The organism is Novosphingobium jiangmenense (assembly GCF_015694345.1).
Classification (GTDB): domain Bacteria; phylum Pseudomonadota; class Alphaproteobacteria; order Sphingomonadales; family Sphingomonadaceae; genus Novosphingobium; species Novosphingobium jiangmenense.
This window is the reverse complement of record NZ_JADQDC010000002.1, coordinates 172,075-228,417: the sequence shown is the minus strand read 5'-3', so window position 1 is coordinate 228,417 and position 56,343 is coordinate 172,075. Positions and strand designations below refer to the sequence as shown.

The 56,343-nt window shown below is 63.9% G+C and carries 53 protein-coding genes and 2 tRNA genes (2 of these 55 cut by a window edge); 18 read left to right on the top strand and 37 right to left on the bottom strand.

What is annotated here, in order from left to right; translation table 11 throughout:
- Window positions 1–1,132: the 5' portion of a glutamate--tRNA ligase gene (gltX, locus tag I2488_RS03630; protein WP_196274452.1), read on the bottom strand. It extends 332 nt beyond the left edge of the window; only the first 1,132 of its 1,464 coding nucleotides appear in the window; it begins with the start codon at window positions 1,130–1,132; its stop codon lies beyond the left edge, outside the window.
- Window positions 1,133–1,161: 29 nt separating this feature from the next.
- On the opposite strand from gltX, the gene I2488_RS03625 reads away from it, so the two are divergent.
- A complete protein-coding gene (locus I2488_RS03625) occupies window positions 1,162–3,468 on the top strand; it encodes a ComEC/Rec2 family competence protein (RefSeq protein ID WP_196274451.1) in 2,307 nt (768 codons plus the stop codon).
- On the opposite strand, the gene I2488_RS03620 is transcribed toward I2488_RS03625, so the two are convergent.
- The 5 genes from I2488_RS03620 to moaC form a co-directional block, all read right to left on the bottom strand.
- A complete protein-coding gene (locus tag I2488_RS03620) occupies window positions 3,368–4,180 on the bottom strand; it encodes a DUF2189 domain-containing protein (protein WP_246465464.1) in 813 nt (270 codons plus the stop codon). The two genes, I2488_RS03625 and I2488_RS03620, sit on opposite strands and share 101 nt — an antisense overlap.
- Before the next feature lie 107 nt (window positions 4,181–4,287).
- Window positions 4,288–4,956 (bottom strand): energy transducer TonB, encoded by a 669-nt coding sequence (locus I2488_RS03615; protein ID WP_246465463.1) that lies wholly within the window; start codon window positions 4,954–4,956, stop codon window positions 4,288–4,290.
- 245 nt (window positions 4,957–5,201) lie between these two features.
- Window positions 5,202–5,900, bottom strand: coding sequence for a transcriptional repressor LexA (gene lexA / locus I2488_RS03610; RefSeq protein WP_196274450.1), 699 nt, complete (start codon window positions 5,898–5,900; stop codon window positions 5,202–5,204).
- Between the two features lie 118 nt (window positions 5,901–6,018).
- On the bottom strand, window positions 6,019–7,224 hold the full coding sequence (locus I2488_RS03605; RefSeq protein WP_196274449.1) for a molybdopterin molybdotransferase MoeA: 1,206 nt from the start codon (window positions 7,222–7,224) through the stop codon (window positions 6,019–6,021).
- A complete protein-coding gene (moaC, locus tag I2488_RS03600) occupies window positions 7,221–7,694 on the bottom strand; it encodes a cyclic pyranopterin monophosphate synthase MoaC (protein ID WP_196274448.1) in 474 nt (157 codons plus the stop codon). Before moaC ends, I2488_RS03605 begins: the two co-directional genes overlap by 4 nt.
- 223 nt (window positions 7,695–7,917) lie before the next feature.
- Here moaC and I2488_RS03595 point away from each other — a divergent pair, with 223 nt between their 5' ends.
- Entirely contained in the window at window positions 7,918–8,679 is a 762-nt protein-coding gene (locus I2488_RS03595) for an NYN domain-containing protein (protein WP_196274447.1), read from the top strand.
- Between the two features lie 72 nt (window positions 8,680–8,751).
- Complete coding sequence (locus tag I2488_RS03590) at window positions 8,752–9,933, top strand: serine hydrolase domain-containing protein (protein WP_196274446.1); 1,182 nt, start codon at window positions 8,752–8,754, stop codon at window positions 9,931–9,933.
- 10 nt (window positions 9,934–9,943) lie between these two features.
- Here I2488_RS03590 and I2488_RS03585 read toward each other — a convergent pair whose 3' ends face one another.
- Entirely contained in the window at window positions 9,944–10,297 is a 354-nt protein-coding gene (locus tag I2488_RS03585) for a DUF952 domain-containing protein (RefSeq protein WP_196274445.1), read from the bottom strand.
- Window positions 10,294–13,038 (bottom strand): DNA gyrase subunit A, encoded by a 2,745-nt coding sequence (gene gyrA, locus I2488_RS03580; protein ID WP_196274444.1) that lies wholly within the window; start codon window positions 13,036–13,038, stop codon window positions 10,294–10,296. The genes I2488_RS03585 and gyrA overlap by 4 nt, the downstream gene beginning before the upstream one ends.
- A gap of 316 nt (window positions 13,039–13,354) precedes the next feature.
- On the opposite strand from gyrA, the gene I2488_RS03575 reads away from it, so the two are divergent.
- Complete coding sequence (locus I2488_RS03575; protein WP_196274443.1) at window positions 13,355–14,665, top strand: tetratricopeptide repeat protein; 1,311 nt, start codon at window positions 13,355–13,357, stop codon at window positions 14,663–14,665.
- Window positions 14,666–14,738: 73 nt separating this feature from the next.
- Here the strand turns inward: I2488_RS03575 and I2488_RS03570 are convergent, their stop codons facing one another.
- Window positions 14,739–15,389 (bottom strand): carbonic anhydrase, encoded by a 651-nt coding sequence (locus tag I2488_RS03570; RefSeq protein WP_196274442.1) that lies wholly within the window; start codon window positions 15,387–15,389, stop codon window positions 14,739–14,741.
- A gap of 66 nt (window positions 15,390–15,455) precedes the next feature.
- On the opposite strand from I2488_RS03570, the gene lipA reads away from it, so the two are divergent.
- The gene (gene lipA, locus I2488_RS03565) at window positions 15,456–16,400 is read left to right on the top strand and encodes a lipoyl synthase (protein WP_196274441.1); all 945 of its coding nucleotides are present in this window, start codon (window positions 15,456–15,458) and stop codon (window positions 16,398–16,400) included.
- 1 nt (window position 16,401) lies between these two features.
- The gene (locus tag I2488_RS03560; protein ID WP_196274440.1) at window positions 16,402–16,863 is read left to right on the top strand and encodes a type II toxin-antitoxin system RatA family toxin; all 462 of its coding nucleotides are present in this window, start codon (window positions 16,402–16,404) and stop codon (window positions 16,861–16,863) included.
- Here I2488_RS03560 and I2488_RS03555 read toward each other — a convergent pair.
- The 3 genes from I2488_RS03555 to I2488_RS03545 are packed head-to-tail and all read right to left on the bottom strand — an operon-like array spanning window position 16,824 to window position 19,069.
- Window positions 16,824–17,327 (bottom strand): CinA family protein, encoded by a 504-nt coding sequence (locus tag I2488_RS03555; protein ID WP_196274439.1) that lies wholly within the window; start codon window positions 17,325–17,327, stop codon window positions 16,824–16,826. The genes I2488_RS03560 and I2488_RS03555 overlap by 40 nt on opposite strands.
- A 9-nt stretch (window positions 17,328–17,336) precedes the next feature.
- Complete coding sequence (locus tag I2488_RS03550) at window positions 17,337–17,888, bottom strand: hypothetical protein (RefSeq protein ID WP_196274438.1); 552 nt, start codon at window positions 17,886–17,888, stop codon at window positions 17,337–17,339.
- 20 nt (window positions 17,889–17,908) lie between these two features.
- Window positions 17,909–19,069 (bottom strand): bifunctional 2-C-methyl-D-erythritol 4-phosphate cytidylyltransferase/2-C-methyl-D-erythritol 2,4-cyclodiphosphate synthase, encoded by a 1,161-nt coding sequence (locus I2488_RS03545; protein WP_196274437.1) that lies wholly within the window; start codon window positions 19,067–19,069, stop codon window positions 17,909–17,911.
- Window positions 19,070–19,185: 116 nt separating this feature from the next.
- On the opposite strand from I2488_RS03545, the gene dusB reads away from it, so the two are divergent.
- The 7 genes from dusB (at window position 19,186) to hflX (ending at window position 28,603) form a co-directional block, all read left to right on the top strand.
- Window positions 19,186–20,229, top strand: coding sequence for a tRNA dihydrouridine synthase DusB (gene dusB / locus I2488_RS03540; RefSeq protein ID WP_196274436.1), 1,044 nt, complete (start codon window positions 19,186–19,188; stop codon window positions 20,227–20,229).
- A complete protein-coding gene (locus I2488_RS03535; RefSeq protein WP_196274435.1) occupies window positions 20,226–21,341 on the top strand; it encodes a two-component system sensor histidine kinase NtrB in 1,116 nt (371 codons plus the stop codon). The genes dusB and I2488_RS03535 overlap by 4 nt, the downstream gene beginning before the upstream one ends.
- Window positions 21,341–22,777 (top strand): sigma-54-dependent transcriptional regulator, encoded by a 1,437-nt coding sequence (locus tag I2488_RS03530; protein ID WP_196274434.1) that lies wholly within the window; start codon window positions 21,341–21,343, stop codon window positions 22,775–22,777. The genes I2488_RS03535 and I2488_RS03530 overlap by 1 nt, the downstream gene beginning before the upstream one ends.
- A gap of 119 nt (window positions 22,778–22,896) precedes the next feature.
- Window positions 22,897–25,092, top strand: a complete 2,196-nt coding sequence (locus I2488_RS03525) for a sensor histidine kinase (protein ID WP_246465462.1) — start codon at window positions 22,897–22,899, stop codon at window positions 25,090–25,092.
- Window positions 25,093–25,104: 12 nt separating this feature from the next.
- Window positions 25,105–26,490 (top strand): nitrogen assimilation response regulator NtrX, encoded by a 1,386-nt coding sequence (gene ntrX, locus I2488_RS03520; protein WP_196274432.1) that lies wholly within the window; start codon window positions 25,105–25,107, stop codon window positions 26,488–26,490.
- Between the two features lie 191 nt (window positions 26,491–26,681).
- The gene (gene hfq / locus I2488_RS03515) at window positions 26,682–27,257 is read left to right on the top strand and encodes an RNA chaperone Hfq (protein WP_196274431.1); all 576 of its coding nucleotides are present in this window, start codon (window positions 26,682–26,684) and stop codon (window positions 27,255–27,257) included.
- Window positions 27,254–28,603: a GTPase HflX gene (hflX, locus tag I2488_RS03510; protein WP_196274709.1), complete on the top strand. Its 1,350-nt coding sequence runs from the start codon at window positions 27,254–27,256 to the stop codon at window positions 28,601–28,603. The genes hfq and hflX overlap by 4 nt, the downstream gene beginning before the upstream one ends.
- Here hflX and mazG read toward each other — a convergent pair.
- The 10 genes from mazG to I2488_RS03460 form a co-directional block, all read right to left on the bottom strand.
- Window positions 28,580–29,365 carry a nucleoside triphosphate pyrophosphohydrolase gene (mazG, locus tag I2488_RS03505; protein WP_196274430.1) on the bottom strand — a complete coding sequence of 262 codons (786 nt, stop codon included), beginning with the start codon at window positions 29,363–29,365 and terminating at the stop codon, window positions 28,580–28,582. The two genes, hflX and mazG, sit on opposite strands and share 24 nt — an antisense overlap.
- A 64-nt stretch (window positions 29,366–29,429) precedes the next feature.
- Complete coding sequence (locus tag I2488_RS03500; protein WP_196274429.1) at window positions 29,430–29,600, bottom strand: hypothetical protein; 171 nt, start codon at window positions 29,598–29,600, stop codon at window positions 29,430–29,432.
- Window positions 29,601–29,611: 11 nt separating this feature from the next.
- Window positions 29,612–30,379, bottom strand: coding sequence for an MBL fold metallo-hydrolase (locus tag I2488_RS03495; protein WP_196274428.1), 768 nt, complete (start codon window positions 30,377–30,379; stop codon window positions 29,612–29,614).
- Entirely contained in the window at window positions 30,376–31,152 is a 777-nt protein-coding gene (locus I2488_RS03490) for a TatD family hydrolase (RefSeq protein WP_196274427.1), read from the bottom strand. Before I2488_RS03490 ends, I2488_RS03495 begins: the two co-directional genes overlap by 4 nt.
- Window positions 31,152–32,717, bottom strand: a complete 1,566-nt coding sequence (gene metG / locus I2488_RS03485; protein ID WP_196274426.1) for a methionine--tRNA ligase — start codon at window positions 32,715–32,717, stop codon at window positions 31,152–31,154. Before metG ends, I2488_RS03490 begins: the two co-directional genes overlap by 1 nt.
- 51 nt (window positions 32,718–32,768) lie before the next feature.
- Entirely contained in the window at window positions 32,769–33,737 is a 969-nt protein-coding gene (locus I2488_RS03480; RefSeq protein WP_196274425.1) for a DNA polymerase III subunit delta', read from the bottom strand.
- Window positions 33,734–34,363 carry a dTMP kinase gene (tmk, locus tag I2488_RS03475; protein WP_196274424.1) on the bottom strand — a complete coding sequence of 210 codons (630 nt, stop codon included), beginning with the start codon at window positions 34,361–34,363 and terminating at the stop codon, window positions 33,734–33,736. Before tmk ends, I2488_RS03480 begins: the two co-directional genes overlap by 4 nt.
- Complete coding sequence (locus I2488_RS03470; RefSeq protein ID WP_343070975.1) at window positions 34,360–35,520, bottom strand: D-alanyl-D-alanine carboxypeptidase family protein; 1,161 nt, start codon at window positions 35,518–35,520, stop codon at window positions 34,360–34,362. Before I2488_RS03470 ends, tmk begins: the two co-directional genes overlap by 4 nt.
- A 59-nt stretch (window positions 35,521–35,579) precedes the next feature.
- Window positions 35,580–36,359: an SPOR domain-containing protein gene (locus I2488_RS03465; protein ID WP_246465461.1), complete on the bottom strand. Its 780-nt coding sequence runs from the start codon at window positions 36,357–36,359 to the stop codon at window positions 35,580–35,582.
- A 109-nt stretch (window positions 36,360–36,468) separates the two neighbouring features.
- Complete coding sequence (locus I2488_RS03460; RefSeq protein WP_246465460.1) at window positions 36,469–37,515, bottom strand: lytic murein transglycosylase; 1,047 nt, start codon at window positions 37,513–37,515, stop codon at window positions 36,469–36,471.
- Between the two features lie 108 nt (window positions 37,516–37,623).
- On the opposite strand from I2488_RS03460, the gene I2488_RS03455 reads away from it, so the two are divergent.
- Both I2488_RS03455 and I2488_RS03450 read left to right on the top strand, forming a co-directional pair.
- Window positions 37,624–37,713: transfer RNA gene (locus tag I2488_RS03455), tRNA-Ser, on the top strand.
- A 100-nt stretch (window positions 37,714–37,813) separates the two neighbouring features.
- Complete coding sequence (locus tag I2488_RS03450) at window positions 37,814–38,620, top strand: type VI secretion system-associated protein TagO (RefSeq protein ID WP_196274421.1); 807 nt, start codon at window positions 37,814–37,816, stop codon at window positions 38,618–38,620.
- A 95-nt stretch (window positions 38,621–38,715) separates the two neighbouring features.
- Here I2488_RS03450 and lpdA read toward each other — a convergent pair whose 3' ends face one another.
- Genes lpdA through I2488_RS03435 form a run of 3 tightly spaced genes read right to left on the bottom strand, consistent with a single transcriptional unit; the run spans window position 38,716 to window position 41,842 of the window.
- On the bottom strand, window positions 38,716–40,128 hold the full coding sequence (gene lpdA, locus I2488_RS03445) for a dihydrolipoyl dehydrogenase (RefSeq protein WP_196274420.1): 1,413 nt from the start codon (window positions 40,126–40,128) through the stop codon (window positions 38,716–38,718).
- A gap of 13 nt (window positions 40,129–40,141) precedes the next feature.
- The gene (locus I2488_RS03440; protein WP_196274419.1) at window positions 40,142–40,528 is read right to left on the bottom strand and encodes an acyl-CoA thioesterase; all 387 of its coding nucleotides are present in this window, start codon (window positions 40,526–40,528) and stop codon (window positions 40,142–40,144) included.
- Between the two features lie 36 nt (window positions 40,529–40,564).
- A complete protein-coding gene (locus tag I2488_RS03435) occupies window positions 40,565–41,842 on the bottom strand; it encodes a pyruvate dehydrogenase complex dihydrolipoamide acetyltransferase (RefSeq protein WP_196274418.1) in 1,278 nt (425 codons plus the stop codon).
- A gap of 171 nt (window positions 41,843–42,013) precedes the next feature.
- Here I2488_RS03435 and I2488_RS03430 point away from each other — a divergent pair, with 171 nt between their 5' ends.
- Window positions 42,014–42,472: a universal stress protein gene (locus I2488_RS03430; RefSeq protein ID WP_196274417.1), complete on the top strand. Its 459-nt coding sequence runs from the start codon at window positions 42,014–42,016 to the stop codon at window positions 42,470–42,472.
- Here the strand turns inward: I2488_RS03430 and I2488_RS03425 are convergent, their stop codons facing one another.
- From I2488_RS03425 to radA, 9 genes are all read right to left on the bottom strand, one after another.
- Window positions 42,473–44,758, bottom strand: a complete 2,286-nt coding sequence (locus I2488_RS03425) for a ribonuclease R family protein (protein ID WP_196274416.1) — start codon at window positions 44,756–44,758, stop codon at window positions 42,473–42,475.
- A gap of 39 nt (window positions 44,759–44,797) precedes the next feature.
- A complete protein-coding gene (locus tag I2488_RS03420) occupies window positions 44,798–46,117 on the bottom strand; it encodes a M20/M25/M40 family metallo-hydrolase (RefSeq protein ID WP_196274415.1) in 1,320 nt (439 codons plus the stop codon).
- 272 nt (window positions 46,118–46,389) lie between these two features.
- A complete protein-coding gene (gene proS / locus I2488_RS03415; RefSeq protein ID WP_196274414.1) occupies window positions 46,390–47,937 on the bottom strand; it encodes a proline--tRNA ligase in 1,548 nt (515 codons plus the stop codon).
- Window positions 47,938–48,007: 70 nt separating this feature from the next.
- Window positions 48,008–48,559 carry a polyhydroxyalkanoate synthesis repressor PhaR gene (phaR, locus tag I2488_RS03410; protein ID WP_196274413.1) on the bottom strand — a complete coding sequence of 184 codons (552 nt, stop codon included), beginning with the start codon at window positions 48,557–48,559 and terminating at the stop codon, window positions 48,008–48,010.
- Between the two features lie 91 nt (window positions 48,560–48,650).
- Window positions 48,651–49,715, bottom strand: coding sequence for an alanine racemase (alr, locus tag I2488_RS03405; protein WP_425492357.1), 1,065 nt, complete (start codon window positions 49,713–49,715; stop codon window positions 48,651–48,653).
- Window positions 49,699–51,327 carry an MFS transporter gene (locus I2488_RS03400; protein WP_196274412.1) on the bottom strand — a complete coding sequence of 543 codons (1,629 nt, stop codon included), beginning with the start codon at window positions 51,325–51,327 and terminating at the stop codon, window positions 49,699–49,701. The genes alr and I2488_RS03400 overlap by 17 nt, the downstream gene beginning before the upstream one ends.
- A 77-nt stretch (window positions 51,328–51,404) precedes the next feature.
- The gene (locus tag I2488_RS03395; RefSeq protein ID WP_196274411.1) at window positions 51,405–51,833 is read right to left on the bottom strand and encodes an iron-sulfur cluster assembly scaffold protein; all 429 of its coding nucleotides are present in this window, start codon (window positions 51,831–51,833) and stop codon (window positions 51,405–51,407) included.
- A gap of 1 nt (window position 51,834) precedes the next feature.
- Window positions 51,835–52,389 (bottom strand): CvpA family protein, encoded by a 555-nt coding sequence (locus I2488_RS03390; protein WP_196274410.1) that lies wholly within the window; start codon window positions 52,387–52,389, stop codon window positions 51,835–51,837.
- A gap of 13 nt (window positions 52,390–52,402) precedes the next feature.
- Complete coding sequence (gene radA, locus I2488_RS03385; RefSeq protein ID WP_196274409.1) at window positions 52,403–53,770, bottom strand: DNA repair protein RadA; 1,368 nt, start codon at window positions 53,768–53,770, stop codon at window positions 52,403–52,405.
- Window positions 53,771–53,889: 119 nt separating this feature from the next.
- Here radA and I2488_RS03380 point away from each other — a divergent pair, with 119 nt between their 5' ends.
- The gene (locus I2488_RS03380) at window positions 53,890–54,408 is read left to right on the top strand and encodes a hypothetical protein (RefSeq protein ID WP_196274408.1); all 519 of its coding nucleotides are present in this window, start codon (window positions 53,890–53,892) and stop codon (window positions 54,406–54,408) included.
- A 4-nt stretch (window positions 54,409–54,412) separates the two neighbouring features.
- Here the strand turns inward: I2488_RS03380 and I2488_RS03375 are convergent.
- The 3 genes from I2488_RS03375 to efp all read right to left on the bottom strand — a co-directional run bounded on the left by I2488_RS03375 (window position 54,413) and on the right by efp (window position 55,928).
- Window positions 54,413–54,496 (bottom strand) — tRNA-Leu (locus I2488_RS03375).
- A gap of 40 nt (window positions 54,497–54,536) precedes the next feature.
- On the bottom strand, window positions 54,537–55,361 hold the full coding sequence (locus tag I2488_RS03370) for an inositol monophosphatase family protein (RefSeq protein WP_196274407.1): 825 nt from the start codon (window positions 55,359–55,361) through the stop codon (window positions 54,537–54,539).
- Window positions 55,362–55,364: 3 nt separating this feature from the next.
- Complete coding sequence (gene efp / locus I2488_RS03365) at window positions 55,365–55,928, bottom strand: elongation factor P (RefSeq protein ID WP_196274406.1); 564 nt, start codon at window positions 55,926–55,928, stop codon at window positions 55,365–55,367.
- Window positions 55,929–56,036: 108 nt separating this feature from the next.
- On the opposite strand from efp, the gene I2488_RS03360 reads away from it, so the two are divergent.
- Window positions 56,037–56,343: the 5' portion of a hypothetical protein gene (locus tag I2488_RS03360; RefSeq protein WP_196274405.1), read on the top strand. The gene runs 71 nt beyond the window's last position; 307 of the gene's 378 nt are visible here — the first part of the coding sequence; its start codon is at window positions 56,037–56,039; the stop codon falls past the right edge of the window.

Genomic DNA, 56,343 nt, shown 5'->3' with positions numbered 1-56,343 from the left:
CCGCGGCCCGGACCTTGAGGACAGGCATTGCCCGTGTCAGCAGGTCCGTGCCGGTTGCGGCATCGAAGCCGGGTTCGAGCGCAGCCAGTCGCGGAGCGACCAGACCTGCAAGCCGCGCATCGTCAGCTTCACGGATATAGTGACCGTTGAGGTTGAGCAGCTTCTTGAGGTCAAAGCGCGAGGCGCCCTTGTTGACGTTGGCAATGTCGAACCATTCGACAGCCTGATCGCGGCTGATGATTTCCTCATCGCCATGTCCCCAGCCCAGGCGCAGCAGGTAATTGAACACTGCTTCGGGCAGCAGGCCCATCTCGTCGCGATAAGCATCGACGCCGAGGGCCCCGTGACGCTTGGACAGTTTGGCGCCGTCTGCGCCGTGGATCAGCGGGATATGGGCATAGACCGGATCGGGCCAGCCGCCTTCGATCGCGTCCATCGCACGGACGATGACCAACTGACGGAAGGCGTTGTTGATGTGGTCGTCGCCCCGGATCACATGGGTCACGCCCATGTCATGATCGTCGACCACGACCGCCAGCATGTAGGTCGGCGTGCCGTCCGAACGCAGGATGATGAAGTCATCCAGTTCGCTGTTCTGGACGGTGATTGAGCCCTGCACACGGTCCGGAATTGTCGTCTCGCCCTCGCGCGGGGACTTCATGCGGACGACATAGGACTGGTCGGCAGGCCACTGATCCGGCGTCGCATCGCGCCACTCGCTGTCGATGCGGAAGGGACGGCGCTCCGCCTGCGCCTTCTCCCGCCGCGCGGCCAGCTCTTCCTGCGTCAGGTAGCAGCGATAGGCATGGCCTGCATCGAGCATCTGGTGCGCAACCTGCGCGTGGCGGTCCGAGCGGGCGAACTGGAACACGGGCTCCTCGTCGCCGCCAAGGCCCAGCCAGTTGAGGCCGTCGAAGATCGCCTCGATAGCGGCATCCGTAGAGCGGGCGCGGTCGGTGTCCTCGATGCGCAGCAGATACTTGCCGCCGTTGTGGCGCGCATAGAGCCAGTTGAACAGCGCGGTGCGCGCGCCGCCAATGTGCAGGAAGCCGGTCGGCGAGGGGGCGAAACGGGTGACGACCTCGGCTTCGGTCGACGATCCAGCAGAAACGGTGTCAGTGGCGCTTGCCATCGGCCGCGCTTTCCTTTGCTTTGAATGTCATGGCGTCTCCGGCTGCAGATCGGCCAGCGGCAGACTATCCCGCCGCCGAACCGGTCCCGGAACCGGGCGAACGCGCGCGGCATTGGGCCATCCGCGCGCGATTGTCCAGCATGCTTGAAGCGATGCTGGATGGTTGCGAGCGCTTCCTTGACGACCATCCGTTCGAGCGCGGCCTGTGGCTTGTCGTCGCCTTCGCAGGCGGGATTGTTTCATGGGTGGCGTTGCCAACCCGAGAAGACTGGATTGCGGCTCTGCTGGTGGCAGGTGCGACAGTCGTTCTCGCGGTGCTCGCTGTCGACGTGGATCGTCGCCCTCATCTGCGTTTGGCCATTGCCGGCCTAGCCGTGATGGCCGGGGCTGGGATGGCGACGATCTGGACGCGATCGGCCATGATCGGGCAGCCCGGAATTGTGGGACCTCGGGTTGCAACCCTGCAAGGCGAGGTGATTGAACGCCGCGACGAACCGGCGAAGGGTCGCGCGCGCCTCGTGATCGTCACTGCTCTTCCGGAGATGTCAGGGCCGGTCCGCGTTCGCGTCAACCTTCCGTTCGCCAAGGACGTGCCCGGCATCGACGAAGGCGCGCAGGTGTCCTTGCGGGCGCGGCTAATGCCTCCGGCCTCGCCGATGCTGCCGGGTGCGTACGACTTCGCGCGGGCCGCCTGGTTCGATGGTCTTGCTGCCACCGGGACCGCTGTGGGTGACGTTAAGGTGATAAGCCCATCCCGTCGGAACACGACTTTGCGGAGCTTGCAAAAGTCCCTTGCGGATCATGTTCGCGACCGGCTTGGCGGATCGTCCGGCACGATCGCTGCGGCCTTCGCGAGTGGCGACCGGGGCGCAATTGCCATTGAAGACGAGGACGCGATGCGCGATGCCGGCCTCACGCACCTGCTGTCGATCAGCGGCCTGCATGTGAGCGCCCTTGTCGGTGCGGTCTACTGGATCGTGGCGCGGCTGCTCTCGCTGTTTCCCTGGGTCGCGCTGCGCATCCGGGTGCCAATCGCCGCTGCTTTTGCCGGCGCCCTTGCTGGGCTGGCCTATACCCTGCTGACCGGAGCCGAGGTGCCGACGATCCGTTCGTGCATCGGTGCCCTGCTCGTTCTGGCGGCGCTCGCTCTGGGGCGGGACCCCCTGTCCCTGCGGATGGTCGCGGTAGGCGGGTTGGTCGTGATGCTGTTCTGGCCCGAAGCTGTTCTCGGACCCAGTTTCCAGATGAGCTTTGCCGCCGTCATCGCCATCATCGCCTTCCACTCGGCCGCGCCGGTAAGAGCCTTCCTCAGCGGCGAGCATCACGGACCGCTGGTCCGGGCATTTCGAAGCCTGATCCTGTTGCTGGCGACCGGGATGGTGATCGAACTTGCTCTCATGCCGATCGGCTTGTTCCATTTCCACCGTGCGGGCGTCTACGGCTCACTTGCCAACGTCATCGCCATTCCTCTGACGACATTCGTGACGATGCCGCTGATCGGCATGGCGCTCTTGCTCGATCTCCTGGACCTTGGTGGCGCTGCCTGGTGGCTGGTTGGCAAGTCGCTCGATCTCTTGCTTGCGCTTGCCCATTTCGTCGCCGCGCAACCCGGAGCGGTGACAATGCTTCCGCCATTCCGGGCGACGAGTTTCCTGGTATTCGTGTGCGGCATGCTCTGGTTGGCCCTGTGGACCGGGCGCGTGCGGCTCTACGGCCTTGTTCCGGCGGCGCTGGCGATCACGACCATGGTGACGACGCCAACACCGGATGTGCTGGTGACTGGAGATGGCCATCACGTCGGCATCACCGGTGAGGGGCCGGATCTTGTTGTCCTGCGAATGGGGCGGGGGGATTACATGCGAGAAAATCTGCTGGAGCTATCCGGCATGGAAGGCTCGCTGCTTCCGCTCGACGAATGGCGGCGCGCCCGATGTACCGAGGACTTCTGCACGGTTCGTCTGGCGCGGGATGGTCGGCGCATCATGCTGCTGATCGCGCGGAGCAGAAACTACATCGACGACATGGACCTTGCAGCCGCGTGCGAGCGCTCCGACATCGTGATCGCAGACCGGCGCCTGCCATGGTCATGCCGCCCGCGCATGCTCAAGGCCGATCGCACCCTTCTGGCGCAGACCGGCGGGCTCTCAATAGACCTCGCCAGTGGCTCGATCCGTACGGTTGCGGAAACGCAGGGCCGTCATGGCTGGTACCGCTGGCCATCCACGGACGACACCGTCAGGCGGGCATCACCACGCGGCGATAAAGATGCCAGGTCGCGTGCGCCAGCACCGGCAAGGCCACCACAAGGCCGAGGAAGATCGGTGCCATCGCGATGAACAGCAGCACGGCAATCATGACGGCCCAAACCAGCATCGTCGCCGTGTTTGCGCGGATCGTGGACAGACTGGTGATGATCGCTGTGAGGAAATCCACCTCGCGATCGACCAGCATCGGCAGGCTGATGACCGTGATCGCGTAGAATGCCAAAGCCATCAGCGCGCCCACTCCGCTCCCGACGAGAAGCATGGCGATTCCAGCAGTTGATGCAAAAAGTGTGAGCGATTCCATGCCGATGCCGGACTCGGCCATGAACACGGCGAAGATGCCGTGTGCGATCATCAGCCAGAAGCCGAAGGCCACGAAAACGATGACGCCCATCGACAGGATCTGCTCGTCGCCACGTCCCCTGAGTGCACCGAGGACTGCGCCCCACCGCATCGGCACGCCGGCTTCACGGCGTCGGCTTACTTCATAGAGTCCCACCGCGACGAATGGGGCCAGCAGGGGGAAACCCGCGGCTGCCGGCACCAACCAGGCGACCTGGCCCCCGCGGAAGAGGACTGTCCAGATCAGCAGGCCCGCTGCCACATAGACCACGCCGAAGAACAACCCGAATAGCGGAAAGGCGATGAAATCCCGCCAGCCCGCATGCAATGCCGCGAAAAGATCGGCTCTTGTCAGGTCATCTGCTACGATGACCGACAACGTCTTTGAGCTTGTCTGCAAAGCTTCCTGAGCCGTGTTCTCCATGTTCTGCTCCAGGTCCATCCTGCAGACAGGGTGCGACAAACCGGACTTGCGAACAAGTGCTCGTCACACCCTGTTTTGCGCAGGGGTGGCAGGGGGGCGGGGCTTTCACCCCGCCCCGACCGTAATCAGGGCAGAACCCAGCGGACCGATCCGTTGTAGCTGCCCGTCGTCGGCATGCCGTCGCTGCCCAGTGCCGGCACGAAGCGCGCCCGGGCAGTGACTTTTGCGCAGGTGGCGGCGTCAAGGTCTGGAGAGCCGCTCGAGCCTGTGATTTCGCATCCGGCGACCCGACCGTCGGTGCCGATGGCGAGCCTGAAGCGAGTCAGTCCCTCGCGTTCCTCCCGGATTGCCGCGCTGGGGTAGTCACGATCCGAAACCCACGAGCCGGGCGCACCCTTCGGCGAAGCTGCGCGGACCGCGAAGTTCGGCACGGGAATCGAGCGCGCCTCGATCGTGGTGAGGGGGCCGATCTCTGCAGGCTTGATCGGCGCCACCTCGATGTCTCTCACCGTGGACGTGGGATCTGCTGGCGTGATCACGATGTCGGGACGCGGTGCGACAAGAGGCCTGATGTCAGCCTTGGTGGACGGCTTCGGTTCGGGCGGCGGTGCGATCGGCGTGATCTTCACCTCCTCGTCCTTCCACTGCTGCGCCTGCAGCCTGTCCTTGATCTCGGTGACCATGCTGTTCGCAAAGCCGGAGGCAATCGCCCAGATCGCCGCGCCGTGCAACAACCCGACCAGGACGAACGTCTGCGCCTGCCTGCGTTTCGTATTCTCGATTGCATAAGCCATTGGCAACACCTCTTCCGTTGCCGACGCCCCATCAGCTGGCGGGCCGTCCCGGAAGGGGGCGCCCCGGTGTGGGGCATTCGGTAACGGTGGAAACTATATCATGGCGAGGTATTGCGCCAGATAAATCTCAACCAAAAAGATTGATATTTGACATAACCCGAGGTGGAATAAGCAAAAGACCGCCGACGGATTCCCGACGGCGGTCTTTTCATGAGACCCGCACAAGTTCAGGCGGCTATCGCCTGTCAGTGGTACCGACGCAGCAATCCAGCCAGCTTGCCCTGAACGGCAACTTCGTCCGGGCGGTAGAACTGAGGATCGTAGGCCGCATTCGCGGGATCGAGACGGACCATGCCCTTCTCACGGTGAAGGTACTTGAGCGTGGCTTCTTCCCCACGGACCAGAGCGACGACGATCTCTCCATCGCGCGCGGTGTCGGTCTTGCGGACGAGGGCATAGTCACCGTCAAAAATGCCAGCTTCGACCATCGAGTCTCCGGATACTTCGAGCGCATAGTGCTCACCGGCCCCGAGCAGTGCCGCCGGAACGGGCAGAGTGGCGGTCGTCTCCAGCGCCTCGATCGGCATGCCCGCCGCGATCTTGCCGTGCAGGGGCAGTTCGATCACGTCGTTCGCCGGTGCTGGAGCCGCCTTCGCGGCGGGACGCAGCGGCGCAACCACCGAATTGCTGTTGGCTGCTTCGCGCGCTTGCGCAGGCTTGCTCACGGCGCTGTCAGGCTGCTTCAGCACTTCGAGCGCGCGGGCACGGTTCGGCAGGCGGCGGATGAACCCTCGTTCCTCAAGCGCCGAGATCAGGCGATGCACGCCCGACTTGGACTTGAGATCGAGCGCTTCCTTCATCTCCTCGAAAGAGGGGGAAATTCCCGAATCCTCGAGACGGGTCTGGATGAAGGTGAGCAGTTCGTGCTGCTTGCGCGTCAACATCGGCGGCCACTCCGCAATGCGCGGCTTCAAAGCAAAGCCGCTGGTCTTTCATGAACCGGTGCAGATGTTCCGCTCCGGCGAACGAATGCGGAACGGATAAGCAACCTATTGCGACTCGTCAAGCAATTCCGCCATTTTCGAGCAGGTAGACCGGAACATCCGTTCCTGCTGGCTTGGCATCCGCACCTGCTTCGCGGACCACAAGCGCATTCGCCCGCGAGAGCGGCGACAACGCGCCCGAGTCCTGCAGCGGATCGAGGGCAACGTGCGCGCCATCCCAGACCGCGCGCAGGAATTCCATTCGCCCACCGCCGCGCGCCATCGGCGTTGCGAGTCTGGCTGGAAATGTCCGTGGCAGCGCATCACGCGCACCGAGCATTGCCCGGAGCAACGGAAGCAGAAACAGATAGGCCGTGACAAAGGCCGAGGCGGGGTTGCCGGGCAGGCCGAGAATGACCTGCCGCCCGCGCGTCGCCACCAGCAGCGGTTTGCCCGGCTTGATGCTGACGCGCCAGAAATCGATCGAGGCGCCGAGGGCTTCGAGCGCGGGGCGTACGAGGTCGTGGTCGCCGACCGATGCCCCGCCGCTTGTGACGATAACGTCTGCTGCGCTGGCGGCGTCCAGCGCGCCCGCGAGGTGGTCCAGCTTGTCCTCCACCGGGCCTGCATGACGGATGTCGACGGGCAGGCAGGAAGCCAGCGCGCAGAGCATCGGACCATTGCTGGCGGGAAGTTGGTGGAGATCGGGCAAGTGTCCGGGTGCCACGAGTTCGTCGCCGCTGTCGATCACGGTGAGGGAGACGCGGCGGCGGACCGGCAGGTGGCTGTGGCCGCCGGCGATGGCGAGCGCGATCTGTGCCGGGCCGACGCGCTGGCCCGCCGCGATCAGCGTTTCGTGCGCAGTGAAGTCCATTCCGGCGGGGCGGACGTGGCGCGAAGGGGGCTGCGGCAGCTCGCCCGTCAGGCGGAGGCCGTCGCCGTCGCGCTCGCTGTCTTCCTGCAGCAGCACCATGTCGGCGCCATGGGGAAGCATTGCGCCGGTGCTGATGCGGGTGGCCTGGCCCGCGCCGACGCTGCCGGCGAACGGGTGGCCCGCCGCGCTCTCGCCGATTACCCGCCACGGTCCGGGCAGGTCGGCGCTGCGCATGGCGAAGCCGTCCATCGCTGACAGGGCTGCTGCCGGTTGGGTGCGGCGGGCGTGGAGGTCCTCGGCAAGGTAATGGCCGAGGCATTCGGTGACGGCACGATGTTCGACCGGAAGCGATGGGGCGAGGGCAAGCAGGCGGGCCTGCGCCTCGGCGAGGGGCAGCGGCGGCGTTCTCATTCCGGCGCGCGCCAGGTCCCGGACTTGCCGCCGCGCTTCTCGATCAGGCGGACGCTTTCGATCACCATGCCTTTGTCGAGCGCCTTGGCCATGTCGTAGATCGTCAGCAGCGCGAGGCTCACAGCGGTCAGCGCCTCCATTTCCACGCCAGTGCGGTCTGTCAGCGAGGCGGTGGCGGTGCATTCGATGCCGCCTGCGACGAAGGCGAAGTCCACGTTGACCGCATCGAGTGCGAGCGGGTGGCAGAGCGGGATGAGATCACCGGTCTTCTTGGCGGCCATGATCCCGGCGATCCGGGCGGGGCCAAGCACGTCGCCCTTCGGTGCGTTGCCGTTGCGGATCGCTTCGAGCGTGGTGGCCGACATGCGGATCAGGCCGCGGGCGATGGCCACGCGGTGCGTTTCGGCCTTGCCGCCGACGTCGACCATGCGGGCGGTGCCGGACGAATCGAGATGGGTAAGGTCGTTCATCGGTGTCCCTGGAATCCTGAGCAGGGGTTTACGGGGTTTACACTGTCCAGAGAGAACGGCGGAAAGCGCTTTCGGACGTAGCTGTGGCGTGGATTTTCGGCATGTTCAAGGCGGTTTGCGGGCAACTGTGACCATGGTGGAATCGAGGCTTGTAGGAAAGCATTTCGATCCGAAGTGGCGGATTGTTGGGAATTCGTTATCACAATGTCGCAATACTGAAGCCATGAACGACGCCCTCTTGAACCGCCGAATTGCTCTTCTGGTAGATGCGGAGAACATCAAGCCGGAATACATGCGACAGGTATTTCCGCACGTCTTCAAGTTGGGGCGTCCCGTCCTTCAGTTTGCCTATGGCGATTTCAGCAATCCCTGTCTCAAGAACTGGGTGGATTTCCTTCGTCGCAACCTGATCGAAGCAAGGCAAGTGACGCCTGCCGTGTCAGGCAAGAATGCTGCCGATATTGCACTGGTGGTCGATGCAATGGCGCTGGTGCTGGAAGGAAAGTGTGACTCGTTGTGCCTTGTATCCAGCGATCGGGACTTCGTTTCGTTGACGACTTTTCTCAAAGGGCGCGGAGTGGACGTCTATGGCTTTGGCGGGGACAGCACCGACAGGAAGTTTCGACAATCATGCGCCAAGTTCTTCGAGTTGAAGGATGAACCAGCACAAGCAGAGCCAAAACCGCAAAAGACAAGTGGCGAAGCGGTTTCCGCGTCGGCCTTGAGAAGTGTCGTCGGGCAGCCACCTGCAGGCGCGAAAAGCTGGCCCAAGGTCATGCAAGAGCTGCTTCGACTTCAGGGCAGTGATCGCTGGGTCTCTTTGCAGACGTTAGGTTGCGCGCTCGGCAAGCTCGGTGTGCGCGCCAAGGACAATGGCGGCGCGAACTGGGCCAAGGTATTCGAAGCTGCCACAGGATTCGAGATGAGCAAGGACGCGACCGGGCGTCGCAGTGTCAGGTTCATTTCGCTCGAGAAGGTGGCGTAACGACAATGGTTTGATCCTTGCCCGTCCCTTCCGGACCGCTATTGTCCTCAGTGTCAATAACGGGAGAGGTCGATGCGGAAGCGGTGGGTTTTGCTGGGGGCAGCGTTGCTGGCGGGCGGGGCGGGGTTTGCTTCGCTGGACAAGGAGACGCGCGGGATCCTGCTGGCGCTGCCGACCAATGCCGACGTGCTCTCATGGCGGGAAGGGCAGCGTGATGCTGCTTTCCGGGCGATGGACCGCTTGCCGTTTCTTGCGAAGGCCAACACGATTGCTCCTGCGACAACGCCCCTGCCTCTGCCGCCGGGCAAACCGCTGACCATTCCCGGGCTTGACGAATACATGGCACGCCAGCGCACGGCGGGGCTGGTGATCGTGCAGGACGGGAAGGTGCGCCTCGAACGCTACGGGCTGGACTTCGATGCCAAAGGACGCTGGACGAGCTTCTCGGTGGCGAAGTCGTTCACCTCGACGCTTGTCGGCGCGGCCCTGCAGGATGGCGCGATCAGGAGCCTCGACGACAAGGTCAGCCAGTACATTCCAGGGCTCAGGGGCAGCGCCTATGACGATGTGAGCGTGCGGCAACTCCTGACGATGTCATCGGGTGTGCGCTGGAACGAGGATTACGAAGATCCGAACTCTGACGTTGCCGAGTTCAACCGGGTCAAGCCCGAGAACGGCCTTGATGCAACCGTCAGCTACATGCGCAAGCTGCCGCGCGCGCATCCGCCGGGCGAGGTGTGGCACTACAATACCGGGGAGACCAACCTGATCGGCGTGCTGATCAGTTCGGCGACCGGCAAATCGCTGTCAGCCTATCTGCAGGAGAAAGTGTGGCAGCCGGCGGGCATGGAAGCGGAGGCGACCTGGCTGCTGAGCAAGACCGGTCTCGAAATCGGCGGGTGCTGCCTGCAGGCGGCGACGCGCGACTATGCCCGCTTCGGGATGTTCGTGATGGGTGGCGGAAAGGGTCGTGATGGCAGGCAGATCGTGCCTGCTGACTGGTTCGCGCAGGCCACGACCAAGCAGAAGGACATCGGGCGCGCCGGAAAGGGCTATGGCTTCCAGTGGTGGACCAACGATGACGGTACTTTTGCCGCGCAGGGTATCTTCGGCCAGGGCATCTTCATCGATCCCAAGCGCAAGCTGGTGATCGCCAGCAATTCGGACTGGCCGCGTGCCAGTGCCGGGCCGCAACCGGTGGAACGCGAGGCCTTCTATCGCAAGGTGCAGGCGCTGATCGACGCCGGTCAGTGACCCCGGACGGTCAGCTTGCAATCGGCAGCCTGACCGTGCCGTCCTCGTCGCGTTCCAGCGGGGAGTAGGCGACCACTGCGCTGAGCGGCAGATCGGCGTAGATGTGCGGGAACAGCTGCCCGCCGCGCGATGGCTCCCACTTCACGGCAGAGCCAAGCGCAGCGAGATCGACAGCGGCGACGTGGAGATCGCCTTGCCCGGCAAAATGCTTGTCGACCGTTTCGGTCAACTGCGCCTCGGTCGAGAGGTGGATGTAGCCATCCGCCAGATCGACCGGGGCGCCCCTGAACACGCCGTCCGCTTCAAGCTGAGCCATCTGCGGGCCGGTCAGGACCTTGTAGGCGAGAAGCGGAAGGTCGGTCATTCTGCGGCGCCATCTTCCGGTGCGGCGGGTGCTGCGCTCTCGTCGGTGGTCTCGGTATCCTCGCCTTCACCTTCGGCCAGACGGACAGCACTGACCACGTGTTCGTCGCCCGAGACGTTGAACAGGCGAACGCCCGCCGAGCCACGGCCGATCACGCGCAGCGAACCCAGAGGCAGGCGGATGAGCTTGGCCTGATCGGTGACAAGCATGAGCTGGTCGGCCTGGGTCGCCGGGAAGCTGGCGACGACCGGGCCATTGCGCTCGATATTGTCGATATTGGTGATACCCTGACCGCCACGACCGGTGCGGCGGTACTCGTAGGCCGAGGACAGCTTGCCATAGCCATTGGCGCAGACGGTGAGGATGAACTGTTCGCGTTCGGCAAGCTCGGCCATGCGCTCTGGCGCGATCGACGGTTCGCCTTCCTTCTCGCCCTTCCACGGGGCGAAGCGAAGATAACCCTCGCGCTCCTCTTGGTCCTTCACGCCGACACGGTGGAGGATCGACAGCGAGATGACCTCGTCATCGCCCTTCAGCGTCATGCCGCGCACGCCGGTGGAGGTGCGGCTCGTGAATTCGCGCACTTCGTCGCCGGCAAAGCGGATGGCCTTGCCCGAACGGGTGGCAAGCAGGACATCGTCGCTGGCTTCGAGCAGGGCGACGCCGATCAGGCGATCTTCGCTGTCCTCTTCGAACTTCATCGCGAACTTGCCGTTCGACGGGATGTTGGCGAAGGCGTCCATCGAGTTGCGGCGGACGTTGCCCTTGGCCGTGGCGAACACGACCGAGAGCTTGCCCCATTCCGCCTCGTCTTCGGGCAGCGGCAGCACGGTGGCGATGGTCTCGTCCTTGTCGAGCGCCGGGAGCATGTTGATTACCGGACGGCCCCGCGTGGTAGGCCCGCCTTCGGGCAGGCGCCAGACCTTGAGGCGATAGACCTTGCCGGCAGTCGAGAAGAACAGGACGGGCGTGTGGGTGCTGGTGACGAACATCGTCGCCACGGCATCCTCGTCCTTCGTCGCCATGCCAGAGCGGCCCTTGCCACCACGGTTCTGGGCGCGGAAGGTGGAGAGCGGGGTGCGCTTGATATAGCCGTCGAGGGTGATGGTGACGACCATGTCCTCGCGCTCGATCAGGTCCTCGTCCTCGATGCCATCGGCAGGTGCGGTCATCTCGGACTTGCGCGGGGTGGCGAAAGCCTGGCGGACCTCAAGCAGTTCCTGGCGCATGACACCGTAGAGCTTCACGCGGTCAGCCAGGATCGAGAGATATTCCGCGATTGCAGTGGCAAGGCCTTCCAGTTCCTCGCCGATCTCGTCACGACCCAGCGCGGTCAGGCGGTGGAGGCGCAGGTCGAGGATCGCGCGGACCTGGATTTCGGACAGGCGATATGTCGCCGAATCCGCGACGCCAGCGTCCTCGATCGCTTCGACCAGCTTGATGTAGGGCGCGATCTCACCCATCGGCCACTCGCGGGCCAGCAGGGTTTCGCGTGCCGTCGCCGGATTGGGCGAGCCACGGATGATGCGCACGACTTCATCGAGGTTGGTCACCGCGATGACGAGGCCGAGCAGGATATGCGCCCGGTCGCGCGCCTTGTTCAGCTCGAACTTGGTGCGGCGGGTGATGACCTCCTCGCGGAAGCGGACGAAGGCCTCGATGATGTCCTTGAGGTTGAGGATTTCCGGGCGGCCGCCGCGAATGGCGAGCATGTTGGCCGGGAAGCTCGACTGCGCGGGCGTGTTGCGCCAGATCTGGTTTAGTACGACTTCGGGCGTGGCATCGCGCTTGAGGTCGATGACCACGCGGACGCCTTCGCGGTTGGACTCGTCGCGGATGTCGGAGATGCCCTCGATCCGCTTGTCCTTGGCGGCTTCGGCGATCTTTTCGACAAGGCCCGACTTGCCGACCTGATAGGGAATCGACGTGAGCACGATCGAGCGACGGTCGCCGCGCCCTTCCTCGATCTGGTGACGGGCGCGCATGATGATCGAGCCGCGGCCTTCGTGATAGGCCTTGCGGGCACCGGCCGAGCCAAGGATCAGCGGTGCGGTGGGGAAATCCGGGCCGGGGATGATCTGGATCAGCTCGTCGATCGAGATCAGCGGGTTGTCCATGTAGGCGAGGCAGCCGTCGATCACTTCGCCGAGGTTGTGCGGCGGAATGTTCGTGGCCATGCCGACGGCAATGCCGCCCGCGCCGTTGACCAGCAGGTTGGGGAAGCGAGCGGGCAGGACCTGCGGCTCATGCTCCGAACCGTCATAGTTCGGGATGAAGTCGACCGTGTCCTTGTCGATATCGGCGAGCAGCGAGTCCGCAACCTTGGCGAGGCGCGCTTCGGTGTAGCGCATCGAGGCCGGCGGATCGGGGTCCATCGAGCCGAAGTTGCCCTGACCGTCGATCAGCGGCAGGCGCATCGACCAGTCCTGCGTCATGCGCGCGAGGGCGTCATAGATCGCGGCGTCGCCGTGCGGGTGATACTTGCCCATGCAATCGCCGACGATACGGGCAGACTTGCGATAGGCCTTGGTCGAGACGAAGCCGTTTTCGTGGCTGGTCCACAGAATGCGACGGTGGACCGGCTTCAATCCGTCGCGCACATCGGGCAGCGCGCGGCTGACGATCACGCTCATCGCGTAATCGAGATAGCTGGTCTTCATCTCGTCGACGATGTCGATCCGCTGGAACTCGCCTTCGGGCGAGGGGGCAGGGGGGTCGATGATCGTGGTGTCGTCGCTCACGGGAACTGCTTTTCGTTATAGATACAAGGGATGAAAGATGGCCCTAGGCCAATTGCTTCACGATAGCCAGCAATCGGGCTGCAGTGGCCTTCAAACCGCCCCGGTTTTCCACACCTGCGACCAGATGCATGAATATTCGGACGAGGCGCCATTCAATCGCGGTTCACTGTGAAAAGGATAGTGCGCAAACCGTTGCCAAGGGCCCAATTCCGCGCCACTAGCGGGATCGACCAGAGGTGAGAGGACACCGGGGTGCGAAGGTGTCGGGGCAGGGTCGCTCCCGCTGATGCATCCGGTCGAACAGGAGACGATTTCTATGCGTGCTACTTTCGGACTGATTGGCAAGACGGCGATGGCCCTCGTGCTTTCGGCCGGCGCACTGTCGGTCACGTCGACCGCGGCATTCGCCAAGGAAAAGGAAGCCAAGGCCGAGAAGGCCAGCTACTCGAAGGAATTCGTGGCGGCTGCGGGCCCGATCCAGAAGACCGTGACCGCGCTTGACGAGGCCAAGAAGAAGGGCGCCGATGCCGCTGCGCAGAAGGCGCTGCTGGCGAACGCTCCGGCTGAACTCGCTGCGGCCGAAGCTGCGGTGAAGACCCCGCTTGACCGCATGGCGGCCGGTGGGTGGGCGGTCAGCATCGGCGGTGTGCTCAACGACATCGCGATGCGCCAGCGCGGCATCCAGAACATGCTCGACAGCGGACAGGTTCCGGCTGCGAACGTCACCGAGTACCAGTTCTATCTCGGCAACTTTGCCTATTCGAACAAGGACTACGCCACTGCCGTCAAGGCTCTGACGCCGGTCGTGCAGGCAAATTTCAAGGACGAGACCGCCGCCGAACTGCTGGCTGATTCCTATGCGCAGCAGGGCCAGAACGCCGAAGCGTTGACGGCGCTGAAGATGGCGCTGGATGCCCGCAAGGCTGCCGGTGCCGAAGTGCCCGAGGGCTGGTTCAAGCGCGCGAACCTGATTGCCTACAAGAACAAGCTCGGGCCGCAGGCGATCGAATGGTCGACCCTGATGGTCGAGAACAACCCGACCCCGCTGAACTGGCTCGGCGCCGGCCAGCTGGTGCGCGAGTTCAGCCAGTTCACCAACCAGGAATCGCTGGACCTCGGCCGCCTGCTGCTGCGTTCGGGCGGTTTCCAGAACGATCCGAAGTACGTCGAGCGCGAGTACGTCGAATACATCGAGGCGGCCGATCCGCGTCGTCTGCCCGGCGAGGTTCTCAAGGTTGCCAACATGGGCGTGCAGGCCGGTGTGCTGAAGGCCGCCGACCCGTTCGTCGCCGATGCAACCGCGCAGGCCAAGGGACGCATTGCTGCGGACAAGGCTTCGCTCCCGGCGCTCGACAAGGAAGCCCGCGCGGCCAAGGACGGCAAGAGCCCGATGGCCATGGCTGATGCGTACCTTTCGTACGACGAAGCCGCAAAGGCCGAGGAGTTCTACAAGATGGCGCTCGAAAAGGGCGGCATCGACAAGGACCGCGCGCTGACCCGTCTGGGCATCGCGCAGCTCGACCAGGACAAGTTCGACGACGCCAAGGCGACCTTCGCCCAGGTTGGCGGTGTGCGCGCCACGCTCGGCCGGCTGTGGCTGGCGTTTGCCAACACGCAGTCGAAGTAAGCGCCTTCCAGGCCTGAAACGGAAAGGGCGGCTCGCAAGAGCCGCCCTTTTTGCTTTGGCCGGGTGGTGCAGGTCAGCTGACCGGACCGAACTCTCCGGTCTCCTCGTCGAGCACGTGCAGCACGCCATCGGAGATCGCGAAGAAGGCGCCGCGCAGCCTGACCTCGCCGGTGGCTTCCTTGCGACGGATGCAGGGAAAAGTGCGCAGGTTGGCGAGGCTGGCCTTGACCCCCGCCTGCTCCATCGCGCGCTCCGCATCGCGTCCTTCGGTGCCATGGTGGGCAACGACATCCTCGCGGGCATCGTCAAGCAGGGCGATCCAGTCGGCGACGAAGCCGCCTTCGCCGGGCTCGGTACCCTTCAGGCTCTGCGTAAGCGCGGCCTTGCAACCGCCGCACATGCCGTGGCCCATGACCACCACTTCCTTGACCTTGAGCACCTGGACTGCGAATTCGAGCGCTGCAGAAACGCCGTGATGGCCGGGGTTGGTCTCGAAGGGGGGGACCATCGCCGCGACGTTGCGGACGACGAAGATCTCGCCGGGATCGACATCGAAGATCTGCGCCGGATCGACTCGGCTGTCGGAGCAGGCGATGATCATCACCTGCGGCTCCTGCCCCTCGCGCAGTTCGCGCCAGCGCTCCAGCTTCGGGGTCCAGCCGCTTTCGCGGAAGCGGCGGTAGCCTGCGATGAGGCGGTCGAGTTCGGGAGAAGCCTGGGTCATGGCCTGCGCTAATGACCGCATAGATTGGGTCTTTCAAGTGCCGGCGTAACGGCTTATCTGGGCGCCATGACCGAACCGGCCCAGAACCTCCGCCCCGAACGTCAGCGCAAGCCCGACTGGATCCGCGTCAAGGCCCCGACCAGCAAGGGCTATGGCGAGACTCGCGCCCTGATGCGCGAACTTGGCCTGAACACGGTGTGTGAAGAAGCCGCCTGTCCGAACATCGGCGAATGCTGGACCAAGAAGCACGCCACGGTGATGATTTTGGGCGAAGTCTGCACCCGCGCCTGCGCATTCTGCAACGTGAAGACCGGGATGCCTCGCGCAGTGGATCAGCTGGAGCCGATGAACGTGGCGACGGCTGCGGCGAAGATGGGGCTTGAACACATCGTCATCACCTCGGTCGACCGAGACGACCTGCCCGATGGCGGCGCCGGTCATTTCGTCAAGGTCATCAAGGCTCTGCGCGAGCTGACGCCCAACACCACGATCGAAATCCTGACGCCCGACTTCCGCAACAAGATGGAAGCCGCAGTCGAATCGATCGTCGAGGCAGGGCCGGACGTCTACAACCACAACCTCGAAACGGTCCCGCGCCTCTACCCGACCATTCGCCCCGGTGCGCGCTACTATGCTTCGCTGCGGCTGCTGGAGCAGGTCAAGCGCCACGATCCGCGCATCTTCACCAAGTCGGGCATCATGCTCGGCCTCGGCGAAGAGCGGCTTGAGGTCCATCAGGTGATGGATGACATGCGTTCGGCGCAGATCGACTTCCTGACCATGGGCCAGTACCTCCAGCCGACGCCGAAGCATGCCAAGGTGATCGATTTCGTGACCCCCAAGGCGTTCGAGGCCTATGGTTCGATTGCGCGCGCCAAGGGCTTCCTGCAGGTCGCGGCGAGCCCGCTGACCCGCTCGAGCTATCACGCTGGCGATGACTTCCGGCAGATGCGCGCCGCTCGCGATGCCCAGCTGGCGAAGGCTGCGGCCAAGGTCGGCTCGCAGGCCTGACTTGCCCCGCATAACCGAAACCCGCACCCTGCAATGGTCGGCCGAACAGATGTTCGACCTGGTAGCGGACGTGCGCCGTTATGCGGAGTTCCTGCCCTGGGTGGTCGCGACCCGGATCAAGTCAGACAGCGAGAGCGAGATGATCGCCGATATGTTGGTGGGGTTCAGTGCCTTGCGCGAGAAGTTCACCTCGCGAGTTCACAAGGAGCGACCGCACTCGATCAAGGTCGAGTACATCGATGGCCCGCTCAAGCGGCTCGAGAATGACTGGACCTTCCGCGATGGTCCAGACGGCGGTTGCGTGATCGACTTCTGCGTCGATTTCACTTTCCGCAGCGCGATCTTCGAGAAGCTCGCCGGGCAGTATCTCGACGCGGCGTTCCGCAAGATGGTCGCCGCGTTCGAGAAGCGCGCCGAAGCGCTTTACGGCAGCAAGAGTTCCAGCGCGGTCAGCGTCGCCTGAAAGCGCACTTCGGCGCGGGTACTGGCGCTGTCGAACAGCTTGAGTTCGGCGTTGGTCGCTTCCGGGTCTTCGCCACGCTTGGCGCATGCAAAGACGACAGTGCCAACCGGCTTCTGCTCGGAGCCGCCGTCCGGTCCGGCAACGCCGGTGATGGCGACAGCAACGTCCGCGCCTGACTTTTTCAACGCGCCCTGCGCCATCGACCAGGCCACAGCTATCGAAACTGCGCCGAAGGTATCGATCAGGTCTTCGGAAACACCGAGGAGCTGGTTCTTGGCTTCGTTCGAATAGGTTACGAAACCACGGTCCAGCACAGCGGAGCTGCCGGCAACTTCTGTCAGTGCAGCAGCGACGAGGCCGCCGGTGCAGCTTTCGGCCACAGCCACCTTGCGGCCGAGCGCGGCATTCTCGGCAATGACGCGGCGCGCGAGGTCGCCGATCTCGGCGGGAAGCAGGCTATTCATGGGCATCGTTCAGGCTGCGGGCTTGCAGATCGGGAAGGACGAGGTTTTCCCGGGTTTTGGCTTGTCGGCCAGGACGAGGATGAAGGTTACCAGCTCGGCCGTGTTTTCCGGCGGCAAGGGCGAGAGCAGGCGCACGCCGCGTTCGATCGCCGTGCACTGGTCTGGCTTGATCTCGCCGCTGACCATTTCGCTGACCATGGCTTCGACGAAGGGCTGCACGGCATTGTCGGGCAGGTTCTTCATCATGTCCGCCATCTTGGCGTCCTTTGAGCTACCAAGCTTGAGGAACGCGGACTTGGCGAGCGGCCAGTTCTGGTCCTTGCGCGCGGCATATCGGCCCAGGAACTCGCTGCCGCGCGTGGCGAAATAGCCGTTGGAGGAAAGGTGCGGCTTGCAGCCCTTCATCGTGCCGTCGATCACCGATGGCAGGGCATAGCCGACCAGCGCGGTGACTTCGTCCTCGTTGAGGCAGGGGGCGGCGGCGGTTGCCGCCTGCGCCATCTGGGCCTGCATGAGCGCTGCACCGGCAAGGGCGCCGAAAAGGATACGGGAAGAGACCATAACGTCTTTGCTCCTGCGGATCAGCGGGGGACGACCGTCGCCACTGCCTGCGCCGCGATACCTTCGCCCCGACCGGTCAGGCCGAGGCGTTCCGTTGTCGTCGCCTTGACCGAGACGGCATTTGAGTCAATCCCGAGAATCCGGGCAAGCGCTTCTCGCATGGTGCTTTTATGCGGACCGATCTTCGGCGCTTCGCAGATTATCGTGACATCCACGTTGCCGATTTCGTACCCCGCCTCTCGCACAAGGTGCGCGGCGTGGGCGAGGAAGCGGTCGGACGAGGCGCCCTTCCACTGCGGATCGGATGGCGGGAAGTGATCGCCGATGTCGCCCATGGCGATCGCGCCGAGCAGCGCGTCGACCAGCGCGTGGATCGCAACGTCGGCATCGGAGTGGCCCGAGAGGCCCTTGCTGTGCGCGATCTTCACGCCGCACAGCCAGAGTTCTTCGCCCTCGACGAGGCGGTGTACGTCAAATCCCATGCCGGTGCGGGGAATGCGGGTCATGTCCTGTTCCTCGAGATCTGCGGCGAAGGTGATCTTGCGCAGGGCTTCATCGCCGTCGGCAAGCAGAACCGTAATGCCGGCAGCAACGGCGACCTGGGCGTCGTCCCCTGCATCGGGCTTGCCGGTCCACGCCCGGTGTGCGGCGAGGATGGCGGCATAATCGAAAGCCTGCGGTGTCTGGACGCGGAACAGCTCTTCGCGGACGACCTTTTCGGCCATCGCATGGTCGGCACCGCGGATCATGCTGTCGACCACCGGGAGGACCGGGATTGCTGCGAGGCCACGGTCTAGTGCGTCGAGCAGGCCCGCGATCACGGTCTGTGGAAGCACCGGGCGCGCGGCATCGTGGATCAGCACACGGGTGGGGGCGTCGGCTTCCAATGCTTCGAGGGCAAGGCGCACGGAATCCTGCCGGGTGGTGCCACCGTGGGTGGCCTTTATGCCGGCCAGACCGTCCAGGGCCTGCGCCGCCTCTGCCTCGAAGCCCTGAGGGATGGCGACGACGATCGGCGCAATCCCGGCTTGGACGAGCGCCTCGACTGAATGGCGCACGAGCGGCTTGCCGCGCCACGTGACGAACTGCTTGGGAATTGTGCCGCCGGTACGCGAACCCTTGCCTGCCGCCACGACGATAGCGGCAACCGGTCCGGTGCGGGAGGGAAGGGGATCGCTCATTCGCCGCGCCTCTACCAGCGCTTTGGGGCAGGGGGCAACAGGCGAGACGCATCCTGCTTGCCGTTTCACCCGTAATCGACTAAGCGCTGCCTGTTTTTTAGGCAGATTGTCCCGACATGTCCGCAGTACCCGTTCCGCCCGTGCTCAAGCCCATCCAGGTCGGCCCCGTCACGGTCGATTGCCCGGTCGTGCTTGCGCCGATGACCGGAGTTTCGGACCTGCCGTTCCGCACGATCGTGCGTCGCTTCGGCTCGGGCCTCAACGTGACCGAGATGATCGCCAGTCCGGCTGCGATCCGCGAGACGCGCCAGTCGATCCAGAAGGCGGCGTGGCACCCGATGGAAGAGCCGGTGTCGATGCAGCTGGTGGGCTGTGATCCCGAACAGATGGCCGAGGCGGCGAAGCTGGTCGAGCAGCAGGGCGCGGCGATCATCGACATCAACATGGGCTGCCCGGTGCGCAAGGTGGTGAACGGCGATGCCGGCTCCGCCCTCATGCGCGACATTCCGCTCGCCACCCGGCTGATCGAGGCCACGGTCAAAGCGGTGAAAGTGCCGGTTACCGTGAAGATGCGCATGGGCTGGTGCCATGACAGCCTGAACGCGCCTGAGCTTGCGCGCATTGCCGAGGACATCGGCGCGAAGATGATCACGGTTCATGGTCGCACCCGCAACCAGATGTACAAAGGCAACGCGGACTGGGGCTTCGTGCGCAGCGTCAAGGACGCGGTGTCGATCCCGGTCATCGTCAACGGCGATATCTGCGGGATCGAGGACGTTGCGGCGGCTGTCGAACAGAGCGGCGCTGACGGCGTGATGATCGGGCGCGGATCGTATGGTCGGCCTTGGCTGCTGGGGCAGGTCATGCACTGGCTGGAAACGGGCGAACGGCTCGCCGATCCGACGCTGCCGGAACAGTACGCGCTGATCGTAGAGCACTATGAGGCGATGCAGGAGCACTACGGGACCGTCACCGGCGTCAACATGGCGCGCAAGCATATCGGTTGGTATACCAAGGGCCTCCACGGCTCGGCGGACTTCCGCAACAAGGTGAACTTCATCGACGATCCGAAGGCCGTGCTGGCCAGCCTGGCCGACTTCTACAAGCGCGCAATCGAGCACAGCCTCTCGACGCAAGCGGGGCAGCGCGCGGCGGCATGAGTTTGCTGCCCGACTGGCGCAGGACTGAGCCCGGGCAGAAGCCCGACCCCAAGCGCGTCGTCGCCAGCCTGCCACTCGCACTGTTGCAGTTGGACCCCGATCTTGTCGTTGCTTCGGTCAACCCGGCGGCGGAGCAACTGATGGGGCAAAGCTATCGGCGACTTGTCGGACGGTCGGTGGCAGAACTGTTCGAATTCGAGGAGCCGCTGATCCTTGGCCGCCTCGCCGATGGTGAAGCGAACCTGTTCGCGCGGGGCGTGGGCGTGCGGATCATGGGACAGCCGGTGCGCACTTTCGACGTGATGACCAGCCCGGTAACCCATTGTCCAGGCTGGCAATTGCTGATGCTGCACGAGGGCGTGGGCGTCGAGGCGCTGACCGGCGACGGGCGAGGGGCTGGCGGAGGCGAGGGCGTGGCTCTGCGCGCGCCTGAAGTTCTGGCGCACGAGATCAAGAACCCGCTGGCAGGCATACGCGGCGCGGCCCAACTGCTTGACCGCAAGCTGAGCGAGCGGGACCGGGCGATGACCGGGCTGATCACTGCCGAGGTCGACCGTATCGCCAAGCTGATCGACCAGATGCAGTCGCTCTCTCGCAGGAGTGCCGAGCCGGCGCAGGAGTGCAACCTGCACGAGGCGGTGCGGCGCGCGCAAGCGGTGCTGGTGGCCGGGCATCCCTCGAAGGTGGTGATCGAGGAGGAGTTCGATCCGTCGCTGCCGCCGGTCACCGCCAATGCGGATTCGCTGGTGCAGGTATTGCTCAACCTGCTGAGCAACGCGCGCGAGGCGTGCCAACACCAGTTGCAGCCGCGCATCTCGGTGCGCACGCGCTTTGCCAGCGGTATCCAGCTGCATGTCGGTCCGGGCGGCAAGCCGCTGCGCCTGCCGATCGAACTGCGCGTGTCGGACAACGGTCCGGGCATCGATCCCAAGCTGCGTGATCACATCTTCGAACCGTTCGTCACCGGCAAGAAGAGCGGACAGGGGCTCGGCCTTGCGCTGGTCCAGAAGCTGGTGCGCGAGATGAACGGCCGCATCACGCATGATCGGGACGAGGCCAATGGCCTTACCCACTTTCGCATTCACCTCCCCGTTGCCGGATCGGTTCCCTGATGGCCAAGCGCGTTCTTCTGGTCGAGGACGATGCCTCGATCGCCCTCGTAATCACCGCAGCGCTCGAGGCCGAAGGCTTCGACGTCGATCATTGCGATTCGGTTGCCGGTCGCGACCGGCATCTCGCCGGAGCCGACTACCGTCTGCTCCTGACCGACGTGATGCTGACCGATGGCGACGGGATCGAGACGCTGGGTTCGGTTCGCGATGCGCACCCGACAATGCCGATCATCATCCTGTCGGCCCAGAACACGCTCGATACCGCCGTCCGCGCGAGCGAGACCGGAGCGTTCGAGTACTTCCCCAAGCCGTTCGATCTGGAAGAACTCGTCCGCACTGTAACCCAGGCGATCGGCAAGGCCGAGGCGGCGGAGATCGACGTGCCGCAGGACGTCACGCAAGGACTGCCGCTGGTGGGCCGCAGTGCCGCGATGCAGGCGGTCTACCGCATGATCACGCGTGTGCTGCGCAATGACCTGACTGTGTTGATCCTCGGCGAATCCGGCACGGGCAAGGAACTGGTCGCCGAGGCAATCCACCAGCTTGGCAACCGCCGCGCCGGTCCCTTCGTGGCGGTCAACACAGCCGCCATTCCCGCCGAGCTGATCGAGAGCGAACTGTTCGGACACGAGAAGGGGGCGTTCACGGGTGCCGTCGCGCGGTCGATCGGCAAGTTTGAACAGGCGAGCGGTGGCACGCTGTTCCTCGACGAAATTGGTGACATGCCGATGCAGGCCCAGACGCGCCTGCTGCGCGCGCTGCAATCGGGCCGCATCCGGCGCGTGGGTGGGCGCGATGAGATCACACTCGACTGCCGTATCGTTGCCGCGACCAATCGCGATCTGTTGCCGATGATCGCTGCCGGCACCTTCCGCGAGGATCTCTATTACCGGCTTGCGGTCGTGCCGATCGAACTGCCGCCCTTGCGCGAGCGCGCCGACGATATCGAGGCGCTCGCCCGCCACTTCCTCGCGAATGCTGCGGCCGAGGGCCTGCCGAGACGGCAACTGACCCAGGCCGGTGCCGAACTGCTTTCCCGCCAGCCTTGGCGCGGGAATGTACGCGAACTGCGCAACTTCATCTATCGACTGGCCCTTCTGGCGCGTGACGAGGTGATCGACGTCAGTGCGATTGAGCCGCTGCTGGTGCACACCGAAGGCGGCCACGCTGTGGCACAGACCAGCCAGTCGTTGCCAGTCGCCGGTGATCTGGCGGCTGCCGTCGAACATTGGCTGTCTTGCAACAGTCTGCCGCATGGCGAACTCTATGACTCCGCATTGGCCGCATTCGAGCGCCCGCTTTTCATTTCCGTGCTGGGACAGACGGGCGGCAACCAGCTCCGGGCGGCGCAAATACTCGGGATAAATCGCAACACCTTGCGCAAGCGGCTTTCCGATCTTGGCATCAACGCGGAAGATTACGTGGCCAAGGACTGAGGCGCCAGTTCGTCCGGCCCCGGCGTCAAGTCGTTGGTCGGTTTCCTCTTGCATTTCTGCAACAGTGGTGTTGTGACCATGCAACGATGATGCATGAGCATAGAGTCACGGTAAGACGGATGCCGCGGTGGTTCAGGCGGGTGCTGGTCAGCCTGCGCCGAGCCAACGTTTTCTTCCTGCTCGAAGCTGCCGCGTCAACCACGCTTGCGCTGATGCTTGCCGTCAGCTGGCTCACGGTGACGGGATCGAGCGGCGAGGGCCAGATCCTGCCTTCGCGGCTGACGTCCAGCTTGCTGATCGGTACGCTGGTCCCTGCCATGGCCTTGCAGATCCTGTGGGGCAGGCGACTGGCTATCCGGCGTGCGGCCAAGAGCGTTCTTGGATCAAGCGGTCGGCTGCATGTGCGGCTCGTCTGGTTGTTCTCGCTGATTGCCGCGATACCGACGCTGCTGGTCGTGATCTTTGCATCGTTTCTGTTCCAGTCGGGCGTGGAGTTCTGGTTCTCGGACAACTCGCGAGGAATGCTCGAGAACGCCAACAAGTTGGCCCGGGGATACTACGAGGACAAGCTGCGCGACGTCGGCAACGAAACGGTCACCATGGCCGGTGACATCCGCGACTACCTTGATCAGGCGCCGATCACTTCGACCGAGTTTGCCGAGGGCTATTCGTTCCAGGTCCTCAGCCGCCAGCTCAACGAATCGGCGATTCTCGAACGTTCGCCCGATGGATCGCTGCGCACTGCGGCAATCGTCGATCCGGAAAAGACCGATCGCCAGCAACGCGTCACGCAGGCCGACCTGAAACGCCTCGATGCGGGTGAGGCAGTGGTGGTGCGCGCGTCGGCCGAGCGTATCGAGGCCGTTACGCCGATCGACAAGACGCGCGGCATCTATCTGTTCGCGGCACGGACTTCGAATGCCCTTGCGCTTCAGCAATGGGAGCGGGCGCAAACCGTGCTCAAATCCTACGATATGCTGACGACAAGGGCCCGCGCCCTGCAGTTGCGCTTCAATCTTGCCCTGTTTGGCGTCAGCCTTGCTCTGGTCGGCGTAGCGGTCTGGGCGGCCTTGCGTTTTGCGGATCGCCAGGTTGCGCCTCTGGCAGAACTTGTTTCTGCCGCACGAACAATTGGCAGCGGCAATTTCTCGATGCGCGTTGCGCAGAACAGCGGCACGGACGAGGTCGGGCTTCTCGCGCGGGCCTTCAACCGCATGACCCAGCAGCTCGAAGGGCAGACGCAGGCTCTGGTTTCTGCAAACGCTCAGCTTGAGGTGCGCCGCGCCTTCATTGAGGCCGTGCTCGAATCCATCACCGCCGGGATCATCTCGATCGGTCGCGACGGCGCCGTCCAGCTGATCAACTCCTCGGCGCAGCGAGTCCTCCTGTCCGATGGTGCGCCGAGCCCGATCGGCCGCTCGCTCGACGAGGTCTCGCCCCTGTTCGCGCAACTTGTGGCATCCGGCCAGCCGAACAACGTGATCCAGTACCCCGTGGGCGGCGATCTGCGCACACTCGCCGTCCGTGTGGCCGAAGACAACAACGGCCATGTCATCACCTTCGAGGACATTACCCGCCAGTTGCTGGACCAGCGCCGCGCAGCATGGTCAGACGTTGCCCGGCGCATTGCCCACGAGATCAAGAACCCGCTGACTCCGATCCAGCTGGCGACCGAGCGTCTGCGCCGTCGCTATGGCCGCCAGATCGAGAATGACCCCGAACTGTTCGAGGAACTGACCAGCACGATCATCCGGCAGGTCGGCGATCTCCGGAAGATGGTCGACGAGTTCTCCTCGTTCGCCCGTTTGCCAAAGCCGGTATTCCGTGCCGAAGACGCGAGCGATCTGGTGCGGCAATCGCTGTTCCTCCAGGAAGTCGCTCATACCTCGATCGATTTCAGCTTCGCTTGCGATGCTGCGGCGATGCCGCTGCAGTGCGACCGCCATCAGTTTGGTCAGGTGATGACCAACGTGCTGAAGAACGCGGTGGAGGCGATCGAGACGCGCGCCAAGGCGGAGGATGTCGACTACCGCGGGCGCGTAGCAGTGACTCTGGCGGGGGATCATGAAACGGTCACTGTCAGCGTCACCGACAACGGTATCGGCCTGCCCGCAGAGCGCGAGCGCATCCTCGAGCCCTACATGACGACGCGGGAGAAGGGCACCGGGCTCGGCCTCGCAATCGTTCACAAGATCGTCGAGGAGCATGGCGGCGAAATGGCCTTCACCCCCGAGCCCGGCGGCGGCACGCGCGTGACCATGCGCTTTGCTCGCGACCCTCTTTCCACATCCACTGCAATGGCCGAACAGGACTGACAGGACCCACCAATGGCACTCGATATCCTCATCGTTGACGACGAACGCGACATCCGCGAACTGGTCGCAGGCGTTCTCTCCGACGAAGGCTACGGCTGTCGGTTGGCAGCGGACAGCACTTCGGCACTGGCCGCGATCGACGAACGCCGCCCCAGCCTAGTGCTGCTCGACGTCTGGCTCCACGGCAGCCCGATGGACGGTCTGGAAGTGCTCGACGAGATCAAGAAGCGGGAGCCAGAGCTGCCGGTAATCATCTTCTCCGGTCACGGCAACATCGACACTGCCGTTTCGGCGATCAGCCGCGGGGCAATGGACTTCCTGGAAAAGCCGTTCGAGGCCGAGCGACTTCTGCTGCTGGTCGAGCGCGCGACCGAGACCGAGCGCCTGCGCCGCGAGAACGCCCAGCTGCGACAGGGCTTTTCGATGGCCGAGGAGTTCACCGGCAACAGTTCGGCGATCAACCAGGTGCGCGCCACGCTCAAGCGTGTCGCCAATACAGGCAGCCGCCTGCTCATCACCGGGCCTGCGGGATCGGGCAAGGAAGTGGCGGCGCGCCTGCTTCATTCATGGAGCCCGCGCGCTCAGAGCCCGTTCATCACGGTCAATTCCGCACGCATCACGCCCGAACGTTTCGAGCAGGAGCTGTTCGGCGAGGAAGTCGACGGCAAGCTGGTTCGGGCGGGTTTGCTCGAAATGGCCGATGGCGGCACGCTGTTTCTCGACGAAGTGTCTGACATGCCGGCATCAAGCCAGGCACGCATCCTGCGGGTACTGACCGAACAGTCCTTCGCCCGCGTGGGCGGTCATCGTCAGTTGCGCGTTGACGTTCGCGTCGTGTCCTCGTCGTCGCGTCCGCTGGAGAAGGAAATTGCCGAGCGTCGGTTCCGCGAGGATCTCTACTATCGGCTCAACGTGGTGCCGGTCGCCATTCCCTCGCTGATCGATCGACGTGACGACATTCCGCCGCTGGTCGACCACTTCTTCGCCCGCTACGCCAGCGAACAGGGCGTCGCCCCGCCGGCGATCTCGCCCGAGGCCATGGCCGCGCTGCAGAGCTATGACTGGCCCGGCAACGTCCGCCAGCTTCGCAACGTGGTAGAGCGCACGGTCATTCTCGCCCCGCGTGACCGGTTGGCACGGATCGACGCGGATATGCTTCCTTCCGAGATCGTCAGTACGCCGATGGGTGGCGATTCGGGCGGATCAGCCCTGATGGGCGTTCCCTTGCGCGAGGCTCGTGAGAGCTTCGAACGCGAGTATCTGAAGGTGCAGATCCGTCGCTTTTCCGGCAATATTTCGAAGACCGCCAGCTTCATCGGGATGGAGCGCTCGGCGCTTCACCGCAAGCTCAAGTTGCTCGGAATGGCTGAGCGGCGCGAAGACGAGGATGAAGAATAAAGGGGCAGAACGGTTGAATCTGCGAATGTGAATACGCATTAATTCGGAACCCTGTGCAATTTCCCATGTTTACGGAAGGCGCGGGGGGACATAAACTCGTCAACGAACCCGGCCAGAGTGCGTGACGCACGAAGGCCAGATCGCGAAGGTCCCTTGCGGGACCGAGCCAATAGAAAACGGAGTCACGTGAAATGACCGGAAAGACCTTGTCTGCCCGCCCTCGGCCCAAGCCCGAACCCGCTCCTGTCGCGGATGTTCCGGCGCCCGTAACCGGCCCGAGCGGAGGTAAGGGGCAGAACCTTCAGGACCTTTTCCTCAACCACCTGCGCAAGAACAAGATCCCCGTCACGATGTTCCTCGTGAAGGGCGTGAAGCTGCAGGGCATCGTCACGTGGTTCGACAACTTCTCGATCCTGCTGCGCCGCGATGGCCAGTCGCAGCTGGTCTACAAGCACGCGATCTCGACGATCATGCCCGGCCAGCAGCTTTCGGTTGCGCACTTCCAGACGGGTGGCGAGGAAAACGGCAAGAAGGCCCGTTTGCTGCAGGAAGTGTTCCTTTCCAGCGTGCGCGATTCCGGCGTGCAGGTGACGATGTTCCTCGTGAACGGCGTCATGCTGCAGGGCAAGGTCGCGTCCTATGATCTCTTCTGCATGCTGCTCGAACGCGAAGGCTATGTCCAGCTCGCCTACAAGCATGCCGTTTCGACAATTCAGCCTGCCGGTCATGTTGATCTCACCGGCGACTGGGATGGTGAGGATTCCTGAGTACTTTTGAATTTGGCAACAACACCGGCGAAGTAGCAGGTGAAGTCACCCGTGGCGCGCGCGCCGTCGTCGTCCTCCCCGATATCAAGCAGCGGGGAGGGGGACTTGGCATGGACGCGGAAAGCCGTCTCGAAGAAGGGCAGGGCCTGGCCCGCGCCATCGGCATCGAAGTGGTCGACGCCTTCATCCTGCCGATCCGGGCCGTTCGTCCTGCGACGCTGTTTGGCGAGGGGCAGGTCGGGCGGATCGGCGTCGCCTGCAACATGGCCGATGCGGAACTGGTCATTGTCGATGGTTCGCTGTCGGCAATCCAGCAGCGCAATCTCGAGGACAAGCTCAAGCGCAAGGTCATCGACCGTACCGGGCTGATCCTCGAGATCTTCGGCGAACGCGCGGCTACGGCGGAAGGCCGTTTGCAGGTGGAACTCGCGCACCTCGATTACCAGGCTGGCCGGCTCGTCCGATCATGGACCCACCTTGAGCGTCAGCGCGGTGGCTTCGGCTTCCTTGGCGGTCCCGGTGAAACCCAGATCGAGGCCGACAGGCGGCAGATCCGTGGCCGCATGGCAAGGCTGCGGAAGGAACTGGAGCAGGTTCGCCGTACGCGTGGGCTACACCGCGAGCGGCGTCAGCGCGCGCCGTGGCCAGTGATTGCGCTGGTGGGCTATACCAACGCCGGCAAATCGACGCTGTTCAACCGGCTGACCGGTGCCGACGTGATGGCCGAAGACCTGCTCTTCGCCACGCTCGATCCGACAATGCGCTCGATCCGCTTGCCGGGCGTGGAAAAGGCGATCCTTTCGGACACCGTGGGGTTCATCTCCGACCTGCCGACGCAACTCGTCGCGGCCTTTCGCGCAACCCTCGAAGAGGTGACGGCCGCGGATGTGATCGTGCATGTGCGCGACGTATCCAATCCGGCAACGGCGGATCAAAAGGCAGAAGTCGAGCAGATCCTCGCGGACCTTGATGTGATCGGGGAAGGGGGCTCGAAGATCCCCATCGTCGAGGCATGGAACAAATGGGACCTGCTCACCGCTGAACAGCAAGCGATGCGGCAGGATCTGATCTCGGCGCGGATTGCCGAGGTTCCGATAGTGCCGATTTCTGCGTTGACCGGTGCGGGCGTTGAAGCGCTGCTTGAGCAACTCGGCCAGATGCTCACGGGCGGAGCGCAGACGCTGGAGTTCACCATTCCGCTCTCGGATGGACAGCGTCTGGCTTGGCTCCATGCCCATGGTGATATTCAGGAGGAAGCCGAGGCCGAGACTGCCGAGGGCGATCCCGCGCTGCGCATCAAGGTGCGGCTCACCCAGCGCGAGCTAGGCCGTTTCACCTCGCTCTGAGGCTTTGACGGCCTGCCAGAGGTCTTCCTGCTGGTCGAGGGTCAGTTGCGCAAAGCGACCCTTGGCCAGGTGCTCCATGCCGCGAAAACGCCGCTCGAACTTGGCATTGGCCTGACGCAGCGCTTCTTCCGGTGCGACGCCATGCTTGCGTACGAGGTTCACTGCGGCGAAAAGCAGGTCACCCGCTTCGGCAACGCGTTCTTCGTCTGAAGATGCTTCTGCAAGCTCCTGTATCTCTTCATAAACCTTCGCCGAACCGCCGGACGGATCGGGCCAGTCGAAGCCTTGCCTGACAGCGCGTTTCTGCAGCTTTTCCGCCCGCATTAGCGCCGGTAGCGCCAGTGCAACGCCGTCCATTGCACTGGTCGCGCCTTTGGAGGAGCGCTCGGCGGCCTTGGCGGTCTCCCAGCGATCCTCACGCGATTGGCCTTCGTCGGCCTCATCGCCGAAGACATGCGGGTGGCGTGCTTCCATCTTCGACGAGATGGCGGCGGCAACGTCGTCGAACGAGAACAGGCCGAGCTCCTCGGCCATGCGAGCGTGGAACACCACCTGGAGCAGAAGATCGCCGAGTTCTTCCTTCAGCGCTGCCATGTCATTTCGTGCGATGGCGTCGTCGACTTCGTAGGCTTCCTCAATCGTGTACGGAGCGATCGTCGCAAAGGTCTGCGCGCAATCCCATTCGCAACCGCGCTCCGGATCACGCAGGCGTGCCATGATGGCGAGAAGCCGTGACAGGTTGGGCGTCGTGGCAGTGCTCATGATCGTATCCCAATGTTTCGATAATAAGTATTATGTAAATTAAAGGTCGGATGTTCGTAAGGCTTCACCACCCCAGTACCGAGAAAACCAGTGCCAGCGCGATGATCAGAAAACCCCACAAGGCCGCCATCCGCAGTCCATCGGACAGCCCGATCTCGCGCCCCTTGAGGCTGGCGACGACGAGTATCAGCGACATGCCAATGCCAATGATCCGCGTCAGGTCGTAACTGTCCAACGGCGCGCTCCCTAGACGACGAGTTCGAGACCATCATAAGCCGGTTCGACATGATCCGGCGTTTCGCCGCACAGTGTTCGGTAATCCATGGACTTGTCGAGATGCGTCAGGATGCCACGGCGGGCACGTGTCGCCTCGATCAATTCCAGCGCCATGCCGAGATGCGAATGTGTCGGATGTGGCTGCCGCCGCAGGCAATCGACGACCAGCACATCAACCTTGTAGAACAGGTCGATCATCTCGCTGGTAATCTCGCTGAAGTCTGTGGCGTAACCGATTGTTTTTCCGCCTTGATCAAACCGGTACGCGGTTGACTGAGCAGGCCCGTGCGGCATCTGGCAATGTGCAATGCCGATACCGTTCAACATGCGCACACGATCGAGATTATCGAGCTCGACGATCGTGTGATAGCCGTGCTGTCCGGCGAAAACATAGCCGAAGCGCTGGCGCAGGCGGCGGACCGTTTCGCTCGCGGCGAAGCCTGGAATGGGGCCGGCACGGCCATAGCGCAGCGGCCGCAGATCGTCGATGCCGTGGCAGTGATCGGCATGGTCGTGCGTCCACAGCACCCCGTCGATGCGATCGATGCCGCAGGAGAGGAACTGGTGCCGCAGATCGGTCGGCGTGTCGACGAGCAGGTGGCTGCCATCATCGCCCTCGACCATGATCGCAACGCGCGTGCGCCGGTTCCGAGGCTCTGTCGGATCGCAATCGCCCCAGTCGTTGCCGATGCGTGGCACGCCCGTCGACGTGCCAGAACCGAGGATCGTCAGCTTCACAGGCTGGCCTTGTTGAAAAGCCTGAAGAAATTGGCGCCGGTGCGATCGGCGAGTGCCTCCGTGGACGTCCCGCGAAGCGCCGCCACGAAAGCGCAAGTGTCGGCCACGAAGGCTGGTTCGCATGTCTTGCCCCGGTGTGGCACCGGCGCGAGGAAGGGCGCATCTGTTTCAACCAGAATACGATCCTCAGGCAGTTCAGCCGCAACCGCTTGCAAGTCCTTGGCATTCTTGAATGTCACGATACCGGAAAGCGATATCGACAGCCCCAGTTCCAGCATTTTGGCAGCGAATGGCGCAGAGGCGGTGAAGCAGTGGATCAGCGCGGGGAAGGCCCCCTTCCCCATTTCTTCCTCGATAATCCGGGTCGTATCATCTTCCGCATCGCGGGTGTGGACGATCAGTGGCAAACCGGTTTCGCGCGCGACACGGATGTGAACCCGGAACAGGTCCTGCTGCACCTGCCGGTCCGAGTGGTCGTAATAGTAATCGAGCCCGGTCTCGCCGATGCCGATCACGCGGGGGTGCGCAGCAGCTTCGAGCAATGCGGCTTCGCCAAGATCGGCATGACCATCGGCTTCGTGGGGATGGATGCCCATGCTGGCCCAGACATCGCATTCCCGCTCAGCGGTGGCGACTATATCAGCCCACTCGCGCTGCCGAGTCGAGATGTTTAGAAAGCCACGCACGCCGCTTTCGCGCGCCCGCCCGAGTACCTCGGCCTGATCCTCGACCAGACCCTTGTAGTTGAGATGGCAATGCGAATCGATCAGCATCATGCTGAGGCTGGCTCCTCGGGCAGTTCAAGCCGCGGGAACGCCGGTACCGGCTGCCCAAGCTTTTCGCCCGTCGCCACCCGCGCCAGATACCAGTCGGCGTCCGTGAGTGCGGCAAATCCGCGTCCATCGGATGGTACGCCAAGCTGATCGAGGACCTTGGCAGCGGCGGCAGGAACAACCGGGGCAATCGCAATGGTGAGATCCCGAATGGCCATGAACAGGGTCAGCAGCACTGCCTTCATGCGTTCCGGATCGGTCTTGCGCAGGGCCCAAGGTGCCTGTTCGTCGACGTAAGCATTGCAGGCGAACACGGCACGCATCCATGCATCGATGCCAGCCGAGAAGTTCAGGGCCTCGAACTCGCGGGGCAGTTCGTCGCGGCAGGCGGTGAATACGGTGGCAAGCAGAGCGTCGTCCGCGTCGGCGCTCGCAAACTTCTCAAGAGTGCCATCCATGTTCTTGAAAATCATGGAAAGTGTGCGCTGGACGAGATTGCCGTAGCTGTTCGCCAGTTCGGCGTTGCAGCGCGTGACGATCGCTTCCGGCGAGTAGGATCCGTCCTGCCCGAACGCGACTTCGCGCATCAGGAAATAGCGCAGGGGATCGACGCCGAAACGTTCGGCCAATTCGAGCGGATCGGTGACGTTGCCGAGGGACTTCGATTCCTTCTGGCCGCGATTGAGCAGGAAGCCATGGCCAAACACCTGCTTGGGCAGCGCGATGTTTGCGCTCATCAGGAAGGCCGGCCAATAGACCGTGTGGAAGCGGACGATATCCTTGCCAATCAGGTGCAGGTTCGCTGGCCAATACTTTGCAAAGTTGCCGGTTTCCTCGGGGAAGCCGAGACCGGTGATATAGTTCGTGAGCGCATCGACCCAGACGTACATGACATGGCCATCGCTGCCCGGCACCTTCACGCCCCAGTCAAAGCTGGTGCGCGAGACCGAAAGATCGCGCAGGCCGCCTTCGACAAAGCGCATCACTTCGTTGCGCCGGCTGTCGGGCTGGATGAACTCCGGGTTCTCGTTGTAGAGCTTCAGCAGCGGCTCGGCGTACCTCGAGAGGCGGAAGAACCAGCTTTCCTCGACCGTCCATTCGACGGGCGTGCCCTGGGGCGAAAGCTTTTCGCCCCCTTCCCCGGCCACAAGCTCGCTCTCGTCATAGAACGCTTCGTCGCGGACCGAGTACCAGCCCTCGTAGCGATCGAGGTAGAGATCGCCGTTCGACTCCATGCGCCGCCACAATTCCTGCACCGACGCATGATGGCGATCCTCGGTGGTGCGGATGAAAACATCATACGAGACATTCAGTTCATCACACATCTTGATGAAATACGATGATATTTCGTCGGAAAGTTCGCGCGGGGTCACGCCCAGTTCGCGCGCCTTCTGCGCCATCTTCAGGCCATGCTCGTCAGTGCCGGTCTGGAAGCGGACATCGCGCCCCATGGCTCGCTGGAACCGCGCGATCACGTCGGCGGCAATCGCCTCGTAAGCGTGGCCGATGTGTGGCTTGCCGTTCGGGTAGGAAATGGCGGTGGTGATGTAGAAGGGTTCGCCCATCGGGCCGGTCGCTTTCTCAATAGGGTATGTGGCTCAAAGGAATCCGGAGCCTTATCGCGCCCCTTCCCTAGTCGGCGCAGCCGATGCCAGCAAGGAGCCGATTTCCATGGTCAGCATTGCCGGGTCGTAATTGTAGATCGGTGCTTCGCTGGCGAGCCTGACCAGACGAGCATGGGCTTCGACCAGTCGCACTTTGGCGGCATCATCGACCCGATCAAGCGCGCCGACCACGGTCATCCGGGCAGCTTCGATCGCCGCCGCGATCCTTTCGCGATCTGGCCTGGCCCCCAGCGCACCGGCAAGCGCGCCGCGCAGTGACAGGTCCGGGTCCCCCTGCTCGACAATTCGCGCAAACAGCGTCTGCGCCTTGCCAAGATCCTGTGCGGCGAAAGCCAGAGCCGCGCCGGGGGAACCACCTGCAACGGCCAGCGCCGCTTTTCGGGTCTCGCCATCGAGCTCCGGCGCAATATCGTCCAGCGCCCGGGCAACGTCACTGGCCGGAAGCGGATGGAACCTGACCACGGTGCAACGCGAACGGACCGTCGGGAGCAGGCGTCCCAGCGCATGGACGACCAGCAGGAAGAAGGTGCCGATCGGCGGCTCTTCCAGGCTCTTGAGCAAGGCGTTGACCGCACTTTTCTCGAGCAGGTCGGCCGAATCGATGATCACTGCGCGCCTGCGGCCCAATGTTGGCCGGGTGGTGAGGCGTCGCTGAAGGGCTCGCACCTGATCGACCGAGATGCTGCGCTTCAGCTGGTAGGGCTTGCCCTCGTCACGCTTCTTGGCCTCGTCCTCGTTGGCCGGGAGCGGGAACAGCGTGAGAATGTCCGGATGCGCCTCTACCGGGGGCTGCGGCACGCCGGGTTCTGCCACCAGCTCGGCGGCGGCAGTTCGGGCGAAGCTCGCTTTGCCCAACCCTTCGCGCCCGGCGAGGATCCAGCCGTGGTGCATCCGTTCGCCTGCCATGGCGGCGCGCCAGATGCGCCAGGCTTCGTCATGGCCAATCAGCGGCACGCTCATGCCAGAAGGCCTGCGAGGCTGGTCATGACGCGAGCATGGACCTCGTCGGGCGATCCTTCGGCATCGATCACGGCAAAGCGGTCAGGATTCTGAGTGGCAAAGCTGCGGAAAGCCTCAGCGACCCGGGAATGATACGCCGCGCCGCGGCTTTCGATACGGTCGCCGGTGCCGCCATCGCGCAAGGCGAGGCGCTGGGCCGAGACTTCCGGGCGAACTGTGAGCAGGATCGTCAGGTCGGGCAGAAGGCCCTCGCTGCCGATGCGATGCAGGTCGAGCACCTCGGCGTCGGAAAGACCGCCGCCACCGCCCTGATAGGCACGGCTGCTGTCGACGAAGCGGTCGCACACCACCCACGCCCCGCGCACAAGGGCCGGTCGGATCAGCTTTTCGACATGATCGGCACGCGCGGCGGCAAACAGCAGGGCCTCCGCACGGGCGCCCCACCCCTCGCCCTCGGTGCTTAGCAGCATCGCGCGGATGGCCTCGGCGCCGAGCGTTCCCCCCGGTTCACGCGTAGTCACGACGTCCAGCCCCCGCGTTCGCAGGGCTTCTGCAAGCATCCGCCCCTGCGTCGACTTGCCGACGCCTTCGCCGCCTTCCAGCGCGATGAAGCGGCCTTGCGTCACAGGCCGACCAGACCCAGCGCGCCATTGCGTAGCCGGGCGAACATGCCGCCGCGCGGCACGTCTTCACCCGCTGCCAGCGGCAGGACATGAACCGGCTCGCCCGGCACGCGCACGAGCAGACTGGCCACTTTCTCACCCTTGCGGATCGGTGCCTTCAGCGGTCCCTTGTAGCGCACCGAAAGCGTGTACTTGCTTGCAGCGCCCTTGGGGAGCGTCACGCTGAGATCGTGCGGAGCCACCAGCGACACCTGGCGCACTTCGCCACCCTGCACTGTGGCTGTCCCCAGCGCAGCGCCCCGGCGGTAGATCGGCTTGGCATCCCAGGCCGCAAAGCCCCACTCGATGAACGCCCGCGACTGGTTGGTGCGGTCGATGGGCCGGTCGTAACCGCCCAGCACCATGACCAGTCGGCGACCATTGCGTTGCGCCGAACCGACGAAGCCGTAGCCCGCTTCGTTGGTGAAGCCGGTCTTCACACCGTCCGCGCCTTCGGTGTGGCCATAGAGCGGATTGTGGTTTGGCTGGGTAATGCCGTTCCACGTCATCTCGGCATGGCCATAGAAGCGGCGGTAGAGATCGGGAAAGCGCGTCATCAGCGCGCCGCTCAGCGTCGCCAGATCGGCGGCGGTGACGTAAGTCTGCCCTTCGTCCATCCAGCCGTTCGGCGTGTTGAAATGGCTGTCTCGCATGCCGAGTTCGTCAGCGGCCTGGTTCATCAGCGCGGTGAAGGCAGGGACCGATCCGGTCGCGCCCTCGGCCAGAACCACGCAGGCATCGTTGGCGGAGACGGTGACGATGCCTTCTATCAGTTCGGCCACGGTCGGCTGCGCTTCGGCGGGCAGGAACATCGTGCTGCCGACATTGCGCCATTTGCGGAAGGTTTCGGGCCGGATCGGAATGCGCTGGTCGAGCCGCAGCTTGCCCTTGGAAATCAGGTCGAAGGCGACATAGCTCGTCATGATCTTGGTGATCGAGGCCGGCACGAAGCGCCGGTGCGGATCGCGTGAAAACAGCACCCGACCAGAACCGACATCGAGCATCAGCGCAATCGGCGCGTCGATCCGCGGCATGGAGGCAAGCGGATCGGCAGCACCCGCCTCCGGCGCGGCGGCCTGAACCGGCAGCGCCGCCAGCGTGGCTGCCATCGCAATCGTCACGACCTTCAAACGCAAGTGCAATCCCCGGACATCGCCGGCCGCCTTCGCGCCTTACAAGGTCAAGGCGCGGTCACGACCCTTGCGTCGGCATAGCCGCCCGCGCGGACCTTCGCCAGCGCTGCATCGGCTTGTCCACGATCCTTGTGCGGCCCGACGCGAACGCGCCACAGCTTGCCTGCGGGGGTGACCGCACCACTGGTTGCCTTCGCAGCCGCCTCGGCCCGCGCGCGGGTGGAGTAAGCGCCCACCTGCACATAGAGGCCCTTTGACGGAGCGGCGGCAGGCTCGGCCTTCGGCGCCGCTGGCTTGGGCGCTGTCTTTACTACCGGCGGTTCCACTTTGACCGGCGGTGTCTTGGTGGCAGCCTTGGGCTCGGGCTTGGGCAAGATCGGCTCAGCCGCAGCAGGTGTCGGAGCCGCTACGGGCACAATTCCCAGTTTCCGCTTCAAGGCTGACAGCAAGCCCGGCGGGGTATCCATGCGTGCCGGTGCTGGCGATCCCGCCCGCAACAATGCCCGCTCGGCCTCGGGCGGGTTCACGCGGCGGACGCGCACCGGCAGGCGCGATCCCGGTGTACCACCAAGTTGCGCCCACGCTCCGGCGGAAAGGGACACCAGATCATCACCAGACATCGGTCCGCGCTGGGTCAGGCGAACGAGAACCGTCCGGCCGGTCTCCAGCGAGGTGACTTCCACATAGCTCGGCAGCGGCAAGGTGCGATGAGCGCCGGTCACGCCTGCCGCATCTGTCGTCCCGGCGTAGCCGACCGAATCATAGTTCAGCGTGTCTGCAGGGGTATAGGTCACTCCGTTGACCACGAAGGGGGCTCCGAGGACCATCGGATAGTCCCCGGCGGGACCGGTTCCGCCAGCATCAACGGCCGAGGAAACCCGGGCATTTGCACCGCTGCAGCCGGCCAGAAGGAGCGTGGCGACAAGCGCTATTCGGCTAACGGGATATCTCATCTGCAAGAAGTCCTACGGACAGGGCGTAAAAGTTCGAGCAGTTGTAATCGAGGATAACCCTATAATTTCCGGTTAGCAGATAGGCCGTCCGCCCTCGCCCGTCGGGTTCGAGCAGGCTGGCCATGACATTGTCTGCCGGCCAGCGCCCCGACTGCGGGACGATGCCGAGCGCGCGCCACTCGGCCATGGTCTTCCACCCGGTGTGCCGGTCGAACACGCGCGGGCAGCGTGGGCTCTTCAGCGTGGTGCCAAGGCTTCCCCGGTCCAGCCCTTCGGGCACAGACACGGCCACACCCCAAGGCTGGCCCGGCCGCCATCCGGCATCGCGGAAATAGTTGGCAATCGAGGAAAGCGTATCGACCCGGCTGCCCCAGATGTCGGCCAGGCCATCGCCATCGCCATCCTGCGCCACGCGCAAATAGACCGATGGCAGGAACTGCGGATTGCCGAACGCCCCCGCCCAGCTGCCGACGAGCTTCGAGCGCGGCACGCCCCGGTCCACCATCTTCATCGCCGCGACGAATTCGTCGGCAAACAGTTCGCGCCGCCTCCCCTCATAGGCCAGCGTCGCCAGCGCGCGCGGCAGGTCGAAACTGCCGGTATAGCCGCCGTAGTCGGTCTCGTGCCCCCAGATAGCCAGCATGATCGGCCCCGGCACTCCGTACCGCTGCTCGATCGCGCCGATCTGCCCTCCGACCGCCGCGTACTGCCTCCGCCCTCGCGCAATGCGTGCGGCGTCGACGTGCTGGCGGCGATAAGGCTCGAAAGCCGGGATGGAACCCGATGACGAACCCGGCTGTGCCCGATCCAGCTGGATCACACGCTGGTTGAGAGTGAGGCCAGAAGTCATTGCCGCGATTGTCGATTCGCTGACGCCTTCGGCACGGCCGCGCGCGGCAAGAAGCTGGAGATAGCCCTGAAAGCCTGCTTCCTCCTCTGCCGACTGCCCGGCGGCGGGCCCTGCCGCGAGCAGCGCCAGTGCCGCCACGCCAATCGCCCGAAGGACCTTTGCATTCTTCAGAAACATCATGAAACCGATGTTGCACGTAACCACCGCGATGGGAATCCCCTTTGCGACCGACACCAAACCCGCTAACGGCGAGCCGAGCCTGCACCGCGCTTCACGCGCAGCGGGCGCGGACAGGTGGCCGAGTGGTTTAAGGCAGCGGTCTTGAAAACCGCCGTGGGTGGAAGCTCACCGTGGGTTCGAATCCCACCCTGTCCGCCAAAACTCCCAACAACAAGAAATCGTCAGCGTCAAAAATTAGTGCAAACTGGATAGATCTCGGTAGATTGCACCGAGTTGGAAACTTCGCGGGTTTTTGAGCATGCAAAGACACATCCGTTTAGTCAGCGTTTTTACAGCGCTCGCACTAACCGGCTGCAACAGCGCAGTTGAGAAGGCTGTCCGAGATCAATTGATCGATGGCGAATCTGCAGTTTTTAAAGAGGTGTCCACTTGCCCGAATGACACATCCATTTCCCATGGGCAGGTCAATGCAAAAAATCGAATGGGAGCTTTTGTCGGCTTTGAACCATTTTTTTATGATGGATCGATTGTGTCTTTTGCAAGTAGTGCCACATTCACCGCGGCGATGAACCGCTGTTACGGCAATGTAGCAGAAGAGGCTGCGGTAACTGTGCAAGAGGTCGCCGCCAATGGCAAAAGCGACGAGCTTGGCGCCGAGAGTGCTTGGATAACGAGTGAAGACAAGAACCCTGTCGATGACACGAAAACGGTAAGGGCAACTTTGCTGTCAGCGGATGGAAAGTCATCGATGGGCGACAGTGTATCGCTCACGATCCGATGCGAATCGAACAAAACCGAGCTTTTTGTGAACTGGGCTGATTATCTTGGTGACGATTCGAACGATGTATACGAGGACTGGAAAAACGTCACAGTCCGTGTTGGCGATACGCCGGCCAAAGTGGAGCGCTGGGATATCTCTACCGACAGCAAAGCAACCTTTGCGCCAGGCTCAATCGTCAAACTTATCAAAGACATGGCAGCTTCCAAGCGCCTAGTACTTAAAACGGTGCCCTACAATGAAAATCCGGTCACCGCCGTGTTCGATTTGACGGGTATTGAGAAGGCGGTTCAGCCGATCGCCAAAGAGTGTGGATGGTCACTTTAGGGCGTTTTCCGGCTTAATATTCGCTGATACAAAAAGACGCGGGCAGGTTTTTCCTGACCGCGTCTTTTTAGATGGGCTGTTACCGATGGTGATCCTCAAATGTGGATCGCGCGTCCGTAAGCCGCCAGCACGCTTTCATGCATCGATTCGCTGATCGTCGGGTGCGGGAAGACGGTGTGCATCAGTTCGGCTTCGGTCGTTTCCAGCGTCTTGCCCACGACGTAGCCCTGGATCATCTCGGTCACTTCCGCCCCGATCATGTGTGCGCCCAGCAACTCGCCGGTCTTGGCGTCGAACACGGTCTTCACGAAGCCTTCGGGCTCGCCCAGTGCGATGGCCTTGCCGTTGCCGATGAACGGGAAGGTGCCGACCTTGAGTTCGTAGCCCGCTTCCTTGGCCTTTGCCTCGGTCAGGCCGACGCTGGCAATCTGCGGGTGGCAGTAGGTGCAGCCGGGGATGTTGGCGCGGTCCATCGGGTGCGGGTGGACGTCCTTGTTGCCGAGTTCGGCAGCGATGGCTTCGGCGGCGATCACGCCTTCATGGCTCGCCTTGTGCGCCAGCCACGGTCCTGGCGTCACGTCGCCGATCGCCCACAGGCCCTTGACGTTGGTGCGGCCATAGCCGTCAATGGCGATGATGCCGCGTTCGGCCTTCACGCCCAGCCCTTCAAGGCCGATGTTCTCGGTGTTCGGCACGATGCCGACGGCAACGATGACATGGCTGTAGTCAGCCTCGGCAACCTTGCCATCCTTGCCCTTGATCTTCGCCTTCACGCCCGACGCCGAAACGGCAAGGCTTTCGACGCCAGCGCCGGTCATGATCTTCATGCCCTGCTTGGTCAGCGCCTTTTCGAGGAAGGCCGAGACGTCGGCGTCTTCCACCGGAACGACACGGTCCATCATCTCGACGACCGTAACTTCGGCGCCCATGTCGTTGTAGAAGCTGGCGAATTCGATGCCGATTGCGCCCGAGCCTATGACCAGCAGCTTGGTCGGCATCTGCTTGGGTGTCATCGCGTGGCGATAGGTCCACACGCGCTCGCCATCGGCCTTGGCGAACGGCAGATCGCGCGCGCGGGCACCGGTTGCGACGATGACGTGCTTGGCCGAGATCGTCTCGGTGCCCTTGTCGCCGGTCACTTCAACCGAAGTTGCCGACATTAGCACGCCATTGCCCATGTGCACGGTGATCTTGTTCTTCTTCATCAGGTGCGTGACGCCCTGATTGAGCTGCTTGGCCACGCCGCGCGAACGCTTGACCACCGCATCGAGATCGGCGCGGATGTTGTCAGCGGCGAGGCCATAGGCAGCCGCGTGCTTCATGTGGTTCAGCACTTCGGCCGAGCGCAGCAGCGCCTTGGTCGGGATGCAGCCCCAGTTGAGGCAGATGCCGCCAAGGTTTTCGCGCTCGACAATCGCGGTCTTCAGGCCAAGCTGCGCGCAGCGGATCGCCGCGACATAGCCGCCGGGGCCCGATCCGAGGACGATGACGTCGTATTGGTCAGCCACGCAAATGCTCCTGTCAGTCTGTCTGCGGCAAGGGCCGCGGTTTGCGTTCGTCGTCTATCGCGACGAAGAAGAATCGTGCCTGCGTCACCTTCTGGCGATCCTCGCCGGTACGGGCGCGGCGCCAGGTTTCGACATCGATCGTCATCGAGGTGCGCCCGGCCTTGGACAAGTGCGCATAGACCGAGACCTCGTCACCCACATGGACCGGATGATGAAAGGTCATGCCTTCGACAGCAATCGTCGCAGCGCGGCCCTTGGCCCGGCGCGCCGCAACGATCCCTGCTGCCATGTCCATCTGCGCCATCAACCATCCGCCAAAGATATCGCCCGCCGGGTTCGCATCTGCTGGCATCGCCGTGATGCGGATGGCCGGTTCGCCTTGTGGTAGCGGATCGGCCATCGTTGCACCCCTGCGACTTGTTTCAGGCGGTCTTGATCAGGCGACCAGACCCAGCGGGTTCTCGATGAGGTTCTTGAACGCCTGCATCAGTTCGGCACCGTCGGCGCCATCGATGGCACGGTGGTCGAAGCTGCCGGTGGCCGACATGACCGTGGCGATGCCAAGCGCACCATCGATCACATAGGGGCGCTGCTCGCCCGCACCGACCGCCATGATCATCGCTTGCGGCGGGTTGATCACGGCATCGAAGCTCTTGATCCCGAACATGCCGAGGTTGGAAAGCGAGGCCGTGCCGCCCTGATACTCGTGCGGCTGCAGCTTGCCTTCGCGAGCCTTGTTCGCCAGTGCCTTCATCTCCGTGGCGATGGCCGAGACCGACTTGTTGCCGGCGTCGACGATGATCGGCGTGATCAGGCCCGAAGGCGCCGCAACGGCGACCGAGATATCGGCACGCTTGAAGCTGCGCAGTTCGTCGCCCGCGAAGCTGACGTTGCACTTGGGCACCTGCACCAGCGCCTTGGCCAGCGCCTTGATGATCAGGTCATTGACCGAAAGCTTCACGCCCTGCGCCTCGAGCGCCTTGTTGAGCTGGCCGCGCAGCTTGAGCAGGGCATCGAGCTGGATGTCGACCGTCAGGTAGATGTGCGGGATCGTCTGCTTCGCCTCGGTCAGGCGGCGGGCGATGGTCTTGCGCACATTGTTGAGCTTGGTGGCTTCGTACGGGATGCCGAAGTCGGGAACCGCAACCGGTGCAGGAGCGGCGGCTGGTGCAGGGGCTGCAGCGGCAGGAGCCGAAGCCACGGCTGCGGCAGCGGCGGGCTTCGCACCCTCAACGTCGGCCCGCACAATGCGGCCGTTCGGACCGGAACCGGCCACACCGGCAAGATCGATGCCCTTGTCGGCAGCAATGCGCTTGGCGAGCGGGCTGGCGATCACGCGATCACCCTTGGGAGCGGGCGCTGCTGCGGCGACCGGCGCGGGAGTGGGCGCCGCTGCCGGCGCTGGTGCCGCCTTCGGCGCAGGAGCAGGCTCTGCCGCCTTGGCTGCAGGAGCGGGCGCGCTGGCGTCTTCATCTTCACCGGCGATCATCGCGATCACGGTGCCGACCTTCACGCCCTCCGAACCCTCGGCCACGTCGATCGAGACGATCGTGCCTTCGTCCACGGCTTCGAATTCCATTGTCGCCTTGTCGGTCTCGATCTCGGCCATGATGTCGCCCGAGGAAACCTTGTCGCCCACCTTCACCAGCCACTTGGAGAGCGTCCCCTCTTCCATTGTCGGCGAGAGAGCGGGCATCTTGATGGCGATGGGCATGGGCGTGTTTTCCGTGTCCTGATGGCAAGAAAGCAAAGGGGTCGTAGCGGAAACCACCCCTGCATCTTTTGTCAGGCCCATTTCACCAGTCTGGCGCGTCGGGTCAAGTGGCTTGCCGCTTGCGCCGCATACGAATTTGCCGATACGTGAGGGACGAGAGGACGAACCGCCATGTCGCAGCGCATCTACCTGGTCATCATGGACGAGACCGACGAGGCCAAGGGCGCATTGCGCTTTGCCGCGAGGCGCGCGGTTCGCACCGACGGCGCGGTCCACATCCTCGCCCTTGTCCCGCAACAGCAGTTCGTCGCCTTCGGCGGCGTGCAGGCGACGATCGAGGAAGAGGCGCGCGACCGGGCCGAGGTTCTGGCGATGACCGCGGCGGGCAGCCTCGCCAGCGAATCCGGCCTCGCTCCCCAGATCTCGGTGCGCATGGGTGACGGGCCCAAGGTGGTGCGTGAATACCTGGGCGAGCACCCGGAGGTTTCGGCGCTGGTTCTGGGCGCAGCCGGGGGCAGCAATCCCGGCCCGCTGGTAACTCACTTCGCCGGAACCGCAGGGCAGCTCCCCTGCCCGCTGATGATCGTGCCGGGCGCGATCTCCGACGAGAAGATCGACCGCTTCAGCTGATCACTTGCGCTTGCCCTTGCCCTGATGGCGGATGTTGGAAGGCCGCCCGCGCTTGCCCGCAATGTAGTTGCCCTGCCGCCTGGGCTTGTGCTCCATCTTGCCGCCGCGCCGCTCGATCCGCTGCACGCCCTCGGCCACATCCACCGGCTCGAACTTGAGCGCCCCGGTCAGCGGATTGGCCTCGGCCAGCCGCAGCTTGAGGATCTGGCCCATGGCGAATTCCTCGCCGCTCAGCTCCCCGATAAGGCGCTGCGCCTTCTCATCGTAGTTGAAGCGTTCGGCCCCAAGCGTGGACACAGGCACCAGCCCGTCCCCGCCCAGCCCGATGATCGTGGCGAAGAGGCCGAACTTCTGCACGCCGGTGATGCGCGTGTCGAACACCTCGCCGACCTTGCCCGAGAGCCACGCCGCAACATAGCGGTCGATGGTATCGCGCTCGGCGTCCATCGCGCGGCGCTCGGCATTGCTGATGGCTTCGGAAACCCGCGCCAGATCGCCGCGGTCGCGATCCGACAGGCCTGACGTCGGCGGCAGATCGGCCTTGGGCCGCGGCTGCTCCAGCCCGTAGGCATCGACCAGCGCGCGATGGACCAGCAAGTCCGAATAGCGGCGAATCGGCGAAGTGAAGTGGGCATAGGACCCCAGCGACAATCCGAAGTGCCCGGCATTGCGCGGCCCGTAATAGGCCTGCGTCTGGCTGCGCAGCACCGCCTCCATGATCAGCGCCTTTTCCGCCTCGTCGGCGATGTCCTTGAGCATGCGGTTGAACAGCGAAGGCGTGATCACCTGCCCCAGCGACAGCTTCCGATCAAACGTCGCCAGATAGTCCTTCAGCGCCACCAGCTTCTCGCGGCTCGGCGGTTCGTGGATACGATAGACCACCGGAGCAACCTTGGCCTCGAGCGCCTTGGCCGCAGCAACGTTCGCCGCAATCATGAAGTCCTCGACCACGCGGTGCGCATCGAGCCGCTCACGGATGGCGATCTCGGCAATCTTGCCTTGCTCGTCCAGCACCACCCGGCGCTCGGGCAGTTCTAGGTTCAGCGGATCACGTGCGTTCCGCGCCTTCTCCAGCAAGCGCCAGGCGTCCCACAGGTTGACGAGGTGCGCCTCGGCTTCGCCTGAATCGATGCGCCGCTGCGCCTCCTCGTAAGCGATGACTTCGGCGATCCGCACGATCGCGCGGGTAAAGCGCCAGTCCTTGATCCGCCCCTCGCTGTCGATCGACATGTGGCAGGCCATCGCCGCACGGTCCGCACCCGATTTCAGCGAACAGACATCTGCCGACAGCACCTCCGGCAACATCGGTACGACGCGGTCAGGGAAATAGACCGAATTGCCGCGCTTGCGCGCCTCCCGGTCGGTCTGCCCGCCGGGACGCACGTAGAAGCTGACATCGGCAATCGCGACGACCGCATTGAACCCGCCCTGCCCGTCGGGCTCGGCCCAGATCGCATCGTCGTGATCGCGCGCATCGGCCGGGTCGATCGCGACGATGGGCAGGTGCCGCAGGTCCTCGCGCTTGTCTTCGCTGAGCGGCAGCTTTGCTGCTTCCTCGGCCTCGCGGATCGCGGCATCGGGGAAGACGAAGGGAATGCCATGCTTGTGGATCGCGATCAGGCTGAACGCGCGTGGTGCGAGGGGATCGCCCAGCACCGCCACAACCTTCATGCCCGAGCGCGGCGAACGGCCTGCCGGCTCGGCCAGCACCAGTTGACCCACCTCGGCGCCACCAAGATCGGAGATCGGCACGGCATTGCGCACGCGCTTGTCGACCGGCGCCAGCCAGCCCTTGCCCGCGCCGTCCAGTTCGACAACGCCCATCAGCTGCTCTTCGCCGCCCTGGAGCTTCTTCATCGGATGGGCGAGCCAGCCCTTCCCCGCTTCCTCGGTGCGCGCCAGAATGCGATCACCCACCCGCAGCGCCGGGCCGCGCTCCCTTGCCTTGCCGCGCGGCTCAACCACGCGCAGGCGCGGCGGCGGACTGGCGTCTTCCGGATGCCAGCTATCCGGAATCGCCACCGGCTCGCCTTCGTCGATCTCGACAATGCGCAGCACCGTCACCTTGGGCACGCCGCCCATGGCGTGGAACGCGCTGCGGTTGCCGTCGATCAGGCCTTCCTCGGCCATGTCCCTGAGCAGCGCCTTGAGCGCGATCTTCTCGGTGCCCTTCAGGCCGAAAGCCTTGGCAATCTCGCGCTTGCCCGCAGGCTCGTCAGACTGAGCAATGAAATCGAGCACCTGCTGGCGCGTCGGGAGCCCTTGCGGAAACTTGTTCTTGGCCATTGGCGGCATGTGGTCGCTATGCCCCCGGATGGCAAGCGGTTAAGACTTGGGAAGCGGGCCGAACTGACCGCCCGGAACAGCCGAGGCGATCGGGCTTTCACTGCCATCGGCCGCCACCGCACTTACGCCGAACAGCCAGTCGTCGGCGCGAACGCCCGGCAGGCTGGCTTTGGTCTCATCGGTTTCAAGCAGCCGTGTCTCCCACATCGGCGCATCGGTACGGCGTTGCCACAGGACATAGCGCGTCGCCCCCGGCACCGCCTGCCATTCCACATCCGTGCTCGGTTGCACCGCGCCTTTGACCACCGGCGCAGGCGGCATCGGCGTCCGTGCCAGCCTGGCCAAAGCACGCACGTTCAGTCGCGTCACCTTGGCGAGATAGGGAAAGTCCATCTCGTCCACCGTATCGCCGAACTTCACGCCGCCCTCGGTTCGCAGGTCCTGATGCTGATGCTCATAGTCCTCTACCGCCACGGTGAAGCGGATCGCGGGATAGCCCTTGTCCGAGAACGGCAACTGGTCCCCGCCCCGGCCGAGCCGGTCCGCCCGCCAGATCTGCCGCACGGCAAGCCCCGCGCCATCCTTCTCCGCCAGCTTGGCAACCCAGCGCGAGATATTGCGCGATGGACTGTCATTTTCCCCGCCATAGCGCCGCATCTGCGCGCGCAGGGCATCGGTCGCATCGGCACGCGGCCCTTCGGAGAGGACGCGAACGTGCGCATCGTCCTTGTAGCCGTCCGACCCGCGCGAGCCCCCGACGATATCGTTGTTGAGCACGGCCTTCACGGTCCAGCCCTGCTGTGTGGCATAGTCGGCGAGCAACTTGCCGCCCAAAAGCCCCTGTTCTTCACCGGAAAGCGCGGCATAGACGATCGTGCCCGCGAACTTCTCCTTCGAAAGCACCCGCGCCGCTTCCAGCACCAGTGCCGTGCCCGAACCGTCGTCGTTCGCTCCCGGCGCGTCCTTCACCGCGTCGAGAACATCGGACACGCGGCTGTCGATATGCCCCTGCACGATGACGACCTCGTTCGGTCGTTCGGTCCCGCGCTGGATGGCGACCACGTCGACGAGCCGCGTCGGCAAAGGCACCCGATCGCCGCTCACCACCGTCTCCGGCAGCACGATCTCAAGGCAACCGCCGCAAGCAGCCCCCGTCTTGCGAAACTCCGCCTCCGCCCATTTCCGCGCCGCGCCGATCCCCCGCTTCGGGTCGGTCTGCGAAGAGAGCGTATGGCGGGTACCGAAGCTGACAAGCTTTTCAACGTCGGCACGAAGCCGGGCCTCGGAAATGGCATTCTCAGGCGCAGCAACAGCCGCAGTAGAGGCCACGAGCGGGATCAGGAACAGCGCTTGTCTCATAACCGCAGAGACTAGCGTCCACGAAGCCCGCGCCAAGGGCTCCTGTCAAAAAGGGTGGCAGTTTCCCGCCACCCCCTTAGGGTCAGGACCTATTACTCACGCCTTCGAGGTTTGGGCCATTTTGGTCAAATCCCGAAGGGACGCCGGAATGGCTTCCATCTCGAACGGAAATCCGCTTGGAAAGGCAACGAGCCTTCCCGGCGCGCATTTCCGCCCGATATGTTCGCCATTCCGGCGCCTCGAAGGCGTGAGTAATAGGTCCTGACCCTAGCTCAATATGCCCGCGCGATCAGGATCTTCTCGACCGCCGGCTCGCCCGTGAATGGGCAGGTGCCATCCGGCTTGCCTGCATCCAGCGGTGTGTTGCGGATCGTGAGTTTCAGCGCCTTCAACTGCTCGACCACCTTGTCCAAGGCCTCGCCGGTAGGCTTGCTCCAGCCCATCTCGACCCAGCCGGGGTACTTGTTGCCCTCGGCGAAGAATGCCTTGAGGCCATCGAGATCGGTCACGTCACGGACGATCTGCGCATCCCGGCGCTCGCGGGCCTCCTCATAGAGCGAGGTCTGGATCGCCTCGAGTTCCGCTGCAGCCGAAGCGATGAAGTCGTCCTTGGCCTGCCCGACGAAGTTGGGCTTGGCGTCCTCGCGCCACAGCTGGTCACGGCGCAGCGCCGAAACCATGCCACCTTCGGCATCGCGCCCGCCAATCTCGAGGATCAGCGGCACGCCGCGCTTGACCCACGCCCAGCGCTTCTGCGTGGCCTTGCCCGGACGCTTGTCGAGCAGCACGCGCACGCGTTCACCGAAAGCGCTCTGCTTGGCCAGCGCCTTGCGGATATCCTCGCAATAGGCGAGCAGCGCCTCGTCACCATCGTTGTCGCGCAACATGGGCAGGATCACGATCTGCTGCGGCGCGATCTGCGGCGGGACGCGCAAGCCGTCGTCGTCACCATGCGTCATGATCACGCCACCGATCAGGCGCGTCGAGACGCCCCACGAGGTGGTGTGCGCCAGCGCCTGCTGGCCTTCCTTGTCCTGATAGCGGATGCCTGCCGCCTGCGCGAACGTCGTGCCAAGGTAATGCGAGGTGCCGGCCTGAAGCGCCTTGCCATCCTGCATCATCGCCTCGATCGAGAAGGTCTCTACCGCGCCGGGGAAGCGCTCGTTCTCGGGCTTCGGGCCTGCGATCACCGGCATGGCGAGCGGACCTTCTGCGAACGTGCGATACATCTCGAGCGCGCGCAGCGTCTCCTTCATCGCGTCCGCTTCGTCAGCGTGCGCGGTGTGGCCTTCCTGCCAGAGGAACTCGCTGGTGCGCAGGAACATGCGCGTGCGCATTTCCCAGCGCACGACGTTGGCCCACTGGTTTACCATCAACGGCAGGTCGCGCCACGACTGCACCCAGCGCGCCATTGCCGCACCGATCACGGTTTCGGACGTCGGACGCACGACCAGCGACTCTTCCAGCTTGGCCTCGGGGTCCGGCACCAGTCCGCCCTTGCCGTCGCCGATCAGGCGATGATGGGTGACAACCGCCATTTCCTTGGCAAAGCCTTCGACGTGCTCGGCTTCCTTGGCGAAGTAGGACAGCGGGATGAACAGCGGGAAGTAGCAGTTCTCGACGCCGGCTTCCTTGATCTCGGCGTCCATGAGCTTCTGGATGCGTTCCCAGATGCCATATCCCCATGGGCGGATCACCATGCAGCCGCGCACGCCGGATTCCTCGGCAAGCTCGGCCTCGGAAATCACGGCCTGATACCACTGGGCGAAGTCGTCGGCGCGCTTGACGTTGAGCGCGTGCTTGATTGCGGGCTTGTTCATGGGGTTGCGCGTTAAAGCGCAAAAACGCTTCCCGCAATGCCGTCAGGAGCATTGCGGGAAGGAAATCCGCTTACTTGGAAAGCTGGTCGAGCTTCTTCTGCATCTCGGCCATCTGCTTGCGCAGGCCGTCGAGATCGTCGGTCTCGGCGGCAGGAGCAGCCTCGTCCTTGGCCGCCGCGCCGGGAACAAAGGCAGCGGCAGCGGCCTTGAACATTTCCATGTTGCGCTGGGCAATCTGGGCGAGCGGGTTGGCACCGATGCTTTCCTCGATCGCCTTGCGCATTTTGGCCTGGTTCTCGCGGAAGTGTTCCATCGATGCTTCAAGATAGCCCGGCAGGAACGCCTGCATCGAGTTGCCGTACATCGAGATCAGCTGGCGCAGGAAGTTGGTGGGCAGCATCTGCTCGCCCGCCGATTCTTCTTCCATGATGATCTGCGTGAGGATCGCGTGCGTAAGATCAGCACCCGTCTTCGCGTCGATCACCTGAAAATCGACATTGTCCTTAACCATCTGTGCGAGATGGTCGAGCGTGATGTAGCTGGAAGTGCTGGTATTGTAGAGGCGACGGTTTGCGTACTTCTTGATTATAACCGTGCCGCCCGATTTAGATTCACTGGCCATGGCGATGGGCCCCCCGATGCGACTTTTCGCCTTTTAGCATGTGCAGCATGTGCGGCGCAACAAAACTTAACGACCGCGTTCATAAACCAGTCTAGCGCCCAAATCTCTGGCCCATCAACGTCAGAAGTTCATACTGCGAAAGGCCGCTGGCCGCTGCTGCACACGGCAGGTCGTAGTCTGCCGTTAACCATTCGCCTTCCCCGCAATCGGGCATTTCGCCAAGATCGACGATGGTCAGGTCCATCGAGACTCGCCCGAGGACCGGCGCCTTGCGCCCTTGCCACCGGAAGCTTCCGATGCCGGACCAGCAGCGCAGGTAGCCATCGGCGTAGCCCAGCGAAAGCACTCCGACTCGCATGTCTCCGGCGGCGGTGAAGAGCGCATTGTACCCCACCTTGTCGCCAGCCTTGAGCTTGCGCACCTGCAGCAGCACAGCTTCTGGATGAACGACCTGCCGGATCTGCCCGGCCAGCTCTGCCCGGGCAATTCCACCATAGAGCGCAAGGCCGGGACGGGTCAGGTCAGCATGATAGGCGCTACCCAGCGCAATCCCGGCACTGTTGGCAAGGCTGTAGCGCCGTGCTCTCACAGCGCCCTGCACCGAGACGAACGCCCTGCGCTGCGCCTCGTTCTGGCTGACGTCCTCGTCTGCCGAGGCAAGGTGGCTGAGGCAGATGTCGATCTCGAGCGCGGCGATCGCCGGGTCGCCGAGGTCCTCGAGCGAAACGCCGAGGCGATTCATCCCGGTATCGACCATCAGGTGACACGTCCCGCCCCCGCCCGCGCTCCATGCCCTCGCCTGAGCCACGCTGTTGATGACCGGCCACACGCCCGTCGCCCGGGCATAGGCCACCTCCTCGGCTGAAGCCGGACCATGCAGGACGGCGATGGACTCGGGCGCAACATGCGGGAGCAGCGCGGGAACTTCGCGCCAGTGGGCAACGAAGAACATCCGGCACCCCGCCGCCGCCAGCACCGGCACCACCCGAGCGGCGCCCACGCCGTAGGCATCTGCCTTCACCGCAGCGCCCGCAGCCGCCTTGCCCGACAGAAGATCAAGCGCGCGCCAGTTTGCGGCAAGCGCTTCGGCATCGAAGCCCAGACGGAGGGTCGGCGGAGGCAGGGGCGAGGAAGAGATGTCAGTCGTCCGTGAAATCGGCGGGCAGCCCGGGCTTCAGGCCCCAAAGCGAGACGAGAAATGCCACAAGAACAATGACCCAGGTGTACCAGAGGCCGGAATAGGGATCGCCGGTCCGGGCGACGATGTAGCTGGAAATCAGCGGTAGGAAACCCCCGAAATACCCGGTGCCAAGGTGATAGGGGATCGACATCGAGCTGTAGCGGATGCGCGGCGGGAACATCTCGGACAACAGCGCGGCGACCGGCCCGTAGGTCGCGCCCGACATTGCCATGAGCAGGAGAAGTCCGACGAGGATAAGTGCAAGGCGCGCTGGCGACGGTTTCACCTTGGCGAAATCATAGCCATGGACGGTGAGCTCCGACTGGAGCGCCTTGGCCCGCACTGCGGCCTTCTCGGTCCATGGATAGTTCGCGAGAGTTAGCTGTTCGCCCCCGACAGTTGCGGTGAAGTTGCCCGTCTGCCTCAGAGAGTAGGAAATGCCCGACGCGGACAGATCCGAGAGCAGTTTGCCGCAGTTGCTGGACTGTTCGCCCTTGAACGGGCTGTAATCGCAGTCCGCGCCGGAAACCACCACCGGGTTCCGTTCGGCTGCGGCAGCAAGTTCCGGGTTGGCAGCGGAGCCGAGCAGCCAGAAGGTCGGGAACAGCAGCAGCAGGGTCACGGCATAGCCGATCACGATGGGCTTCTTGCGGCCGATACGGTCCGATAAAGCTCCTGAAATCAGATAGAACAGCATGCCGATCGCGCCGCCAATGCCAACGATGATCTCGGCCCAGGTGTCGTCCAGGCGCATGGCGGACTTGAGGAATGCGAGGCTCGAGAACATCGCGGTATACCAGATCACGGTCAAACCGGCCGCGATACCGAACAGCGCAATGAAGATACGGCGCTTGTTGCCGGGGTAAGTGAAGCTTTCGACGAAGGGATTGCCGGCAAGCTCGCCCTGCTCCTTCATCGCCTTGAAAACCGGGCTTTCCGAAAGCTTCAGGCGCATCCACAGCGACACCGCGAGCAGTGCAAGGCTCACCAGGAACGGGACGCGCCAGCCCCACGAATTCCACACCGCCTCGCTCATCAGACCCTTGCTGGTCAGCACCACGACCAGGCTGAGCACGAACCCGCCCACAACGCTCGCCTGGATATAGCTGGTGTAGTAGCCGCGCCGTCCACCCGGTGCATGCTCGGCAACGTAAACCGCCGCGCCACCGTATTCACCACCAAGCGCAAGTCCTTGAAGAACCCGCAGGAAAATGACGATGGCGGGAGCGGCAAGGCCGATGCTGTCAGCCGAGGGGATCAGGCCGACGCCCGCGGTCGCGATGCCCATCAGGGTTACCGTGACCAGGAACGTGTACTTGCGCCCCAGCCTGTCGCCCAGAAAGCCGAAGAGAACTGCGCCCAAGGGACGGAAGCCGAAACCGACGGCAAAGCCAGCCCACACCAGCAACAGTTGCAGCGTGGCATTGTCTGACGGGAAGAAGGTCTTGCCGATGATCGCAGCGAGCGTGCCGTAGATGAAAAAATCGTACCATTCGAACACGGTGCCGGCCGAACTTGCGGCAATGACAAGCCTGATGTCGGACGCGCTCGGCTCCGGGGCAGTCCCGTGGTTGGTTTCAGCTGGCACTCGAATTCCCCCGCGTCATTTTCTTTCGTCCGACGCTCTAGCGAAGCGAGGTTGCCCGGGGCAAGCCCTGCAATCGGTCAGGAAGCGGCAGGTTCGGCAAGCGCAGAGAGCGCGGCATCCCAGGCCAGCAGGATTGCAGCATGACGGGCAGGATAGGCCAGCGCAGGGCTGAGCACTTCGATGTCCGGCCAGTCTGGCGTGGGGCCAGCGCCGGACAGCCACTCCGCGATTGCAGTCCGTGCCAGCGCGATCTCCCGACTGTGACGTCCGATGGCATTGGCGACAAAGACCGCTGCCGCAGCCTGCCCGACCGCGCAAGCGTGGGGGCGAACGCCCACCGCCGCAATGCGCTCGGTCTGGTCCGTTTCGATCGAAAGCTCGATCGCGCTGCCACAGCTTCGCGAACGTGCTGACCCATGGAGCGGCGCTTCGCCCGACCACGGGTACTTGGCAAGCTCCATCGCTTTCGCCAGAATTTCAGCCGTATAGAGGCCGCGTGCGGACACGTTAATCGCCCAGGAGCTGCTTGCGAGCCTTGCGCTTGGCCACTTCGCGAGCCTGATCGGCCGCAGCCTCGCGCCGCTCAGAGATGAGAGTCAGCAGTTCCTCGCTCGCGGCATTGAGGAAGGGGTAGGCCCGCGATTCGACAATCCACTGCGGCCGCCCATCCTCACCCCAGACGAGATCGTAGGCAAAGACCACAAGGGAGTACCCCAGAACGACGATGATGAAGCCCTTCACCGCGCCGAAACCGAAGCCGAGCACGCGGTCAATCGGGCCGATTGCCGAACCCCTGCTGGCCGAGCCCATGCGCCGGGCGATCATTCGTGTGGCGATATAGGGGATCAGCAGCAGCAGGAAGAAGGCCAGAACCCCTGCCCCGGTCTCGGTCGGCAAGTGGCCGGCCAGCCACAGCGTCAACGGAGCGTGGAAGTAATGCACCGCCAGCAGCGCAAGGCACCACGAAGCGAGCGAAAGGACTTCCTCGATAAAGCCACGCATGAAGCCGCCGACGGCTCCGATGCCAAGGAAGATGAGGACGACGTAATCAAGACCGGTCATTGCCTGCGGGAACCTATGAGCCGCCCATTATGCGGTCAATGAGATTTGGCAGCAGCTTGAGCGGGGAATAGCGCAGGCCATCGACCTTCTCGGCTCCGGCCTCAGGCCCGCAACCGAGGCGGAAACCCAGCTTTGCCGCCTCGCGCAGCCGGACAGGCGTGTGCGCCACCGGCCGGACTTCCCCTGCCAGAGACACCTCACCGAACCAGATGGAGGCCTGGGGCAGCGGTCGGTCAGACAGGGCGGAGATCAGCGCGGCGGCTACGGCAAGGTCGGCCGCAGGGTCGGTCAGGCGGTAGCCACCGGCGACATTCAGATAGACTTCCGCCGTGGAGAAACTGAGCCCGCAGCGTGCTTCCAAGACGGCAAGCAGCATGGCGAGGCGCCCGCTGTCCCATCCGACCACGGCGCGGCGGGGCGTGGCTCCACTGGCGAGACGGACGGTGAGCGCCTGAATTTCGACCAGCACCGGTCGCGTTCCTTCGAGCGCCGGAAACACGGCACTTCCCGCAACCTGATCCTCGCGCCCCGAGAGGAAGAGCATCGATGGATTGCCGACTTCCTCGAGCCCCGCCCCGGCCATGGCGAAGACGCCGATCTCGTCCACGGCGCCGAAGCGGTTCTTGATTGCGCGCAGGATGCGGTACTGGTGGCTGCGCTCTCCCTCGAAGCTCATCACCACGTCGACCATGTGTTCGAGCACGCGGGGCCCGGCAATCGAGCCGTCCTTCGTGACATGGCCGACCAGAACGAGCGAGACGCCGTTTTCCTTGGCATAACGGATCAGCTCGAACGCGCAGCCGCGGACCTGGCTCACGGTGCCGGGCGCGCCTTCGATCTGATCGGAATGCATGGTCTGGATCGAGTCGATGACCAGCAGCGACGGCGGATTCATCGAACCGAGCGTAGTCAGGATATCGCGCACCGAGGTGGTAGACGCCAACTGGATCGGCGCCTTGCCAAGCCCGAGGCGATCCGCCCTGAGGCGTATCTGGTCCGAGGCTTCCTCACCGCTGATATAGACGGCATCTCCGCCAGTCGATGCAACCTTGGCCGCTGCCTGCAGCAGCAAGGTGGACTTGCCGATGCCGGGATCGCCGCCCATCAGCACGGCACATCCCGGAACAAGCCCGCCCCCAAGTGCGCGGTCAAACTCTGCGATTCCCGTCGAACGGCGGACGGGAAGCGCTACCGGCGCATCCAGCGGCACGAAAGCCACGCGTCGTCCGCCACTGGAGAGATCATGCTTGGCCGAGAAGATCGTTTCGGGCGCTTCCTCGGCCAGCGTGTTCCATTCGCTGCAATCGGCGCATTGGCCCTGCCAGCGGGTGGTGACGCTGCCACAGGCCTGGCAGACGAAGCGACGTTTGGGTTTGGCCATGGCTTGCGATTATCAGAACATAGATGGAACGCAAGCCGCTTCCCGCCGTATCGGTAGCAGTTTGCTAACCACGGTCTGCGGGATCATCCTTAACGCGCGATCAGGTAAACACCTTAGCCATGGCCGCGCCGAACAGTTTCTTTCTGGGCATCGATCCCAAGATGTACCGCCATTTCGCGGTCATCACGGTTGGGCTGTCCACCGTGGTCGCCCTCTTCGCCAACGGCGATGCGCAGGAAGCAATGGCCCAGAGCCAGCAACATGCCGAGCATCAGGCGGCAAAGGCCCGGACGAACAAGGCCAAACTTGTCGACAAGCGTTCGGATTCGCGCAGATCCGGCGGGTCCGGCGGCTACACCGGTCGTTTCGGTGCACCGATGGATGGCGGCGCTGCGGCGAGCGGGAACAGCAGCGTCATCCCGGTGGGCATGGCGGTGGCGCCTGCCCAGATCATCATCGAAGTCGACCAGAAGGCGCTGGCCCGAATGACGCCCGAGCAGCGCGCGGCCTATCTCCGCAAACTGGAGGAAGAACGCCAGCGCCGCATGGAGCAAGGGCCGGTGATGCCGACGCCCGAACAGGTCAGCGCGTTGGCCGCGCAATCTGCGGCGCGCTCAGGTTCGGATGAAATCGACTAGGGAATGGTGCCCCAGGCCCGACTCGAACGGGCACGTATTTCTACAAACGATTTTGAGTCGTTCGCGTCTACCATTCCGCCACTGGGGCACTGGACGGCACCGGCCTTAGCCAGCGCCGTCCTGAAAGGTCAAGCGTTACGCAGCGCGCCGGCAAGAAGCTTGTGGAGCTTCGAGTGCAGCGCATCGTTGCCGGCGAGGATCGTCTCGTCGCAGATCGGCTGCGAACGGCCCTTGTAGTCGGACACGAAGCCACCGGCCTCGCGCACGAGCAGGCAACCGGCTGCCGTATCCCAAGGGTAGAGGCCGGATTCCCAGAACCCGTCGAAGCGGCCTGCGGCAACCCATGCGAGGTCGAGCGAGGCAACGCCGAAACGGCGAATGCCGGCGATACGCGGGCCGAGTTCGCTGTAGATGCGAATCCATTCGCCCATGTCGCCGCGCCCCGAGAACGGGATGCCGGTGGCGATCAGCGCTTCGTCGAGATGGCGACGTGCCGAGACGCGAAGGCGACGGTCTTGCAGCCAGGCGCCCTGCGACTTTTCGGCCCAGAAGCTTTCGTCGGTGATCGGCTGATAGACCAGCGCGGCGGTGACTTCGCCCCAGCCCTTTCCGTCCAGCGTCGGTTCCTGCACCGCGATCGAGATCGCAAAGTGCGGGATGCCGTGGAGGAAGTTGCTGGTACCGTCGAGCGGATCGATGATGAAGCGGGGCTTGCCCGGTTCCCCTGCGATCTCGCCGCCTTCTTCCATCAGGAAGCCCCAGCCCGGACGCGCGGCGCGGAGTTCGTCCCACAGCGTGCGTTCGGCGTGCTGATCAGCCTTCGAGACGAAGTCTGCCGGGCCCTTCTTGCTGACCTGAAGATGCTCGATTTCGCCGAAGTCGCGGCGCAGGCGGCCACCCGCCTTGCGCGCCGCGCGCTCCATCACGCGCATCAGGCCGGAAATGGCTGCCATCGATCAGTTCGCCTTGCCGACGTAAGCGCGTTCGTAAACGTCGACCACGATACGCGTGCCGCTTTCGATGTGCGGCGGAACCATCACGCGCACGCCGTTGTCGAGGATCGCAGGCTTGTAGCTCGAAGAAGCGGTTTGCCCCTTCACCACGGCGTCGGCTTCGACGATGGTGGCTTCGACCTGATCGGGCAGCTGAACCGAGATCGGGCGCTCGTCATACATTTCGAGAAGGACGGTCATGCCATCCTGCAGGAAGGCTGCGGCATCGCCGAGAAGATCGGACGGCAGCGTGATCTGGTCGTAGGTTTCGACGTCCATGAACACCAGGTCCTCGCCCTCGGCATAGAGGAACTGGAAGTCCTTGGTGTCGAGACGGACGCGCTCGACAGTGTCGGCGCTGCGGAAGCGGACGTTGGTCTTGCGGCCGTCGATGAGGTTCTTCATCTCGACCTGCATGAAGGCGCCGCCCTTGCCGGGCTGGGTATGCTGGGTCTTGGCGACCTTCCAGATGCCCTTTTCGTATTCCAGGATATTGCCCGGACGGATGTCCACGCCGCTGATCTTCATGATGGAAAGAGCCTTACCGTGAGTAGGGAAGCGCGGCCCTTAGCGGTTCGGGGGCGAAGCTTCAAGCGCGATTGCCTGATGCGGGGGCGGCGTGCTAGCTCAAAGGGCATGAAGCGCATGGTTGTTCTCGCCGCTGGAGTTCTCGGTCTCGCAGGCACTGCGCAGGCGGTGCCGGGTGGCAAGCTGATGGTCCTGATCAAGGGCGGATGGACCTGCGAAGTGCCGGGCGATGCAACGATCATGCCGGTGGCAAGGCCGGAGCTGGGTTTCGAGACTATTCCGGATTCGAGCTACGTCGCGCCCGATGGCTCGCGCGGCACGTACCTGCGTCTGGCTGACAAGGTGACGTTCACCAGCGGTGTGTTTGCGGGCCGCCGGTTCCAGATGGACGGCGAGGAAATCCTGCGCGAGCTGG

Excerpts from the sequence above, each read along its gene's own strand:
- I2488_RS03625 (WP_196274451.1), top strand. The coding sequence starts at position 1,162 with ATGGCGTCTCCGGCTGCAGATCGGCCAGCGGCAGACTATCCCGCCGCC.
- I2488_RS03620 (WP_246465464.1), bottom strand. The coding sequence starts at position 4,180 with ATGGACCTGGAGCAGAACATGGAGAACACGGCTCAGGAAGCTTTGCAG.
- I2488_RS03615 (WP_246465463.1), bottom strand. The coding sequence starts at position 4,956 with ATGGCTTATGCAATCGAGAATACGAAACGCAGGCAGGCGCAGACGTTC.
- lexA (WP_196274450.1), bottom strand. The coding sequence starts at position 5,900 with ATGTTGACGCGCAAGCAGCACGAACTGCTCACCTTCATCCAGACCCGT.
- I2488_RS03605 (WP_196274449.1), bottom strand. The coding sequence starts at position 7,224 with ATGAGAACGCCGCCGCTGCCCCTCGCCGAGGCGCAGGCCCGCCTGCTT.
- moaC (WP_196274448.1), bottom strand. The coding sequence starts at position 7,694 with ATGAACGACCTTACCCATCTCGATTCGTCCGGCACCGCCCGCATGGTC.
- I2488_RS03595 (WP_196274447.1), top strand. The coding sequence starts at position 7,918 with ATGAACGACGCCCTCTTGAACCGCCGAATTGCTCTTCTGGTAGATGCG.
- I2488_RS03590 (WP_196274446.1), top strand. The coding sequence starts at position 8,752 with ATGCGGAAGCGGTGGGTTTTGCTGGGGGCAGCGTTGCTGGCGGGCGGG.
- I2488_RS03585 (WP_196274445.1), bottom strand. The coding sequence starts at position 10,297 with ATGACCGACCTTCCGCTTCTCGCCTACAAGGTCCTGACCGGCCCGCAG.
- I2488_RS03575 (WP_196274443.1), top strand. The coding sequence starts at position 13,355 with ATGCGTGCTACTTTCGGACTGATTGGCAAGACGGCGATGGCCCTCGTG.
- I2488_RS03570 (WP_196274442.1), bottom strand. The coding sequence starts at position 15,389 with ATGACCCAGGCTTCTCCCGAACTCGACCGCCTCATCGCAGGCTACCGC.
- lipA (WP_196274441.1), top strand. The coding sequence starts at position 15,456 with ATGACCGAACCGGCCCAGAACCTCCGCCCCGAACGTCAGCGCAAGCCC.
- I2488_RS03555 (WP_196274439.1), bottom strand. The coding sequence starts at position 17,327 with ATGAATAGCCTGCTTCCCGCCGAGATCGGCGACCTCGCGCGCCGCGTC.
- I2488_RS03550 (WP_196274438.1), bottom strand. The coding sequence starts at position 17,888 with ATGGTCTCTTCCCGTATCCTTTTCGGCGCCCTTGCCGGTGCAGCGCTC.
- I2488_RS03545 (WP_196274437.1), bottom strand. The coding sequence starts at position 19,069 with ATGAGCGATCCCCTTCCCTCCCGCACCGGACCGGTTGCCGCTATCGTC.
- dusB (WP_196274436.1), top strand. The coding sequence starts at position 19,186 with ATGTCCGCAGTACCCGTTCCGCCCGTGCTCAAGCCCATCCAGGTCGGC.
- I2488_RS03535 (WP_196274435.1), top strand. The coding sequence starts at position 20,226 with ATGAGTTTGCTGCCCGACTGGCGCAGGACTGAGCCCGGGCAGAAGCCC.
- I2488_RS03530 (WP_196274434.1), top strand. The coding sequence starts at position 21,341 with ATGGCCAAGCGCGTTCTTCTGGTCGAGGACGATGCCTCGATCGCCCTC.
- I2488_RS03525 (WP_246465462.1), top strand. The coding sequence starts at position 22,897 with ATGCCGCGGTGGTTCAGGCGGGTGCTGGTCAGCCTGCGCCGAGCCAAC.
- ntrX (WP_196274432.1), top strand. The coding sequence starts at position 25,105 with ATGGCACTCGATATCCTCATCGTTGACGACGAACGCGACATCCGCGAA.
- hfq (WP_196274431.1), top strand. The coding sequence starts at position 26,682 with ATGACCGGAAAGACCTTGTCTGCCCGCCCTCGGCCCAAGCCCGAACCC.
- mazG (WP_196274430.1), bottom strand. The coding sequence starts at position 29,365 with ATGAGCACTGCCACGACGCCCAACCTGTCACGGCTTCTCGCCATCATG.
- I2488_RS03490 (WP_196274427.1), bottom strand. The coding sequence starts at position 31,152 with ATGCTGATCGATTCGCATTGCCATCTCAACTACAAGGGTCTGGTCGAG.
- metG (WP_196274426.1), bottom strand. The coding sequence starts at position 32,717 with ATGGGCGAACCCTTCTACATCACCACCGCCATTTCCTACCCGAACGGC.
- I2488_RS03480 (WP_196274425.1), bottom strand. The coding sequence starts at position 33,737 with ATGAGCGTGCCGCTGATTGGCCATGACGAAGCCTGGCGCATCTGGCGC.
- I2488_RS03465 (WP_246465461.1), bottom strand. The coding sequence starts at position 36,359 with ATGGTCCTCGGAGCCCCCTTCGTGGTCAACGGAGTGACCTATACCCCT.
- I2488_RS03460 (WP_246465460.1), bottom strand. The coding sequence starts at position 37,515 with ATGATGTTTCTGAAGAATGCAAAGGTCCTTCGGGCGATTGGCGTGGCG.
- I2488_RS03450 (WP_196274421.1), top strand. The coding sequence starts at position 37,814 with ATGCAAAGACACATCCGTTTAGTCAGCGTTTTTACAGCGCTCGCACTA.
- I2488_RS03440 (WP_196274419.1), bottom strand. The coding sequence starts at position 40,528 with ATGGCCGATCCGCTACCACAAGGCGAACCGGCCATCCGCATCACGGCG.
- I2488_RS03435 (WP_196274418.1), bottom strand. The coding sequence starts at position 41,842 with ATGCCCATCGCCATCAAGATGCCCGCTCTCTCGCCGACAATGGAAGAG.
- I2488_RS03430 (WP_196274417.1), top strand. The coding sequence starts at position 42,014 with ATGTCGCAGCGCATCTACCTGGTCATCATGGACGAGACCGACGAGGCC.
- I2488_RS03425 (WP_196274416.1), bottom strand. The coding sequence starts at position 44,758 with ATGGCCAAGAACAAGTTTCCGCAAGGGCTCCCGACGCGCCAGCAGGTG.
- I2488_RS03420 (WP_196274415.1), bottom strand. The coding sequence starts at position 46,117 with ATGAGACAAGCGCTGTTCCTGATCCCGCTCGTGGCCTCTACTGCGGCT.
- proS (WP_196274414.1), bottom strand. The coding sequence starts at position 47,937 with ATGAACAAGCCCGCAATCAAGCACGCGCTCAACGTCAAGCGCGCCGAC.
- phaR (WP_196274413.1), bottom strand. The coding sequence starts at position 48,559 with ATGGCCAGTGAATCTAAATCGGGCGGCACGGTTATAATCAAGAAGTAC.
- I2488_RS03390 (WP_196274410.1), bottom strand. The coding sequence starts at position 52,389 with ATGACCGGTCTTGATTACGTCGTCCTCATCTTCCTTGGCATCGGAGCC.
- radA (WP_196274409.1), bottom strand. The coding sequence starts at position 53,770 with ATGGCCAAACCCAAACGTCGCTTCGTCTGCCAGGCCTGTGGCAGCGTC.
- I2488_RS03380 (WP_196274408.1), top strand. The coding sequence starts at position 53,890 with ATGGCCGCGCCGAACAGTTTCTTTCTGGGCATCGATCCCAAGATGTAC.
- I2488_RS03370 (WP_196274407.1), bottom strand. The coding sequence starts at position 55,361 with ATGGCAGCCATTTCCGGCCTGATGCGCGTGATGGAGCGCGCGGCGCGC.
- efp (WP_196274406.1), bottom strand. The coding sequence starts at position 55,928 with ATGAAGATCAGCGGCGTGGACATCCGTCCGGGCAATATCCTGGAATAC.